Source organism: Agrococcus sp. GCM10030265, assembly GCF_042666675.1.
GTDB lineage: Bacteria > Actinomycetota > Actinomycetes > Actinomycetales > Microbacteriaceae > Agrococcus.
In genome coordinates, this window is the sequence record NZ_JBHTCZ010000002.1 from 731,667 (window position 1) to 787,856 (window position 56,190).

At 73.2% G+C, this 56,190-nt stretch carries 51 protein-coding genes, 1 other RNA gene and 1 pseudogene (2 of these 53 running past the window's edge); 23 read left to right on the top strand and 30 right to left on the bottom strand.

What is annotated here, in order from left to right:
• Positions 1–391: the 3' end of a YbdK family carboxylate-amine ligase gene (locus ACFQPP_RS07750; protein WP_376915990.1), read on the top strand. 707 nt of this gene lie to the left of the window's left edge; 391 of the gene's 1,098 nt are visible here — the last part of the coding sequence; its start codon lies off the left edge, out of view; it ends in the stop codon at positions 389–391.
• Positions 392–394: 3 nt separating this feature from the next.
• Here the strand turns inward: ACFQPP_RS07750 and ACFQPP_RS07755 are convergent, their stop codons facing one another.
• From ACFQPP_RS07755 to ffh, 4 genes are all read right to left on the bottom strand, one after another.
• On the bottom strand, positions 395–1,069 hold the full coding sequence (locus ACFQPP_RS07755; protein WP_376915991.1) for a winged helix-turn-helix transcriptional regulator: 675 nt from the start codon (positions 1,067–1,069) through the stop codon (positions 395–397).
• Entirely contained in the window at positions 1,069–1,512 is a 444-nt protein-coding gene (locus ACFQPP_RS07760; protein ID WP_376915992.1) for a VOC family protein, read from the bottom strand. Before ACFQPP_RS07760 ends, ACFQPP_RS07755 begins: the two co-directional genes overlap by 1 nt.
• Positions 1,513–1,638: 126 nt before the next feature.
• Positions 1,639–2,454, bottom strand: a complete 816-nt coding sequence (locus ACFQPP_RS07765) for an LLM class F420-dependent oxidoreductase (RefSeq protein ID WP_376915993.1) — start codon at positions 2,452–2,454, stop codon at positions 1,639–1,641.
• 40 nt (positions 2,455–2,494) lie between these two features.
• The gene (gene ffh / locus ACFQPP_RS07770; RefSeq protein ID WP_376915994.1) at positions 2,495–4,045 is read right to left on the bottom strand and encodes a signal recognition particle protein; all 1,551 of its coding nucleotides are present in this window, start codon (positions 4,043–4,045) and stop codon (positions 2,495–2,497) included.
• Positions 4,046–4,097: 52 nt separating this feature from the next.
• On the opposite strand from ffh, the gene ACFQPP_RS07775 reads away from it, so the two are divergent.
• On the top strand, positions 4,098–5,288 hold the full coding sequence (locus ACFQPP_RS07775; protein WP_376915995.1) for a class I adenylate-forming enzyme family protein: 1,191 nt from the start codon (positions 4,098–4,100) through the stop codon (positions 5,286–5,288).
• On the opposite strand, the gene ftsY is transcribed toward ACFQPP_RS07775, so the two are convergent.
• Positions 5,285–6,154 carry a signal recognition particle-docking protein FtsY gene (gene ftsY, locus ACFQPP_RS07780; protein WP_376915996.1) on the bottom strand — a complete coding sequence of 290 codons (870 nt, stop codon included), beginning with the start codon at positions 6,152–6,154 and terminating at the stop codon, positions 5,285–5,287. The two genes, ACFQPP_RS07775 and ftsY, sit on opposite strands and share 4 nt — an antisense overlap.
• 207 nt (positions 6,155–6,361) lie before the next feature.
• Here ftsY and ACFQPP_RS07785 point away from each other — a divergent pair.
• Together ACFQPP_RS07785 and ACFQPP_RS07790 are read left to right on the top strand one after the other, a co-directional pair.
• Positions 6,362–7,324, top strand: a pseudogene (locus tag ACFQPP_RS07785) (TerC/Alx family metal homeostasis membrane protein); the annotation flags it as partial.
• A gap of 358 nt (positions 7,325–7,682) precedes the next feature.
• The gene (locus ACFQPP_RS07790) at positions 7,683–8,516 is read left to right on the top strand and encodes a DNA-3-methyladenine glycosylase 2 (RefSeq protein ID WP_376915997.1); all 834 of its coding nucleotides are present in this window, start codon (positions 7,683–7,685) and stop codon (positions 8,514–8,516) included.
• Positions 8,517–8,535: 19 nt separating this feature from the next.
• Here the strand turns inward: ACFQPP_RS07790 and ACFQPP_RS07795 are convergent, their stop codons facing one another.
• Positions 8,536–9,429: a DUF817 domain-containing protein gene (locus ACFQPP_RS07795; RefSeq protein ID WP_376915998.1), complete on the bottom strand. Its 894-nt coding sequence runs from the start codon at positions 9,427–9,429 to the stop codon at positions 8,536–8,538.
• Complete coding sequence (locus tag ACFQPP_RS07800) at positions 9,422–10,519, bottom strand: class I SAM-dependent methyltransferase (RefSeq protein WP_376915999.1); 1,098 nt, start codon at positions 10,517–10,519, stop codon at positions 9,422–9,424. Before ACFQPP_RS07800 ends, ACFQPP_RS07795 begins: the two co-directional genes overlap by 8 nt.
• A 43-nt stretch (positions 10,520–10,562) precedes the next feature.
• Between ACFQPP_RS07800 and ACFQPP_RS07805 the strand changes: the two genes are divergently transcribed.
• Together ACFQPP_RS07805 and ACFQPP_RS07810 are read left to right on the top strand one after the other, a co-directional pair.
• Positions 10,563–11,891 carry an FAD-binding oxidoreductase gene (locus ACFQPP_RS07805; RefSeq protein ID WP_376916000.1) on the top strand — a complete coding sequence of 443 codons (1,329 nt, stop codon included), beginning with the start codon at positions 10,563–10,565 and terminating at the stop codon, positions 11,889–11,891.
• 71 nt (positions 11,892–11,962) lie between these two features.
• The gene (locus ACFQPP_RS07810) at positions 11,963–12,679 is read left to right on the top strand and encodes a hypothetical protein (protein WP_376916001.1); all 717 of its coding nucleotides are present in this window, start codon (positions 11,963–11,965) and stop codon (positions 12,677–12,679) included.
• Between the two features lie 23 nt (positions 12,680–12,702).
• On the opposite strand, the gene ACFQPP_RS07815 is transcribed toward ACFQPP_RS07810, so the two are convergent.
• Together ACFQPP_RS07815 and smc are read right to left on the bottom strand one after the other, a co-directional pair.
• Entirely contained in the window at positions 12,703–12,951 is a 249-nt protein-coding gene (locus tag ACFQPP_RS07815) for a DUF3072 domain-containing protein (protein ID WP_376916002.1), read from the bottom strand.
• 51 nt (positions 12,952–13,002) lie between these two features.
• On the bottom strand, positions 13,003–16,491 hold the full coding sequence (smc, locus tag ACFQPP_RS07820; protein WP_376916003.1) for a chromosome segregation protein SMC: 3,489 nt from the start codon (positions 16,489–16,491) through the stop codon (positions 13,003–13,005).
• A gap of 120 nt (positions 16,492–16,611) precedes the next feature.
• Here smc and ACFQPP_RS07825 point away from each other — a divergent pair, with 120 nt between their 5' ends.
• Positions 16,612–17,712, top strand: coding sequence for a GNAT family N-acetyltransferase (locus tag ACFQPP_RS07825; RefSeq protein ID WP_376916004.1), 1,101 nt, complete (start codon positions 16,612–16,614; stop codon positions 17,710–17,712).
• Between the two features lie 10 nt (positions 17,713–17,722).
• A complete protein-coding gene (locus ACFQPP_RS07830) occupies positions 17,723–19,120 on the top strand; it encodes an aldehyde dehydrogenase family protein (protein ID WP_376916005.1) in 1,398 nt (465 codons plus the stop codon).
• A gap of 35 nt (positions 19,121–19,155) precedes the next feature.
• Here the strand turns inward: ACFQPP_RS07830 and mutM are convergent, their stop codons facing one another.
• The 4 genes from mutM to ACFQPP_RS07850 are packed head-to-tail and all read right to left on the bottom strand — an operon-like array spanning position 19,156 to position 21,470.
• Positions 19,156–20,016 (bottom strand): bifunctional DNA-formamidopyrimidine glycosylase/DNA-(apurinic or apyrimidinic site) lyase, encoded by an 861-nt coding sequence (gene mutM / locus ACFQPP_RS07835; RefSeq protein WP_376916006.1) that lies wholly within the window; start codon positions 20,014–20,016, stop codon positions 19,156–19,158.
• Positions 20,009–20,713: a ribonuclease III gene (gene rnc / locus ACFQPP_RS07840; RefSeq protein WP_376916007.1), complete on the bottom strand. Its 705-nt coding sequence runs from the start codon at positions 20,711–20,713 to the stop codon at positions 20,009–20,011. Before rnc ends, mutM begins: the two co-directional genes overlap by 8 nt.
• On the bottom strand, positions 20,713–20,916 hold the full coding sequence (rpmF, locus tag ACFQPP_RS07845; protein WP_092506169.1) for a 50S ribosomal protein L32: 204 nt from the start codon (positions 20,914–20,916) through the stop codon (positions 20,713–20,715). The genes rnc and rpmF overlap by 1 nt, the downstream gene beginning before the upstream one ends.
• 2 nt (positions 20,917–20,918) lie before the next feature.
• On the bottom strand, positions 20,919–21,470 hold the full coding sequence (locus tag ACFQPP_RS07850; RefSeq protein WP_376916008.1) for a YceD family protein: 552 nt from the start codon (positions 21,468–21,470) through the stop codon (positions 20,919–20,921).
• Between the two features lie 66 nt (positions 21,471–21,536).
• Between ACFQPP_RS07850 and ACFQPP_RS07855 the strand changes: the two genes are divergently transcribed.
• Entirely contained in the window at positions 21,537–23,003 is a 1,467-nt protein-coding gene (locus ACFQPP_RS07855) for an MFS transporter (protein ID WP_376916009.1), read from the top strand.
• A gap of 78 nt (positions 23,004–23,081) precedes the next feature.
• Here ACFQPP_RS07855 and ACFQPP_RS07860 read toward each other — a convergent pair whose 3' ends face one another.
• Positions 23,082–23,993, bottom strand: coding sequence for a DMT family transporter (locus ACFQPP_RS07860; protein ID WP_376916010.1), 912 nt, complete (start codon positions 23,991–23,993; stop codon positions 23,082–23,084).
• Positions 23,994–24,039: 46 nt separating this feature from the next.
• On the bottom strand, positions 24,040–24,810 hold the full coding sequence (locus tag ACFQPP_RS07865) for an SDR family NAD(P)-dependent oxidoreductase (protein WP_376916011.1): 771 nt from the start codon (positions 24,808–24,810) through the stop codon (positions 24,040–24,042).
• 65 nt (positions 24,811–24,875) lie between these two features.
• Between ACFQPP_RS07865 and ACFQPP_RS07870 the strand changes: the two genes are divergently transcribed.
• From ACFQPP_RS07870 to ACFQPP_RS07880, 3 genes are all read left to right on the top strand, one after another.
• Positions 24,876–26,018, top strand: a complete 1,143-nt coding sequence (locus ACFQPP_RS07870; protein ID WP_376916012.1) for an acyltransferase family protein — start codon at positions 24,876–24,878, stop codon at positions 26,016–26,018.
• Positions 26,019–26,074: 56 nt separating this feature from the next.
• The gene (locus ACFQPP_RS07875; protein ID WP_376916013.1) at positions 26,075–27,382 is read left to right on the top strand and encodes a bifunctional o-acetylhomoserine/o-acetylserine sulfhydrylase; all 1,308 of its coding nucleotides are present in this window, start codon (positions 26,075–26,077) and stop codon (positions 27,380–27,382) included.
• Positions 27,383–27,495: 113 nt separating this feature from the next.
• Positions 27,496–28,692 (top strand): homoserine O-acetyltransferase, encoded by a 1,197-nt coding sequence (locus ACFQPP_RS07880; protein ID WP_376916014.1) that lies wholly within the window; start codon positions 27,496–27,498, stop codon positions 28,690–28,692.
• On the opposite strand, the gene ACFQPP_RS07885 is transcribed toward ACFQPP_RS07880, so the two are convergent.
• The 5 genes from ACFQPP_RS07885 to ACFQPP_RS07905 form a co-directional block, all read right to left on the bottom strand.
• Positions 28,693–29,805 (bottom strand): glycosyltransferase 87 family protein, encoded by a 1,113-nt coding sequence (locus ACFQPP_RS07885; protein WP_376916015.1) that lies wholly within the window; start codon positions 29,803–29,805, stop codon positions 28,693–28,695.
• Between the two features lie 65 nt (positions 29,806–29,870).
• Entirely contained in the window at positions 29,871–30,908 is a 1,038-nt protein-coding gene (locus tag ACFQPP_RS07890; protein WP_376916016.1) for a hemolysin family protein, read from the bottom strand.
• On the bottom strand, positions 30,905–32,227 hold the full coding sequence (locus ACFQPP_RS07895; protein ID WP_376916017.1) for a hemolysin family protein: 1,323 nt from the start codon (positions 32,225–32,227) through the stop codon (positions 30,905–30,907). The genes ACFQPP_RS07890 and ACFQPP_RS07895 overlap by 4 nt, the downstream gene beginning before the upstream one ends.
• Before the next feature lie 133 nt (positions 32,228–32,360).
• The gene (locus ACFQPP_RS07900) at positions 32,361–33,797 is read right to left on the bottom strand and encodes a GuaB1 family IMP dehydrogenase-related protein (RefSeq protein ID WP_376916018.1); all 1,437 of its coding nucleotides are present in this window, start codon (positions 33,795–33,797) and stop codon (positions 32,361–32,363) included.
• A gap of 56 nt (positions 33,798–33,853) precedes the next feature.
• Positions 33,854–35,404 (bottom strand): bifunctional 3'-5' exonuclease/DNA polymerase, encoded by a 1,551-nt coding sequence (locus ACFQPP_RS07905; RefSeq protein ID WP_376916019.1) that lies wholly within the window; start codon positions 35,402–35,404, stop codon positions 33,854–33,856.
• A 139-nt stretch (positions 35,405–35,543) separates the two neighbouring features.
• Here ACFQPP_RS07905 and ACFQPP_RS07910 point away from each other — a divergent pair, with 139 nt between their 5' ends.
• Both ACFQPP_RS07910 and ACFQPP_RS07915 read left to right on the top strand, forming a co-directional pair.
• Positions 35,544–36,050 carry an HNH endonuclease gene (locus tag ACFQPP_RS07910; protein ID WP_376916020.1) on the top strand — a complete coding sequence of 169 codons (507 nt, stop codon included), beginning with the start codon at positions 35,544–35,546 and terminating at the stop codon, positions 36,048–36,050.
• A 76-nt stretch (positions 36,051–36,126) separates the two neighbouring features.
• The gene (locus ACFQPP_RS07915) at positions 36,127–39,957 is read left to right on the top strand and encodes a multifunctional oxoglutarate decarboxylase/oxoglutarate dehydrogenase thiamine pyrophosphate-binding subunit/dihydrolipoyllysine-residue succinyltransferase subunit (RefSeq protein ID WP_376916021.1); all 3,831 of its coding nucleotides are present in this window, start codon (positions 36,127–36,129) and stop codon (positions 39,955–39,957) included.
• Positions 39,958–40,024: 67 nt separating this feature from the next.
• Here ACFQPP_RS07915 and ACFQPP_RS07920 read toward each other — a convergent pair whose 3' ends face one another.
• Positions 40,025–40,270, bottom strand: a complete 246-nt coding sequence (locus ACFQPP_RS07920; RefSeq protein WP_376916022.1) for a zf-HC2 domain-containing protein — start codon at positions 40,268–40,270, stop codon at positions 40,025–40,027.
• Entirely contained in the window at positions 40,270–40,839 is a 570-nt protein-coding gene (locus ACFQPP_RS07925; protein ID WP_376916023.1) for a sigma-70 family RNA polymerase sigma factor, read from the bottom strand. Before ACFQPP_RS07925 ends, ACFQPP_RS07920 begins: the two co-directional genes overlap by 1 nt.
• 70 nt (positions 40,840–40,909) lie before the next feature.
• On the opposite strand from ACFQPP_RS07925, the gene aroA reads away from it, so the two are divergent.
• Genes aroA through ACFQPP_RS07945 form a run of 4 tightly spaced genes read left to right on the top strand, consistent with a single transcriptional unit; the run spans position 40,910 to position 44,611 of the window.
• A complete protein-coding gene (gene aroA, locus ACFQPP_RS07930; protein ID WP_376916024.1) occupies positions 40,910–42,235 on the top strand; it encodes a 3-phosphoshikimate 1-carboxyvinyltransferase in 1,326 nt (441 codons plus the stop codon).
• Positions 42,232–43,263 carry a ribosome small subunit-dependent GTPase A gene (rsgA, locus tag ACFQPP_RS07935; RefSeq protein ID WP_376916025.1) on the top strand — a complete coding sequence of 344 codons (1,032 nt, stop codon included), beginning with the start codon at positions 42,232–42,234 and terminating at the stop codon, positions 43,261–43,263. Before aroA ends, rsgA begins: the two co-directional genes overlap by 4 nt.
• Before the next feature lie 42 nt (positions 43,264–43,305).
• Positions 43,306–43,800, top strand: a complete 495-nt coding sequence (locus ACFQPP_RS07940; RefSeq protein ID WP_376916026.1) for a DUF3817 domain-containing protein — start codon at positions 43,306–43,308, stop codon at positions 43,798–43,800.
• Between the two features lie 40 nt (positions 43,801–43,840).
• A complete protein-coding gene (locus ACFQPP_RS07945; RefSeq protein WP_376916027.1) occupies positions 43,841–44,611 on the top strand; it encodes an inositol monophosphatase family protein in 771 nt (256 codons plus the stop codon).
• 12 nt (positions 44,612–44,623) lie between these two features.
• Here the strand turns inward: ACFQPP_RS07945 and ACFQPP_RS07950 are convergent, their stop codons facing one another.
• Positions 44,624–45,100, bottom strand: a complete 477-nt coding sequence (locus tag ACFQPP_RS07950; RefSeq protein WP_376916028.1) for a VOC family protein — start codon at positions 45,098–45,100, stop codon at positions 44,624–44,626.
• A 78-nt stretch (positions 45,101–45,178) separates the two neighbouring features.
• On the opposite strand from ACFQPP_RS07950, the gene ACFQPP_RS07955 reads away from it, so the two are divergent.
• Positions 45,179–45,469 carry a rhodanese-like domain-containing protein gene (locus ACFQPP_RS07955; protein ID WP_376916029.1) on the top strand — a complete coding sequence of 97 codons (291 nt, stop codon included), beginning with the start codon at positions 45,179–45,181 and terminating at the stop codon, positions 45,467–45,469.
• An 81-nt stretch (positions 45,470–45,550) separates the two neighbouring features.
• Here the strand turns inward: ACFQPP_RS07955 and ssrA are convergent.
• Together ssrA and ACFQPP_RS07965 are read right to left on the bottom strand one after the other, a co-directional pair.
• Positions 45,551–45,922, bottom strand: a transfer-messenger RNA (tmRNA) gene (gene ssrA, locus ACFQPP_RS07960).
• Positions 45,923–46,041: 119 nt separating this feature from the next.
• Positions 46,042–47,070: a 6-phosphofructokinase gene (locus ACFQPP_RS07965; protein ID WP_376916030.1), complete on the bottom strand. Its 1,029-nt coding sequence runs from the start codon at positions 47,068–47,070 to the stop codon at positions 46,042–46,044.
• A 158-nt stretch (positions 47,071–47,228) separates the two neighbouring features.
• Here ACFQPP_RS07965 and ACFQPP_RS07970 point away from each other — a divergent pair, with 158 nt between their 5' ends.
• Positions 47,229–48,608: a hypothetical protein gene (locus tag ACFQPP_RS07970; RefSeq protein ID WP_376916031.1), complete on the top strand. Its 1,380-nt coding sequence runs from the start codon at positions 47,229–47,231 to the stop codon at positions 48,606–48,608.
• Positions 48,609–48,627: 19 nt separating this feature from the next.
• Here the strand turns inward: ACFQPP_RS07970 and smpB are convergent, their stop codons facing one another.
• The 5 genes from smpB to prfB form a co-directional block, all read right to left on the bottom strand.
• Complete coding sequence (gene smpB / locus ACFQPP_RS07975) at positions 48,628–49,104, bottom strand: SsrA-binding protein SmpB (protein ID WP_376916032.1); 477 nt, start codon at positions 49,102–49,104, stop codon at positions 48,628–48,630.
• 69 nt (positions 49,105–49,173) lie between these two features.
• Positions 49,174–50,088, bottom strand: coding sequence for a permease-like cell division protein FtsX (gene ftsX / locus ACFQPP_RS07980; RefSeq protein WP_376916033.1), 915 nt, complete (start codon positions 50,086–50,088; stop codon positions 49,174–49,176).
• A complete protein-coding gene (ftsE, locus tag ACFQPP_RS07985; RefSeq protein WP_376916034.1) occupies positions 50,085–50,819 on the bottom strand; it encodes a cell division ATP-binding protein FtsE in 735 nt (244 codons plus the stop codon). The genes ftsX and ftsE overlap by 4 nt, the downstream gene beginning before the upstream one ends.
• 76 nt (positions 50,820–50,895) lie before the next feature.
• A complete protein-coding gene (locus tag ACFQPP_RS07990) occupies positions 50,896–52,311 on the bottom strand; it encodes a 4-hydroxyphenylacetate 3-hydroxylase N-terminal domain-containing protein (protein WP_376916035.1) in 1,416 nt (471 codons plus the stop codon).
• Complete coding sequence (gene prfB / locus ACFQPP_RS07995; protein WP_376916036.1) at positions 52,308–53,429, bottom strand: peptide chain release factor 2; 1,122 nt, start codon at positions 53,427–53,429, stop codon at positions 52,308–52,310. The genes ACFQPP_RS07990 and prfB overlap by 4 nt, the downstream gene beginning before the upstream one ends.
• A 174-nt stretch (positions 53,430–53,603) precedes the next feature.
• On the opposite strand from prfB, the gene mvk reads away from it, so the two are divergent.
• The 3 genes in view from mvk to ACFQPP_RS08010 are tightly spaced (each overlapping or abutting the next) and all read left to right on the top strand, a layout consistent with a single transcriptional unit that may run on beyond the window.
• On the top strand, positions 53,604–54,554 hold the full coding sequence (gene mvk / locus ACFQPP_RS08000; RefSeq protein WP_376916037.1) for a mevalonate kinase: 951 nt from the start codon (positions 53,604–53,606) through the stop codon (positions 54,552–54,554).
• Positions 54,551–55,531 carry a diphosphomevalonate decarboxylase gene (gene mvaD, locus ACFQPP_RS08005; protein ID WP_376916038.1) on the top strand — a complete coding sequence of 327 codons (981 nt, stop codon included), beginning with the start codon at positions 54,551–54,553 and terminating at the stop codon, positions 55,529–55,531. Before mvk ends, mvaD begins: the two co-directional genes overlap by 4 nt.
• Positions 55,528–56,190: the 5' portion of a phosphomevalonate kinase gene (locus ACFQPP_RS08010; protein ID WP_376916039.1), read on the top strand. It continues 423 nt past the right edge of the window; 663 of the gene's 1,086 nt are visible here — the first part of the coding sequence; it begins with the start codon at positions 55,528–55,530; its stop codon lies off the right edge, out of view. The genes mvaD and ACFQPP_RS08010 overlap by 4 nt, the downstream gene beginning before the upstream one ends.

Sequence of the window (56,190 nt, forward strand, 5' to 3'; positions counted from 1 at the left end):
CGGCGCGCCGTCGCTCGACCACCTGCACGCCGTCACGGCGCTCACGCACTGCCTCGTCGAGGAGCGCATGCGGCAGCTCGACGACGGCACGGCGCCCGAGCGCATCCCGTCGTGGCTCGTGCGCGAGAACCGGTGGCGCACGGCCCGGTTCGGGCTCGACGCCGTCATGATCACGACCGCCGAGGGTGCGACGATGCGCGTCGCCGAGGTGCTGCACTCGACGCTCGAGCGACTCGAGCCCATCGCCGAGGAGCTCGGCGCCACCGAGGGCATCGCGGCGGCGGTGCAGGTGCTCGCCGACGGCGGCTCGGCCTCGCAGCAGCGCGAGGCGATGATCGCAGGCGGCATGGACGCGGTGCTCGAGCACCTCGTCGTGACCATGCGGGCGTAGGGCTCAGCCCCGCGCACCGCGGAACGCCGCGAGGAAGGCCGTGCGCACGTCGGCGTCGCGCGGCTCGGCGACGAGCGCGTCGTCGGCGGGCAGCGAGCCTGCGAGCGCGCGCTGCAGACCCGCCGACGCCCGCAGCACGGCGTCGGGACGCAGCGCGCGGAGCGCTCGTGCCGTGGCGCCGGCCTCGCCCGTCTCCGGCCGCTCGAGCTCGACCGTCGCCACGTCGAGGCGTCGGCCTGCGACGCGCACCCGCAGCGCGACGCCGTCGGCCAGCACGTCGACCACGAATGCCGCATCCCCCGGCACGAACGCGGCCCGCAGCGCCGTCGCGAGGGCATCCGACGTCACGACGTCGTCTCCGCCCGGCTCGGCGAGCACGCGCATGCCCCACCCGGCGAGCGAGAGCACCGCGGGCTCGAGCTCGCGACCGAGGGGCGTGAGCTCGTAGACGGTGCCCATGCGCTTGACGGGCGTCTTGACCGCGATGCCCGCCTCGACGAGGTCGGACAGTCGCGTCGCGAGCACGTTGGTGGGGATGCGCGCGAGGCCCGCACGCAGGTCGCCGTAGCGGCGAGGACCCACGAGCAGGTCGCGCACGACGAGCAGCGCCCATCGGTCGCCCACGAGCTCGAGGGCCCTCGCGACGCCGTCGTGCTGCCCGTAGGAGCGGGCCGCCATCAGGAGTCGGCGCCGCCCTCGGCCGCGTACGCCCCGGGGCCCTGCTCTGCGGCCTTCGGATCCATCCACATGAACTCGAGGACGTTGCCGTCGGGGTCCTCGATCGCGTGCTGCACCATGAAGCCGTAGTCCTGCGCCTCGCGCGCCTCGGAGCCGCCGGCCGCGAGCGCCTTGGCGGCGACGTCGGCGACGTCCTCGCGCGACTCGCGGCTGATGGCGAGGAGCGCCTGCGCGGTCGTGGCCGGGTCGGCGACCTCCTTCGACGTGAAGGTCTGGAAGTAGTCGCGTCGCAGGATCATGAGCATGATCTCGTCGGAGATCACGACGCACGCCGCCTTCTCGTCGGTGAAGAGCGGGTTGATCGACCATCCGAGCGCCTCGTAGAACGCCTTCGAGCGATCGAGGTCGCGGACGGGGAGGTTGACGAAGATCATCGTGGACATGGGGGCTCCGATCGTGACGGTCGGCCCCTCGTCGGACCGACCACCCCGATGGTTGCAAAAAGCAAGTAACAGGTCAAGGGCGAGTCCGCGATGCGCACGCGCACATCACGTCGATCGCCCGACGCCTCAGGCGTTCTTCGCGTCGCGCCACTCGAGGAACGGCCGCACCTGCTCGACGTCGTAGCCGTCTGCGGTGTCTTCGCCGGAGATCGACACGGTGATGAGGCGCGTGCCGAGCGCGTGCAGCGCGTCGAGGCGCTCGACGCCGAGCCCGCCGATGCCCTGCCGCACGCTCGCGCCGTTCGAGACGACCATGTCCGAGATGTCGCGGCCCAGCGCATCCGCGTGCCCCTGCAGCACGTCGAGCTTGTGCTGCAGCTCGTCGGGGCCGGCGAACGAGTGCCACACGTCGGCGTGCTGCGCGACGATGCGGAGCGTCTTGCGCTCGCCACCGCCGCCGATGAGCACCGGGATGTGGCGCACGGGTGCCGGGTTCAGGCGTGCGAGCCGCGCCTCGATGCGAGGCATGGCGTCGCTCAGCGCACCGATGCGCGTGCCGGGCGTGCCGAACTCGTAGCCGTACTCGTCGTAGTCGCGCTCGAACCAGCCCGCGCCGATGCCGAGGACGAACCGGCCGTTCGAGATGTGGTCGAGCGTGCGCGACACGTCGGCGAGCAGGTCGGGGTTGCGGTACGAGTTGCAGAAGACGAGCGGGCCGAGCTCGACGCGCTCGGTCGCCTGCGCCCATGCCGCGAGCTGCGTCGTGCACTCGAAGTGCGCGCCGTCGGGCTCGCCGGACAGCGGGAAGAAGTGATCCCAGTTGAAGACGGCGTCGACGCCCATGTCCTCGAGCCGACGCACGGCATCGATCGACTGCTGGAACGTGGCGTGCTGCGGCGAGACCTGCACGCCGATGCGGGTGGGGATGTCGGTGGCGACCATGCCGCGAGCCTACGCGCGCGGTCGCCGAGGGGACTGCCCCCTAGCGCCCGCCGCCGAGCATGCGCTGCAGCGCCGCCTGATCCTCCGGGCTCATGTCGGCCACGTTCGGCTGCGCCTGCCCGCCGCCGAAGACCGAGCCCTGCGTCGGCGCCTCGAGCACGGGCTGCTGCGCGCGCTTCGCGGGGTTGCCGGAGCGCTTGCCCTTCGAGACCTGCTGCTTCGGCTGCCGCTTGCCCATGCCGTGCGAGCCGGGCACGGGTCCCATGCCGGGGATGTTCGGCATGCCGCCCTTCGCGACGGTCTTCATCATCTTCGCCGCCTGGTCGAAGCGCTGCATGAGCTGGTTGACCTCGGTGACCGTCACGCCCGCACCGCGCGCGATGCGCAGACGACGCGAGCCGTTCAGGATCTTCGACTGCTTCCGCTCGCGGGGCGTCATCGACAGGATGATGGCCTCGGTGCGAGCGAACTCGCCCTCGTCGAACCCGTCGATCGCATCCTTCAGGCCGCGCGCACCGGGCAGCATGCCGAGCATCTGCTTGAAGTTGCCGGCCTTGCGCACCTGCTGCAGCTGCTTCAGGAAGTCCTCGAGCGTGAACGTGTCGGTGAGCATCGCCTCGGCGACGCGCCGGGCCTCCTCCTCGTCGAACGTCTTCTGCGCCTGCTCGATGAGCGTGAGGATGTCGCCGAGGTCGAGGATGCGGCTCGCCATGCGATCGGGGTGGAACGGCTCGAAGTCCTCGAGGCGCTCGCCCGTCGACGCGAACAGGATCGGTCGGCCCGTGACGCCGCGGATCGACAGCGCGGCACCGCCGCGCGCGTCGCCGTCGAGCTTCGTGAGCACGACGCCCGTGAAGTCGACGCCCTCCTGGAAGGCCTTGGCCGTCGCCACGGCGTCCTGGCCGATCATGGCGTCGATGACGAACAGCACCTCGTCCGGATCGATCGCCTTGCGGATCTTCGCGGCCTGCTGCATGAGCTCGGCGTCGACGCCCAGTCGGCCTGCGGTGTCGACGATGACGACGTCGTGCTGGCGGGCGCGCGCCAGGGCGACGCCGTCGCGCGCGACCCGCACGGGGTCGCCCACGCCGTTGCCGGGCTCGGGGGCGTAGACCGCGACGCCCGCCTGCCCTGCGACGACCTCGAGCTGCGTGACGGCGTTCGGGCGCTGGAGGTCGGCGGCCACCAGGATCGGCGTGTGCCCCTCGCCGGCGAGGTGCCTCGCGAGCTTGCCCGCGAGCGTCGTCTTGCCGGCGCCCTGCAGGCCGGCGAGCATGATGATGGTGGGCGGCGTCTTCGCGAGCTCGAGGCGACGCTGCTCGCCGCCGAGGATGCCGACGAGCTCCTCGTTGACGATCTGCACGACCTGCTGCGCCGGGTTCAGCGCCGTCGAGACCTCGGCGCCGAGCGCGCGCTCGCGGATGCTGGCGCAGAAGTCCTTGACGACGTCGAGCGCGACGTCGGCGTCGAGCAGCGCACGACGGATCTCGCGGACGGTGCCGTCGATGTCCGACGGCGTCAGCCTGCCCTTCGTGCGCAGCTTCGCGAGGGAGTCGGTGAGCCGGGTGGAGAGAGAGCCGAACGCTGCCATGGTGCCTCCGATGGTACCGGCGCGTCGCGGGTGCGATCGCTACCCTGGCTGGATGCGCATGAGCCTGTCGCCGCGCGAGGCCAGGGCGCTCGCTCGATCCCTGCGTCGGCGCGGCCCGACGCTCGCCGCGCTCGCCGAGGCGGGTGCCACGCGATCCCATGACCGCACGGCCCTCGTCATGGGCGACGCAGCGTGGTCGTACGGCGAGCTGTGGCGCGACGCGGAGCGGCTCGCGGCCCACATGCGGCATGCCGTGCTCGATCGTCCGCGCTCGATCGTCGCCGCCTGCGAGGGGCCATCGCTCGTGCTCGCCGCCCTCGCGGCCGGACGCCTCGGTCTCGACCTCTGGCTGGCGAACCCGCGTCGCGACGCCGCGCTCGAGCACGTCATCCCCGGCTCGGCGCTGCTCGTGCACGAGGGTGACGCGCCGGCGTGGCACGAGGGCCCCTCGCTCGCCGCGGCGGATGCGCTCGCGGCCTCGCAGCGCGATCAGCCGCACATCGGCGGCACGCGCCGCCTCGGCAGGCTCGTGCTCATGACGGCCGGCACCACGGGCGCCCCCGCGCCCCATGTCACGCGCCCCTTCGGCGTCCGCGGCATGCGGCAGCTCGAGGGGCTGCACCGCCGCGTCGGCATCGCGCCGACCGACACCGTCCTCGGCTGCGCGCCCCTGCACCACGGCCACGGGCTGCAGCTGCTCGCCGCGACCCTCCTCACGGGTGCGACGCTCGTGTCGTCGCCCCACACGAGCCCGCAGACGCGCCTCCGGCTCATGCGCGAGCGCGGTGCGACGATGCTGAGCGGGGTGCCGACGCAGCTCGAGCGGCTCGTGGCGCACGTCGAGGCCGCCGACGAGACGCCGCCGAGCCTGCGCCGCATCGTCTCCGGGTCCGAGCCGCTGAGCCCCGCGCTCGTCGCACGACTGCACCGCGCGTGGGGGCACGTCGTGGTCAACGCGTACGGCACGACGGAGTCGGGCACGATCGCGGTCGCCTCCCCCGCCGACGTGCTGGCCCATCCGGACTCGGTCGGACGCGCTCTGCCCGGCACCGAGCTCGGCATCGTCGGGCACCGGAGGGGCTCGGATGCCGAGGGCCGCCTGTGGGTGCGCGGCGCGGGACGCACCGTCATCACCGACGACCGCGGCCGCATCCACGACGGCAGGCTCACGGTGCTCGGCCGCATGCCCGCTGTCTCGGAGGTCCCGCGGGACGGACGCGCCGGGCCTGCCGGCTCCGGCTAGCCGACGAGCTGCTCGACGAACACGTGCGGCGTGAAGCCCGTGAGGTCGTCGATGCCCTCGCCCTGGCCGATGAGCTTGATGGGGATGCCGGTGCGCTCCTGCACGGCGAGCACGAAGCCGCCCTTCGCGGAGCCGTCGAGCTTCGTGATGACGAGGCCCGTGACGCCCGCGTGCTCGATGAACGCCTGCGCCTGCACGACGCCGTTCTGGCCCGTGGTCGCGTCGAGCACCAGCAGCACCTCCGACACGGGCGCCAGCTTCTCGACGACGCGGCGGATCTTGCCGAGCTCGTCCATGAGCCCGCCCTTCGTCTGCAGGCGGCCGGCCGTGTCGACGATGCACATCGCGATGCCGCCGGACCTGGCGCGCTCGACCGTCTGGAAGGCGACGGATGCGGGATCCTGACCCTCGCGCTCGGGGCGCACGACCTCGACGCCCGCGCGCTGCGCCCATGTGGCGAGCTGCTCGACCGCCGCGGCGCGGAACGTGTCCGCAGCGCCGACGACCACCGACTGCCCGTGGCTCGCGAGCAGTCGCGCGAGCTTGCCGATCGTCGTCGTCTTGCCGACGCCGTTGACGCCGACGACGAGGATGACGGCGGGGCGCTCCTGCAGCGTGAGCGTGGGGTCGTAGGCCGCGAAGCGCTCCTCGAGCGTCTCGCGCAGCATGCGCCGCAGCTCGCGCGGATCGTCGACGCGCAGCCGGTCGACGTCCGCCCGCAGCGCCTCGACCACCTGCTCGGCGATGTCGGGGCCGAAGTCGGCGGTGATGAGCGCCGTCTCGAGGTCGTCCCAGGTCTCCTCCGTGATCGTCTCCCGCTGGAACATCCCTCGGAGCGCGTTCGAGATCGACCACCGCTGTGCCATGCCCTCGATCGTAGGCGCTCGCGTCCGAGCGCGGCGCGCACCCGGCACGCGCGAGGCGGTACGATGGCCGATGCGAAGGGGAGTATCCCGGTTCGCCGCGATTCGTCAGTACGAGCCCCTCCGGCTCCGGTCGCGGCGCGCGCGTCAGCGCGAGGGAGAGACGTTCGTCACTGCACCGCACCCTCCTCGCCTCTCGAAAGGCCGTCCGTGACCCCGTACCAGATCTTCGAGATCGTCTCGCTCTCGTTGCTCGTCCTCATCCTCGTCGCCGATCTGCTGATCGTCGTGAAGCGTCCGCACGTGCCGTCGATGAAGGAGGCGACCGCCTGGGTCGTGCTCTACGTCTCGCTCGCGCTCGTGTTCGCGGGCGCGCTGCTGCTCATGGGCGACGCGCAGCACGCCGGCGAGTTCGTGACGGGCTGGCTGCTCGAGTACTCGCTCTCGATCGACAACCTGTTCGTCTTCATCATCATCCTGAGCCGCTTCGCGGTGCCGAAGGAGATGCAGCAGCGGGTGCTCATGATCGGCATCCTCATCGCGATCGTGCTGCGAGGCATCTTCATCCTCGTGGGCGTGCAGCTCGTCGAGCAGCTCTCGTGGGTCTTCTACATCTTCGGCGCCTACCTCGTGTACGTCGCATGGAAGCAGGCCTTCGGCAACGAGGACGACGCGGGCGAGAAGGACAACCTCGTCACGCGCCTGCTGAAGCGCCGCGTGAACTTCACCGACACCTGGAACGGCGGCAAGGCGACGCTCGTCGAGGACGGCGTGAAGTACATGACGCCGTTCGTGCTCGTGATCGTCGCGCTCGGCACCACCGACCTGCTGTTCGCGATCGACTCGATCCCCGCGATCTTCTCGGTCACGACCGATCCGTTCCTCGTCTTCGCGTGCAACATCTTCGCCCTCATGGGCCTGCGCCAGCTCTACTTCCTGCTGGGCGGCCTGCTCGACCGCCTCGTCTACCTGCACTACGGCATCGCGGCCATCCTCGGCTTCATCGGCGTCAAGCTCGTCCTCCACGCCATGGAGGCCAACGAGCTGCCGTTCATCAACGGCGGCGAGCCCATCGAGTGGGTTCCCCACATCGAGACGTGGCACTCGCTGCTCGTCATCCTCGTGTCGATGGTCGTCTCGGTCGTCGCGTCGCTCATCAAGCTCCGCATGGATGCGCGCAAGGGCGGCGACGCCTCGCTGCACCTCGGCCCGTCCGAGGCCGAGCTCGGCACCGACGGCCACTTCCACATCGTCGACGCGGCCGGCGCGTCCTTCGCGCGTCCGCTCACCATCGAGCCCCGCACGCAGGGCCTCATGGTCGTCGATGCCGAGGGCAAGCAGGCGCCGATCACCGACTTCGACCGCGACGTGCTCCGCGAGGCGGCCGTCGAGGACATGCCGGAGTCGGCGCGCGACGCGATCCGCGACGAGGCGCGAGCCGAGTTCGACGCCCACGAGCGCGCCGATGGCGCCGCGGCAGCCGACGCCATCACCGACGAGGGGCCCGACGCCCGCCGATGACGAGGCGCGCATGACGCACGGGCTCGATCCCGCCCCGATCCTCGCGTGGCTCGCGCCGCGCGCGATCGGCGGGATCGAGCTCGTCTCGTCGTCGGGCTACCGTCGCACCCTCCGCACGCCGAGCGGCGTCGCCGTCGCCTCCGCCACGGTCGACGCCGGCTCGGCGTCCGGAGTCCGCGCGTCGGGCGGCGCGGAGGCCGAGGCGGCCATGGCGGCGGTGTTCGCGATCGACGTGGACGCCGTCGAGGCGGACGCGCACCTCTCGGAGGTCGCAGCGCGGCACGGCGTGCCGCTGCTCGCGGCATCGATCGCCGACGCTCCCCTGCTGCGCGCGCCCGGGTGCGCCGACCCGCACGAGATGGCGTTCCGCGCCGTCGTCGGCCAGCAGATCTCCGTCGCGGCCGCGACGGGGCAGCTGCGCTCGCTCGCGACCCTCGGCGACGCCCTTCCCATCCCGGTCGACGGCCTCGCCCGCGTCTTCCCGACGAACGCGCAGGTCGCGGCCGGGGCGCTCGACGTGCTGCGCGGCCCGGTCGCGAGGTCGGAGGCCGTCGCACGCGTCGCCTCGGCGCTCGACGACGGCACCGTGGTCGTGGAGCGCGGCGTCGACCTCGAGCGGATGCGTGCGCAGCTCGTCGCGCTCAAGGGCATCGGTCCGTGGACCGCGGGCTACGTGTCGTTGCGGCTCGGCGACCCCGACGTGCTGCTGCTCGGCGACTCCGCCGTGCGCGCGGGCGCACGGCGGCTCGGGATCGCCGACCTCCCCGCCGTCGCCGCCGACGCGGCGCCATGGCGCACGCACCTCATGCTGCACTGCTGGCGCGCGTCGGCCATGCCGACGTGAGAGGCCCCGCCGAGCCGCCTCACCTCGTCGGCGCCTCGGCGTCGTCCGGCGCGCGCGGACGGTGCACGAGCGTCACGAGCACCACCGAGATGATCATGAGCAGGAACCACGACACGACCTTCTGCGGCGAGACGGGCTCCCAGCCGTCCGCCTGGTTCGGATAGGTCCACGCGCCGACGAGGGTGCCGACGTTCTCGGCGATCCAGATGAAGGCCGCCACGCCGACGAACGGCACGAGCAGCGGCCACCTCCACACGCGCGCGTGCACGCGGAAGTGCATGACGGTGCGCAGCCACAGCAGCAGCACCGCCGCGAGCAGCACCCATCGCGCATCCCACACGAAGTGGTGCGCGTAGAAGTTCGCGTAGATCGCGACGGCGAGCACCACCGTCGCCCACAGCGGCGGGTAGCGGGTGAACCGCAGGTCGAACATGCGCATCGAGCGCACCATGTACGAGCCGACGGCCGCGTACATGAAGCCCGAGAACAGCGGCACGCCACCGATGCGCAGGATGCCGTCGGCCGCGTAGGTCCACGAGCCGACGTCGGTCTTGAAGAGCTCCATCACGGTGCCGACGACGTGGAAGAGGGCGACGACCCACAGCTCGCGCACCGTCTCGAGGCGCAGCGCGAGCATGGCCGCCTGGATGCCGACGGCGATGAGCACGAGCGCGTCGTTCGGCGCGATCGCGGCATCGGCGGGCCACCACAGCCGCACGGCGACGATCGCGACGAGGATGAGGAAGCCGAAGACGCACGCCCACGCCTGCTTGAGCACGAAGACGACGGCGTCGACGGCCCACGGACGCCAGGCGCCCGTCCCCCGGTCGAGCACGGCGTTGGCGCGCGCATCGATCCACCGTTCGACGGCGGTCAGCTCGCGCCGCCCGACGGCGGCTGCGCGATCAGGCACGGGTCGACGCCGTGACGGTGAACGTCGCGTCGCGATGCACCTGCCGCGTCGGCCCGACGAGGCGCTCGAGGGCTGGCCGGTACCGGAGGTGGCCGTTCCACACGCACCACAGCTCGCCACCGGGCCGCAGCACCCGTGCCGCGGCGCCGAACATGCGGTGCGCGAGCCCCGTGTGCACGGCCGTGCCCGCGTGGAACGGCGGGTTCAGCAGCACGAGGTCGACGGAGGCGTCAGGCACGGATGCGGCGGCGTCGTCGCGCAGCGTCGTCACCACGGCGCCGTTGGCCGCGGCCGTCGCCGCCGTCGAGCGCACGGCGGCGTCCGAGCGGTCGGTCGCCGTGACGGCCGCGTGCGGCTGCGCGAGCGCGATGGCGGTCGCGAGCAGCCCCGATCCGCAGCCGAGGTCGAGCACGGCACCCGCATGCGGCATGTCGCCGACGCGCTCGAGCAGCAGCCGCGTGCCACGATCGACGGTCGAGCCCGCGAAGACGCCGCCGTGGGCGACGACCGCGAGCCCGACGTCGTCGTGGCGCGCGGTGCGCGGCCAGCCGGAGCCCGCGTCGACGACGCGCGCGCCGCTCGCATGCAGCACGCGCGCCTTGCGCTGCGCGAGCGTCGCGCGCACGTCGGCGAGGTGGCGTTCGAGCACGGCGTTCTGCGAGCGCGTCATGTGCTTGACACGGCCGCCGGCGACGACGCGCACGTCGGCGGCGGCGTGTGCGGCGACGAGGCCCGCGACCTCGTCGAGCGCGTCGAGCGACCTCGGCAGCTGCATGAGCACGAGCGTCGCGCCGTCGACGAGGGCTGCGTCGAGGCCGTGATGCGCGAAGCCCCGGATGCCGAGGCGCTCTGCGTTCGCTCGCAGCGCGCGCTCGCCCGTGATCGGATCCTGGTGCACGCGCACGCTCGTCGCGCCGGCGTCGAGCGCACCGAGCGTGAGCGCTCCGTGGTGGTCGCCCACGACGACGACGTCGCGACCCGGGATCCACGCCGACGCCTCGGCGAGCACGAGCGCGTCGGCGGCGTCGTGCGCCTGCAGGTCGGGCGACTCGACGTCGGGCCAGCGGCGCAGGGCGTCGAGGTCGAGCATCGTCCCAGCGTAGGCGTCGGGGGCGGCCGCTAGCGTCGTGCGCATGGATGAGATCGCCCTCGCCGCCGCGCTTCGCCACCGCATCCGAGGCTCGGTGGTCTCACCGGCCGACGACGCCTGGGACGAGGCGCGGCTGCCATGGGCGCGTGCCGTCGACCAACGGCCGGCAGCCGTCGTGACGCCCGCCGACGCCGATGACGTCGCCGCGGTGCTCGCCGTCGCTCGCGAGCACGGCGCGACCGTCGCGGTGCAGCCCACGGGGCACGGCGCCGTCGACGCGCTCGAGGGGGCGATCGTGCTGCGCATGCAGGCGTTCGACCGCATCGTCGTCGACGCCTCGGCGCGCACGGCGCGCGTCGGCGCCGGCGTGCTCGTGGGCGACCTGCTCGCGTCGCTCGACGGCACGGGCCTCGTCGCACCGACGGGCTCGAGCCGGGTCGTCTCGGTCGCGGGCCTCGTGCTCGGCGGCGGCCAGGGCTGGCTCTCGCGGCTCGGAGGGCTCGGCGGCGACTGGCTGCGCCGCGCGCACGTCGTGCTCCCCTCCGGCGAGGCCCGTTGGATCGACGACGACGACGCGTCGCTGCGACTGCTGCGCGGCGGCGCAGGCCTCGTCGCCATCGCGACCGAGCTCGAGCTCGCGCTGCAGCCCGTCGCCGCCCTGCACGGCGGCACCATCGACCTGCCGATCGACCGCGCGGCCGACGTGCTGCGCGCCGCGCGCACCCTCGTCGACGCCGAGCCCGGGCTCGCCGCGTCGATCGCGCTGATCGCCATGCCCGACTCCCCGGTGCTGCCCGAGGCCATCCGCGGCCGCAGCTGGTGCAGCGTGCACGTCGTGCTCGCAGACGTCGACGATGGGGCGCTCGCGCCGCTGCGGGCCGTGGCCGAGCCGCTCCGCGACGACGTCGCGCCCATCGACCCCGGCGCGCTGCACGCCATCACGGGCGACCCCGAGCAGCCGGGGGCCGCCACGGGATGGTCGGCGCTCGTGCCGCGGCTCGACGACGCCACGATCGACGCGCTCGTCGCCGTCCGCTCCGACCCGGCGCTCGCACCCGTCGTCGGCATCGAGCTGCGCCTGCTCGGCGGCGCGCCGGCGCAGCGCCCCTCGCTGGTGCCGCAGCCGACCGAGCCGTGGCTGCTCTCCTCGATCGCACCCATGCTGCCCGGCACCGATGGCGAGGCGCAGCGCACCGCCGTCGCGAGCCTCGCCGACCGACTCGCACCCGTGACGAACGACCGCACCCTGCCGACGTTCCTCGCGAGCGCCGACCTCTCGCGCGCGCTGCCGCCCGCGGCCCTCGCCGAGCTGCGCGCCTGGCGCGACGCGCACGGCGGCGACGTGCTGCACCCCAGCCGCCTCCCCGCCTGACGAACGAGTCCTCGATGCGGTTGTCTCGTGCACGAGCCGTCTCGCGAGCAGGATGACGCCGGGAGGTCACCATGGTTCGCATCCACTCGCATCGCAGCACCCGCGCACGCCTCGGCGCCGGGTCGCCTCGCGGCGTCCGCATCGCGGCGCTCGCAGCATCCGCCGCCGCCGTGCTCGCCGTCACGTCCTGCGCAGCGGCCGGTCTCGGCGCAGGGGGCGGCACCTCGACCCCGCCTCCGAGCGAGGCGCCGGGCAGCGCGCCGCAGTCATCGCTCGGCGCCGTGCCCGCGGCGATCCCCTCGGGCGAGGTCATCGGGCAGGGCACGGTGCTCGACGACGGCGACGGCCCGCGGCTCTGCCTCGGCGCCGTGCAGGAGTCGTACCCGCCGCAGTGCGACGGCGTGCCGCTCGACGGCTGGGACTGGGCGGCGACGGAGGGATGGGAGGAGGCGTCGGGCGTGCGATGGGGTGCGTTCGCCGTGCAGGGAGCGTACGACGGCGAACGACTCGCCGTCGCGAGCCCGCCCATCATGCTCGCGCTCTACGATCCCGCCCCCATCGCGCAGGAGCCGCTCGAGCCCGGCACGGCCTCCGCGGAGCAGCTGCTCGAGATCCAGGAGGCGCTGAGCGACGCGCTCGGCGGTCGCGCGCTCGGGAGCTGGACGGGCGAGGGCAGGCTCGAGCAGCAGGTCGTCTACGACGACGGCACGCTGCAAGCCCATCTCGACGCCGCGTACGGCGCGAACGTGGTGCGCGTCACGAGCGCGCTGCGCGACGTCGCCGAGTAGGCGCCGTCGCGCAGCGGAGGGGGTCAGCTCGCGTCGCCGCGACCCGTCTCCTCCTGCAGGCGCTCGATGTGCTCGGATGCCTCTGCCTTCGTGAGGTCGGCGGGCAGCTGCTCGCCCGCCTCGCGCGCGAGGGTGTCGAGGTAGCTCTGCTGGGGCGCCGTCATCGGCTCGCCGCCCGTCGTCCACTCGCTGGGATCCTTCACGGCGGAATCCTGCGGGTCGGTGGCGCCGAGCATCTCGTCGGATGCGTGTGCGTTCGTCTCGTCGGTCATGTCGCGAGGCTACGTGGCTCCTCCGACATCGCGGCGGGCCTTGCGCATCCGCTACGACGCCTGCGCCTCGTCGGCCTCGCGCCTCGTGCGCTGGCCGACGACGGCCGAGACGCCGTCCTGGCGCATCGAGACGCCGTAGAGGGCGTCGGCGATCTCCATCGTGCGCTTCTGGTGCGTGATGACGATGAGCTGGCTCGTCTCGCGCAGCTGCTCGAAGATCTGCAGCAGGCGTCCGAGGTTCGCGTCGTCGAGCGCCGCCTCCACCTCGTCCATGATGTAGAACGGGCTCGGCCTCGCCTTGAAGATCGCCACCATGAGCGCGACGGCCGCGAGCGAGCGCTCGCCGCCCGAGAGCAGCGACAGCCGGTCGATCCTCTTGCCCGCGGGCCGCACCGTCACCTCGATGCCGGTCTCGAGCATGTCCTCGGGATCGGTGAGCGCGAGCGAGCCGGAGCCGCCGGGGAACAGCACGGGGAAGATCTCGGCGAACGCAGCGCGCGTGTCCTCGAACGCGGCGGCGAAGATGCCCTCCATGCGCTCGTCGAGGTCGGCGATGATCTGCTCGAGGTCCTTCCGCGTCCGCGCGAGGTCGGCGAGCTGCTCGGTGAGGAACGCATGGCGCTGCTCGAGCGCCGCGTACTCCTCGAGCGCGAGCGGGTTGACCCGCCCCAGTCGCGCGAGCCTCCGCTCGGCGTCGGCGAGCGCCCGCTGCCACGCCGGCCGATCGAAGTCGTCACCCGGTCCGTGCTCGGCGACGAGCACGTCCTCGTCGAGGCCGAGCTCGGCGGCGGCGCGCTCGATGAGCGACGACAGGTGCAGCCGCTGCTCGTACGTCTCCATCTCGAGGCCGTGCACGCGCTCGGTCACGGCATGCAGGCGGTCGCGCAGCTGGGTCTCCTGCCTGCGCAGCGCACCGAGCGCCTCCGAGTTCTCGCGCCGCGCCGTCTCGCGCTCCGAGAGCCGCAGGCGCGCCTCGGAGAGCGAGCGATCGACGGCCTCGAGCACGGGCGGCAGGGCACCGGCGACGCGCTCGGCTGCGGCGCGCTGCCGCTCGCGCACGACGGCGCGACGCGCAGCCTCCTCGGCGGCCTGCCGCTGCGCCACCATCTCGCGCTCGAGGCTCGCAGCGCGCTCGCGCTCGACGCGCACCCGCTCGCGCGCCGTCTCGAGCTCGATGCGCAGCTCGGTCTCCATGCCACGCTCGGCGTCGAGCTCCTCGACGACGCCGTCGCGTGCGGATGCGTCGAGGATGGGCCGGGGCGTCTGCTCGAACTCGGTGAGGCGGCGCTCGGCGGCCTCGAGCGCCGACGTCGCCTCGGCGAGGCCCGCCTCGGCCTCGGCGACGGCGGCCTGCGCCCGCTCGCGCTCGGCGCCCGCCGCCTCGAGGCGCGCGCGGACCCGCGAGCGCTCCTGCCCTCGAGCCGCCGACTCCGCGTCGTGCGCACGCAACGCCTCGAGCGCCTCCTGCGCCTCGCGCCTGCCCGCCTGCAGCGCATGCCGCTGCTCCTCCACCGCGCCGGCCTCGCGCTCGATCTCTGCGCTCAGGGCCTCGAGGCGCTCGAGGGCGGCGTCGCGATCCGCGATGAGCTCGAGCCTCGACGCCGCATCCTTCGACCCGCCCTGCACGAGGTGCTCGGTCATGACGTCGCCCGCTCGCGTCACGAGGGTGACGGGGCCGCCGAGCCCGAGCGACGCGAGCCTCGCGACGAGCGCGCCCGCGGCTGCGAGGTCGTCGACGACGAAGGTGCGCGCGAGGATGCCGAGGACGCCCTCCGGGGCGTCGACGACGGTCGGCGCGTGCGTCGCCGACTCGACGTCGCCGACCTGCGGCAGCGACGACGACGCGTCGCCGACCACGACGTCGACTCGCCCGTGCCCGCCGTCGCGCGCGTGCGCGACCGCCGCGACGGCCGCGTCGCGGGTCGACGCCAGCAGCGCCTCGCCGAGCGAGCCGAGCGCTGCGGCGATCGCGGCCTCGAAGCCCGGTCGCACGCGCACGTGGTCGGTGACGATGCCGTCGATCCCGTCGAGCCCGGCCCGCGCGAGGGCCGCCGACGCGTTCTGCACGTCGAGCGCGAGCGACAGCGCCGTCGACCTCGCGGCGAGCGACTCGCGCTCCCGCTCGCGACCGTGCAGCGCGTCGCGCGCGTGCTCGAGCGCCGACTGCAGGCCCGACACGGCCTCGTCGGCCGCACGCCACCGCGCGCCGAGCGTCTCGGCGTCGCCGGCCTCGACCTCGTCGTCGCCCAGGTCGTCCACGGCCCGCTGCGCCTCGGCGAGCCGCGACTGCGCGTTCGCGAGCGCGTCGCCGCGGCGCTCGACCTCCGTCGCACGCGCCGCGCGCGTGGATGCCGCGACGTCGACGCGCGATCGGTGCGCCGCGAGCTCGAGGTCGTGCCGCGAGACGAGCGCCGACTGGCGCGCGATCTCCTCGTCGAGGGCATCGAGCGCAGCGCGCGCGAGCGCGACCTTCGCCGCCTGGCTGCCGAGCGCACGCTCGCCGTCGGCGACGCGTGCCACGAGGGCCTCCGCCTCCGCCCGCACGGCCGCGACCTGGTCGGCGGTGACGAGCCGCGACGCATCCGCCTGCTCGATGGGCTCCCCGAGCAGCGCGAGCCGCTGGTGCGCGAGCGTCGAGAGCGACTGCAGGCGCGTGCGCTCGCGCTCGAGGCCGTGCACGGTCTGGCGAGCGCGGTCGACGTCGTCGCCCACCATGCTCTCCTCGATGCGGGCCGCGCGCATCCGGGCCTGGTCGAGCTGCTCCTGCAGCACGATGCGCTCGCTCTTGCGCTCCGACTCGCTGCGGGCCGCCGCCGACAGCGACCCGCGCAGCCGCACGACCTCGTCGGCGATGAGCCTCGCCTTCGCCTCGCGCGCCGCGGCCTGGATCGACTGCGCCTCCTTGGCGATCTCCGCCTGCTGCCCCAGCGGCTTCAGCTGCCTGCGCAGCTCGCCCGCGAGGTCCGACAGGCGCGTGAGGTTCTGCTGCATCGCATCGAGCTTGCGGAGCGTCTTCTCCTTGCGTCGACGGTGCTTGAGGATGCCGGCGGCCTCCTCGAGGTAGCCGCGTCGATCGGTGGGGCTCGCCTGCAGCAGCGCGTCGAGCTGGCCCTGCCCGACGATGACGTGCATCTCGCGACCGAGACCGGAGTCCGACAGCAGCTCCTGCACGTCGAGCAGTCGGCACGACTCGCCGTTGATCGCGTACTCGCTGCCACCGTTGCGGAAGAGCGTCCGCGAGATCTGCACCTCGGCGTACTCGATGGGCAGCGCCCCGTCGGCGTTGTCGATCGTCAGCTCGACGTGGGCGCGCGAGAGCGGACCCGTCGTCGCGGTGCCCGCGAAGATGACGTCCTCCATCTTGCCGCCGCGCAGCGTCTTCGCACCCTGCTCGCCCATGACCCATGCGAGCGCGTCGACGACGTTCGACTTGCCGGAGCCGTTCGGGCCGACGACCGCGGTGACGCCGGGCTCGAACCGGAACGTCGTCGCGCGTGCGAAGGACTTGAAGCCCTTGACGTCGAGGCTCTTGAGGTACACGCGGCTCCCGGATGGATGGATCGCGTCCTACGGTAGCGACACGCGGGCGTGCCGCCATGCAGGCGAGCCGCGCTAGCCTGTGAGGCTGCCCTGCGACCGCGGTGCGGCGAGAGGGCGATCATGACGATCGAGGTCCGCGAGATCGCGGTGCCCGCCGGCTACGAGGACGGCACGGCCGAGTGGGCGACGTTCGCCGAGATGGTCGCCGTGCGCAACGCCGTCATGGCGCACACGTGGGACGGCGACGCGGCGACGCATGCGATCACCACGCGCGAGGCGTACGGCACGGCATCGAGCCAGGACGACGAGCGGATCGCGTACCTCGGCGGCTGGCTCGACGGCCGCCTCGTCGCGCGCGGGTTCGTGAGCCTGTCGCGGCACGAGGCGCTGCACGTCGCGCAGACCGACGTGCTCGTGCTGCCCGAGGCCCGTCGCCGAGGGGTGGGCACCGCGGTCTGGCGCGCCGTCGAGCGCATCCTCGACGCCGACGGTCGCACGACGGTGCAGTCGTGGGTCGACCACCGCCCAGCCCCGGGGCCCGCGCTCGAGGCGCCCACGGGCTTCGGCAGCGTGCCGCGCGATGCGAGCGAGGTGCGCTTCCTCCTGTCCCTCGGCTTCGCGCTCGAGCAGGTCGAGCGCATGAGCGAGCTGCGCCTCGACGACGCGCTCGCCGACCTCGAGCGCCTGCGCGACGCCGCCCTCCCCCACGCCCGCGGCTACGCCATCCGCTCCTGGGTCGGCAGGACGCCGCCCGACCTGCTCGACGACCTCGCCGGCCTGCACCAGCGCATGTCGACCGATGCCCCGGCCGCCGGCCTCGAGCACGAGGAGGAGGCGTGGGATGCGGCGCGCGTCGAGCGCGTGGAGGCCATCGAGGAGCGACGGGGCCGCGAGCTGCTGCGCTCCGTCGCCATCCACGAGGCCTCGGGAGCGCTCGTGGCCTTCACGACGCTCGTGCTCGCGAGCCCCGAGCGTCCCGTCTACCAGCACGACACGCTCGTGCACGGCGACCACCGCGGTCGCAGGCTCGGGATGCTCGTGAAGGTCGCGAACCTGCTCGCGCTCGCGGAGCGCGTGCCGCACGGCGCCCGCGTCATGACGTGGAACGCGGAGGAGAACCGGCCCATGCTCGGCGTCAACGAGGCCCTGGGCTTCCGTGCGATCGGCTACGAGGGGGCCTGGCAGCTCGTGCGCGGCGCGGCGCCCGCCGTCGCGGGATAGCGTCGTCGCCATGACGTCCACCGAGCACGCCCCCGCCGTCTCGCCCACCCTCGCCGCCGACCTGCGCGCGGCGGTGACGAGCGGGCGCACGCGATCGGTCGCATGGCGACGCGCGCAGCTCGACGGCATCGTGCGCATGCTGACGCAGAACCTCTCGCTCTGGGAGCGCGCGCTGCACGCCGACCTCGGCAAGAGCGCGAACGAGACGCACGTGAGCGAGGTCGCGCTCGTGCTCGACGAGGCGCGGCACGCTCGCGCGAGCGTCGCGAGGTGGATGCGTCGCCGGCCCGTCGTCGCACCGCTCGCACTGCAGCCCGCCGCCGCCTTCGTGCGCCCCGAGCCCCTCGGCGTCGCCCTCGTGATCGCGCCGTGGAACTACCCGCTGCAGCTGCAGCTCGCGCCCGTCGTCGGCGCGCTCGCCGCGGGCGACGCAGTCGTCATGAAGCCGTCCGAGCTCGCTCCCGCGACCGCCGAGCTGCTCGCGCGCCTCGTGCCCGCCTACCTCGACGAGCGCGCCGTGCGCGTCGTCACGGGCGACGCCGACGTCGCATCCGCCCTGCTCGAGCAGCGCTGGGACCACATCTTCTACACGGGTGGCGAGCGCGTCGCGCGCATCGTCGCGCACGCCGCCGCCGAGCACCTCACGCCCACCGTGCTCGAGCTGGGTGGCGCGTGCCCCGTGTGGGTGGATCGCAGCGCCGACCTCGCCGTCGCGGCGCGACGCATCGTGTGGGCCAAGCTGCTGAACGCCGGCCAGACGTGCATCGCACCGAACCACGTCCTCGTCGACGCCCCCGTGCGCGACGCGCTCGTCGCCGAGCTGCGCTCGGCGCTCGCCGAGCAGCATCCCGATCCCCGCACCTCCCCCGACTACGGCCGCATGGTGTCGCAGGCGCACCTCGATCGCGTCGCCGAGCGCCTCGGCGACGGCACGGCGATCGTCGGCGGCCAGGTCGACCGCGACGCGCGCTACCTCGCGCCCACCCTGCTCGGCGACGTCGCACCCGACGCGCCCGCGGTGACCGAGGAGACCTTCGGCCCCATCCTGCCGATCGTGCCGCTCGACGGCGTCGACGCCTTCCTCGCGCTGCAGCGCGACCGCCCGAAGCCGCTCGCGCTCTACGCGTTCGCCGGCGACCGACGCGTGCTCGACCGCCTCGAGCGCGAGACCACGTCGGGAGCCTTCGGGCGCAACGTCGCCGTCGCCCACGTGATGGTGCGAGGCCTGCCCTTCGGCGGCGTCGGCTCGTCCGGCCACGGCGCGTACCACGGGCGGCGCACCTTCGACCTGTTCAGCCATGAGAAGGCCGTGCTCGCGAAGCCGACGCGCCCGGAGACGATGTCGCTCGTCTTCCCTCCCATCACGGCGGGCAAGCGCGCCGTCGTGCGCAGGCTGCTGCTGCGCTGACGCGCGCGCCCGCGCCGTGGCGTGCGGCGGACGCGTCAGGCGAGCCCGCGCGGGCGGCGTTGGCAGCGCGGGCACCGGTACGAGGAGCGATTCGCCCACGACTCGCGCACCATCGTCGTGCCGCACCGCGCGCACGGCCGCCCCGCCTGCCCGTACGCCCGCAGGCTGCGGGAGAAGTAGCCCGACTCGCCGTTCACGTTGACGTACTGCGCGTCGAACGACGTGCCGCCCTCGGTGAGCGCGCGCTCGAGCACGCCCTGCACCTCGGCGAGCAGCTCGCGTCCGCGGGCGCGCGTCAGGCGCTCGGCGGGCGTCAGGTAGTGCAGCCGCGCACGCCACAGCGCCTCGTCGGCGTAGATGTTGCCGATGCCGGAGACGAGGGTCTGGTCGAGCAGCGCCGCCTTCACGCCCTGCCTGCGCCTGCGGAGCCGGGCGACGACCGCATCCGCGTCGAAGTCGGCGTGCAGCGGATCGAGGGCGATGTGGGCCGCGTGATCGGGCACGCCGTCGACGAGCGCACGCACCGACATCGATCCGAAGATGCGCTGGTCGGCGAAGTGCACGGCGAGCTGGCCGTGGAGCGGATGCTCGAGCAGCAGCCGCACGCGCGTGTGCCGCTCGAGCGGGCTGCCCGGCTCGCGCAGCAGCACCTGCCCGCTCATGCCCAGATGGATCGAGACGGCACGCTCGTCGTCGAGCGGCACCCAGAGGAACTTGCCGCGTCGCTGCGGCGCCAGCATCGTGCGGCCGAGCAGCGTCGCCTCGAAGTCGACGGGCCCCGCGTCGTGCCGCGCGACGGAGCGGGCGTCGAGCACCTCGACGCCGGCGACGACGGCCCCGTCGACCGCGGGCGCGAGGCCCAGGCGCACGACCTCGACCTCGGGCAGCTCAGGCATCGACGGCGTCGTGCAGGCGCGTCCACGCCGAGAGCGCCGCGGCCATCTCGGCGACCTTCTTGCTCGTGCCCTCGCCGGTCGCGACCGGCTCGCCGTCGAGCAGCACCGTGGCCGTGAACACCCGCGCGTGGTCGGGGCCGGCGGCGTCGACGGCGTACTCGGGGCTGCCGCGGTGGAGGCGGGCCGTCAGCTCCTGCAGATGCGTCTTCGGGTCGAGCGCGGCACCCGAGCGCTCGGGGTCGTCGAGCAGCGGGCCGACGAGGCGCAGCACGAGCGCCGCCGCGGCCTCGTGCCCGAGCGACAGGTACGCGGCGCCGAAGATGGCCTCGAGCGCGTCGGCGAGGATCGACGACTTGTCGCGACCGCCCGTCGTCTCCTCGCCGCGGCCGAGCAGCAGATGCGCACCGAGCCCGATGCGTCGTGCGACCTCTGCGAGCGCGACGGTCGAGACCACGCCGGCGCGGCGCTTCGCGAGCTCGCCCTCGGAGAGCTCGGGATGCCGCTCGAAGAGCTCGATCGTGATGGCCTGGCCGAGGATCGTGTCGCCGAGGAACTCGAGGCGCTCGTTCGTCGGCAGCCCACCGTGCTCGAAGGCGTAGGAGCGATGCGTCAGGGCCAACGCCAGGAGCTCGGGGTCGATGTCGACCCCGAGCTCGGCGTGGAGATCGGCGTGGGCTGCCACCCGATCAGACGTCATCAGACGTCGGCGACCTTGCGGCCCTTGTACTCCATGAAGAGGGGCGTGCCAGCCGAGTCCTCGACCACGCGGGCGCGGTGCGGGAGGCTGTAGACCGTGCGGCCGTTCTCGACCGTCTTCACGAGCGTGGGGACCGAGGCCTTCCACTGCGAACGGCGCGAGTGCGTGTTGGCACGCGACTTCTTCCGCTTGGGAACTGCCATGGCTACTCCTTCTCGGGCGCGCGCGTCTGCGCACCCTCGTCGTCATCGAGGAGTCCGGCCAAGGCAGCCCATCTCGGGTCGAGCTGCTCGGGCGGACTCCATTCCGTCCCAGGCTCGAGTCGCTCCCCCGTGGTGGGGTCGAGACCTGCGCAGTCTGGCTGGTCGACGGGATTGAACGGCAGTGCCAGCACCACCGCATCCCGGACGACCGGCTCCAGGTCGATGGCGTCATCGACCACCTGGAACTCGGAATCCTCCGAGCGATCATACGCGAACAGCTCGATGAAGTCGACTTCGACAGGCAGGCGGAAGCGGCGAAGGCATCGGGAGCACTCGGCATCGGCCGTGACGCTCGCCGAGCCCGTCGCGAGGATGCCCTCGTGGACGCTCTCGAGGCGCACGTCGAGCACGAGCGGCTCGCTCGCGGCGACGGCTGCGAGGCCCTCGCCCACCGTGGCGCCGAACGCGATCTCGAGCTCGTGCTCGCGCATCTGACCCGGCTTGCCGACGAGATCGCGGATGCCGATCTGGAATGGCGTTGCATGTGCGGACACCCCTCCAGTCTACGAAGTCGCGCGCCCTCCCCGTGACCTCGGCGCGCGCCGTGCGAGGATGCGCGCATGAGAGCCGGGAGCCTGCGCACCGCCATCCCGGTCGCGCTCGTCGGCTGGCTCGTCTGCGTCGAGCTCGTGAGCGGGATGCTGCAGGGCTACTACGTCACGATCTCGACCGAGATCGCCCGCCACCTCGACATCGTCGACGCCGACCTCAACTGGCTCGAGGCCGGCCAGCTGCTGCTGTCGGCGCTGTCGGTGCCGGTGCTCGCCAAGCTCGGCGACATGCACGGGCACAAGCGCGTGCTCCTCGGCTCGACGGTCGTCGTCGCGGGTGCCAGCTGGTGGATGGCGTTCGCGGGCGACTTCTGGAGCTACCTGCTGGCGTTCTCGCTGCAGGGCATCTACGCCGTGTGGCTGCCGCTCGAGATCGCGCTCATCTTCGACCGCGGGCGACGCACGGGGCGTGCGGCGTCGGAGACGCGCCGCGCTGCGGGCCTCCTCGTCGTCGGCCTCGAGATGGGCGCGATCCTCGGCGCGCTCGGCGCTGCCCGCGCCCACGCGGCGTTCGGCGAGGCGATGGCGCCGACGCTCCTCGTCCCGGCGGTCTTCGTGACGCTCCTGCTGCCCGCCATCTGGCTCGGCGTGCCCGAGTCCGAGCCGCTGCCCGGCCGCTCGCTCGACGCCGTCGGCTTCTCGCTCCTCGCGCTCGCGCTCCTCACCGTCACGTCGGGCCTCACCTTCCTGAGGCTCGCCGAGCCCGGCTCGCCGCTGCCGTGGCTGCTCGTCGCCGCGGGCCTCGTCCTCGTGCTGCCGTTCGGGCGCTGGGTGCTGCGCCGCCCCGACCCGGCCATCGACCTGCGGGTGCTGCGCAGGCCCGAGATGTGGCCCGTGCAGCTCACCGCCGGCCTCGTGGGCGTGAGCCTGCTCGGCGCCCAGACGCCGCTCGCGACCTACGCGGGCACCGATCCGGACGACGTGGGCTACGGGCTCGGCCTCGACGCGAGCGGCCGCTCGATCGTGATCGGCGTCTACCTGCTGGCGCTCGTCGTCGGCGCCGTCCTGCTCGCGGTGCTGTCGCGGCGCATCCGGCCGCGTGCGCTGCTCATCGCGGCCGCGCTGCTCGTCGGCGTGGGCTACCTCGCGCTGCTGCCCTTCCACGGCTCGCTCGCGGAGGTGCTCGCGTGCCTCGTCGTCGCGGGCGTCGGATGCGGTGCGCTCGTCGGCGCGATGCCCGCCGCCGCCGCCGCCGCCGCACCGCGCGGGCAGACCGGGGTCGCCGCGGCCCTCACGAACACGACGAAGACCATCGGCGGGTCGTTCGCGTCCTCGATCTTCGCGGTCGTGCTCGCGGCGGGCGCGATCGGCACGGCGGCGAGCATCGGCGGCTACCTGACGGTGTGGGCCGTGTGCGGCGTCACCGCGCTCGTCGCAGCCGTCGCGCTCGTGGCGGTGCCGAGGCTCGCGTTCGCCGACCCCGAGCCCGGCGTCGAGGCCGTCGCCGAGCCGCCGGCCGCATCCCCGGGTCGCTGACGCGCGATCGAGCACGCAGCCCGCAGCCGCCGCGCACGGACCCCCTCGGCTCGGGACGCCCCTGCTCGCGCCCCATCGTCAGGCGGCGGGGACCTCGGCGACGACCTCGCGCGGCCGCCGCGGCCTGAGCCTCGAGATCGTCACGCCGCCGAGGGCGAGCGCACCACCCACCATCGCGAGCACCGTCGGCACCTCGCCGAGCGCGAGCCATGCGATGAGGGTCGCGAGCGCGGGCACGACGAGCGTCGTCGCGGCGGCGGGCCCCGCGCCGGAGTGCTGCAGCACGTACGCCCACGTCGAGAAGGCGATGGCCGTGGAGCCGACGCCGAGCGCGATCGCGGCGCCGATGGCGCCCGGCGACGCCGCGCCGAGCTCGACGGCGGCCTGCGGCGCGAAGGGCAGCGTCGCGAGGAGCCCCGCTGCGCAGCCCACCCACGTCGCGGCCACGGGCTCGACCGTGCGCAGCGCGACCTTCTGCGTCAGGACCCCCGCGGCGTAGAGCACGGCGGCGAGGAGCCCGAGCGCGATGCCCAGGCCGTCGATCGTGGGCGCGCCCCCGGAGCCGAGCGCGATGAGCACGACGCCGGCGAACGCGACGACGAGCCCCACGACGAGCGGCCGCGGGAAGCCCTCGCCGAAGGCGAGCCCCGCGACGACCGCCACGAGCAGCGGCGCGACGTTCACGAGCATCGCCGCGGTGCCCGCGTCGAGGTGGTGCTCCGCCCAGTTGAGCACGACGGTGTACGCGGCGAACCAGGCGACGCCGTAGCCGAGCACGAGCCGCAGGCCGCGGCCGCGCGGGAACGCGGGCCGCAGCACGAGCGCGACGACGAGCAGCACCGGCATGGCGGACGCGAGGCGCACGAGCGCGAGCGGACCGGGCGACAGCTCGTCGCCCACGGCCCGGATGGCCACGAAGGCGAAGGCCCACAGCAGCACGGTCACCGACGCGGCGACGAGGACGAGCGGCTTCGACGCGGAGGAGGTCACGCCCCCATCGTGTCGGCCACCACCGACGTCACGGGGCATCCACCCGTCAGGACTTGGCCTGGAGCGGCCCGCGATGCACCATCCAGGGATGCGTCTGCGCGACGGGCTTGATGACGACCTCGTCGATCGAGACGTGACCGGGCAGCGCGAGGGCGTCCGTCATCACCTGCGCGACGTCGTCGGCCGTCAGCGGATCCTGCACGCCGTCGTAGACGGCATCTGCCTTCGCCTGGTCGCCCTTGAAGCGCACGAGCGAGAACTCCTCGGTGCGCACCATGCCGGGCAGCACCTCCATGACGCGGATGGGCTCGCCGTGCACCTCGAGGCGGAGGACGTCGACGAGCATGCGCTCGGCCGCCTTGGCCGCGTTGTAGCCGGAGCCGCCCGCGTAGGGCGTCGTGGCCGCGATGGAGGTCACGACCTGCACGCTCGCGTACGTGCCACCCGCGGTCGAGCGTCGCAGCTGCGGCAGCAGCCCCGTCAGCAGGCGCTTCGTCGCGAGCACGTTCATGTCGAACATGCCCTGCCAGTCCTCGAGCGTCGTCTCGGCCACCGAGCCGACGCCGAGCGCACCACCCGCGACGTGCACGAGCCCGTTGGCGCCCAGGGCCTCCGCCGCCTCGACGAGCCGTGCGACGTCGTCGTCCGACGTGAGGTCGGCGACGAGCGTCTCGCACCCCGTGGCACGTGCGAGCGACGCGAGGCGCTCCTCGCGACGCGCGACGGCGAGCACGCGCCAGCCGCGCCGCACCGCATGCTCGACCACCGCGCGTCCGATGCCGCTCGATGCTCCCGTGACGACGATCCGCTGCTCCATGCCCCCATGCAACCACGCGTCGCGAGCCGTCCGCCTCCGAGGCGCTGCGCTGCCAGGATGGTGCCGTGACCGACACGAAGGCGCCGAGGGCGAAGCGCCGCGTCCCCTACTGGGACAACGCGAAGTGGCTCGCGATGGCGCTCGTCGTCGTCGGCCACGCCATCCAGCCCATCGCGCTCGACAGCGACGTCGCGCTCGTGCCGTACCTCGTGATCTACGCGTTCCACATGCCGTTCTTCGGGGTGATCTCCGGCTACTTCACGACCGAGAAGCCCGGCGCCAAGCAGTACGGGCGCGTCATTGGCGACCTCATCGTGCCCTACGTCGTCTTCGAGACGATCTGGTCGATCGTCGAGGCGCTCGTGAGCGGCACGTGGTCGTTCAACCCCGTCACCCCGTCGTGGACGCTGTGGTTCCTGCTCGCGCTCGCGGGCTTCCGCGTCGTCCTGCCCGTGCTCGCGCGGCTGCGATGGCCGCTCGTGTGGGTCACGCTGCTCGCCATCCTCATCGGCTACTTCGACGACGTCGACCAGACGTTCTCCGCGATGCGCGCCATCCAGATGCTGCCGTTCTTCGTGCTCGGCTGGGAGCTGCGCAAGGGCGACCTCGTGCGGCGCTGGCTCGCGACGACGCGCACGCTGTGGCCGCGCGTCGCAGCCGTCGCCGCCTTCGCGCTCGTCGGCGCCGTCGTCGCGCTGCTCCCCGACCTGTGGCGCGAGCTGTCCATCCGCCACTGGCTCTTCCTCGACCGCGCCTACGCGGAGGTGCCCGAGATCGGCGAGGGCGGCGTCGCCTGGTACTACGGCACCGTGCGCCTCGCGATCATGGTCGTCACGACGATGCTCATCGCCGCGGCGCTCGTGCTCGTGCCGCGCCGCGCCACGCCCTTCACCGCGTGGGGCGCCGCGACGATGTCCATCTACCTCCTCCACACGTTCGTGCTCTACTGGCCGCGCGAGTTCGACTGGCTGCGCGACGTGGCCGGCGAGTGGTGGGCGACGCCCGCGACGATCGCAGGCGGGCTCCTCCTCACGATGGCGCTCTCGACGACGCCTGTGCGGGCCGCGACGCGCTGGCTCGTCGAGCCGAACGTGGGCTGGCTCGTGCGCAGGCCGCGCGAGCGCGACGACGAGGCAGCGCGCTCGCAGACGGCTCCTGCGTCGCCGCAGCCCCCGACGACTGTGACGGATGGTGACGCCGGGCGTTGAGCCCGCGCCCGCCGCATCCCTACCCTCGAGCCAACGACGGCCCCACGGAGGCAGCCATGAGCGACTGGAAGTTCGAGACCAAGCAGGTGCACTCGGGTGCGCAGCCCGACCCGACGACGAACGCGCGCGTCACCCCGATCTACCGCACGACCTCGTACGTGTTCAACTCGACCGAGCACGCTGCGAACCTCTTCGGCCTCGCCGAGTTCGGCAACATCTACTCCCGCATCATGAACCCCACGCAGGACGTCGTCGAGCAGCGCATCGCCGCGCTCGAGGGCGGCACGGCGGCGCTGCTCGTGTCGTCCGGGCAGGCGGCCGAGACGTTCGCGGTGCTGAACATCGCGCAGGCGGGCGACCACATCGTCTCCTCGACGTCGATCTACGGCGGCACCTACAACCTCTTCAAGTACACGCTCGCGAAGCTCGGCATCGAGGTCACGTTCGTCGAGGACCAGGACGACCTCGACGAGTGGCACCGCGCCATCCGCCCGAACACGAGGCTGCTGTTCGCCGAGACGATCGGCAACCCGCGCATCAACATCCTCGACATCGCCGGCGTCGCCTCCGTCGCCCACGAGGCTGGCGTGCCGCTCATCGTCGACAACACGATCGCGACGCCGTACCTCATCCGGCCGCTCGAGCACGGCGCCGACATCGTCGTGCACTCCGCGACGAAGTTCATCGGCGGCCACGGCGCCGTCATCGGCGGCGTCATCGTCGACGGCGGCCGGTTCGCATGGTCGCGCTCCGACCGCTTCCCCGGCCTCACGCAGCCCGACCCGAGCTACCACGGCGCCGTGTTCACGGAGGCCGTCGGCGACGAGATCGCGTACGCGATCAAGGCGCGCGTGCAGCTGCTGCGCGACATCGGCGCCTCCATCTCGCCCGACTCCGCGTGGCAGATCCTGCAGGGCCTCGAGACGCTGAGCCTGCGCATCGAGCGCCACGTCGAGAACGCGGAGCGCATCGCCGACTTCCTCGAGGCGCATCCCGCGGTCGCGAGCGTCAACTACGCGAGCCTCGACTCGAGCCCCTACAAGGGCGCCGCGGATCGCTACGCGCCGAAGGGCGTCGGCGCGGTGCTCTCGTTCGAGCTCGTCGGCGGCGTCGCGGCGGGACGCGCGTTCGTCGAGTCGCTGCAGCTGTTCAGCCACCTCGCGAACATCGGCGACGTGCGCAGCCTCGTCATCCACCCCGCATCCACCACCCACTCGCAGCTGACCCCCGAGCAGCAGCTGACGACGGGCGTCACGCCCGGCCTCGTGCGCCTCTCGGTCGGCATCGAGAACGTCGACGACCTCATCGCCGACCTCTCCGCAGGGCTCGAGGCCGTGCAGGCGACGAACCGCGCAGCCGCCTGAGCCACGCGGCGGATGCCCCGAGCCCACCGGCGGGCTCGGGGCATCCGTCGCATCGCCGCGCAGCCGCGCGACCCGCGTCGTAACACGGACGCGACGCACGCGAGGATGGATGCATGGACTGGCAGCTCAGCGACGACGTGCAGCCCTCGGCGCGCGTGCCCGCCCACCTGCTGCTCGACCCCACCCCCGTCCCGGTCACGGGCGCCTGGCGGCCGGGCGACGACCCCGGCGACCGCCGCTTCGCCCGCATCGGCGACCTCGTGACCGAGCACGGCGCGACGATCCCCTCGGTCGTCGTCGCCTTCGAGACGTGGGGCACGCTCTCCCCCGCGCGCGACAACGCCATCCTCGTGCCCCATGCCCTCACGGGCGACAGCCACGTGGTCGGGTCCGCGGGACCTGGTCACGCGACGAGCGGATGGTGGGCGGGCGTCGTGGGGCCGGGGCTCGCGCTCGACACCGACCGCTGGTTCGTCGTCGCACCCAACATGCTCGGCGGCTGCCAGGGCTCCACGGGACCGGCGACGATCGGCCCCGACGGACGCGAGCTGGGCTCGCGCTTCCCGCGCGTCACCATCCGCGACCAGGTCGAGGCGCAGCGACTGCTCGCCGACCATCTCGGCATCGAGCGCTGGCACGCGATCGTCGGCGGCTCCATGGGCGGCATGCACGTGCTCGAGTGGGCGGCGACGCATCCCGAGCGCCTCGGAAAGGCGGCGGTGCTCGCGGCGCCCGCCATGTCGAGCGCCGACCAGATCGCCCTCAACGGGCTGCAGCTCGAGGCCATCCGATCCGATCCGCACTGGCTCGGCGGCCACTACTACGACCAGCCGGACGGCCAGGGCCCGCATCGGGGTCTCGCCCTGGCGCGTCGCATGGCGATGGTGAACTACCGCTCGCCGGACGAGCTCAACCGCCGCTTCGGGCGCGGATGGCAGTCGTCCGTCGACCCCGACCACGGCGGTCGGTACCAGGTGGAGTCGTACCTCGACGTGCACGGCAACCGCTTCACGCGGCGCTTCGACGCCGGCAGCTACGTGCGTCTCGTGCTCGCGATGTCGTCGCACGACCTCGGCCGCGGGCGCGGCGGCGTGGAGGCGGCGCTCGAGCGCGTCACGGCCGAGACCCTCGTGGTCGGCATCGACTCCGACCGGCTCTTCCCCGTCGCCGACCAGCGACGCATCGCCGCCGGCCTGCGCACCTCCGTGTCGGGCGCCGAGCCCGTGATCCTCGAGAGCGAGTTCGGCCACGACGGCTTCCTCATCGAGACGGATGCCGTGGGCGCGCTGCTCGCGGACCTCGTCGGCTGATCAGGCGGGCGCGATCGCCGCGGCGCGCGGCAGCCGCGCGAGGCGCCACGCCGCGAGCGCGAGCAGCACGACGTACCCCGCGTTGCGCACCGTGAGCACGAGCACGCCGATCGCCTCCTGCCGCACGACCTCGCCGTACAGCCACGGGTAGCACAGCTGCGTGAGCCCGCACAGCACGACGACGACGGCGACGCCCTCCCAGGCGCGGACGCCGACGAGCAGCAGCGCGGGGGCCACGAGCCAGATCGCGAACTGCGGCGAGCCGACGGGGTTCGCGACGACGAGGCCCGCGACGAGCGCGGTCGCGAGCCACGCGCCCGCCGCGTCGCGCTCGACGCCGCGCCGCACGGCGAGCACGCCGAGCAGCGCGACGAGCGCCGTGAGCACCACGAGCACCGGCGTCGCGGCCGCGGCCACGGCGTCGGCCGCATCCGTCTGCAGCTGGTACGTGAGCTGCACGTCGTCGTAGCCGAGCGGGGCGCGCATCCAGTGGAACGGCGTGGCGAGCACCGCCTCGATCTGCAGGCCGCGGTCGCCCTGCCACGTCACGAACGACAGCACGTTGCCGCCCGCGCCGAGCGCGAGCGCCACGAGCATCACCGCGGCCGTGACGCCGGCGCCCGCCGAGAGCGTCGCGAGCCGGCCGGGCCGCACGACGAGCTGCGCGAGCCACAGCACGCCCGGCCACACCTTCGTCCATGCCCCCACCGTGAACGCGACGGCAGCGAGCACCGGCCTCGACGACCACGTCGCGACGACGCCTGCGACCGCGATCGGCATGGTGATGGAGTCGATGCGCCCGACGACGATGGGCCCGAGCAGCGCCATGAGCGCCAGCCACGTCCACGCCGGCGCGACGCCGCGAGCGTGCCGCAGCAGCAGCCAGAACGCGGCGGCGTCGAGCGCCGTCACGACGAGCAGCCACACCGCGGGCAGCATCCCCGTGCCCGCGACGGCCGACGCGGCGATCGGCAGCCACGCGAGGATCGGGTACACCCACGGCACGTCGATGCCGACGACCTCGCCCTGCTCGGCGCGCGACACCCACCACGGGTAGACGCTGCGGACGTCGCCGTACGTCGACGAGATCTCGGGGTGGTTCAGCAGCGCCACGAGCCCGTGGACCGCGGCGAACGCACCCCACAGCAGCCATCGCGACCGCAGGGCGGCGACGCCGGTCAGCTGAGCCGCCTCGTGGCGTCGCGCACCTCTCCGACGAGCTCCTCGATGCAGTCCTCGAGGAACAGCACCCCCGTCGTCGCGCCGGACTGGTCGAACGCTCGCGCCACGTGCGCGCCCGACGAGCGCATGCGCTGCATCGCATCCTCGATCTCGCCGCCCGCGTAGAGCGACGCGAGCTGGCGGATGCGCTTGGCCGGGATGGGCTGCGTCGGGTCGTCGGGGCCGAGCACGTCCTTCAGGTGGATGTAGCCCGTCGGCTCGCCCTCGGCGTCGACGATGACGTAGCGCGAGAACCCGTGCTCGCGCACGGCCGCCTCGACGTCGTCGGTCGTCGCGTCCTCCGTGAGCGTCACGAGGCCGTCGACGGGGATCGCGACGTCGCCGACCGTTCGCTCGGTGAACTCGAACATCTTCGAGATCGCGCCCGTCGGGTCGACGAGCAGCCCCTCGCGCTTCGAGGTCTCGACGATCGTCTCGACCTCGTCGAGCGTGAAGGCGCTCGCCGCCTCGTCCCTCGGCTCGACGCCGAAGAGGCGCAGGATGTGGTTCGCGACCCAGTTCATCACCCAGATGACGGGCTTGAACACGCGCGAGATGAGCACGAGCGGCGGCGCGAGCAGCAGCACGGCAGCGGTCGGCAGCGTGAAGGCCGCGTTCTTCGGCACCATCTCGCCGAACACGACGTGCAGGTAGGTGACGATGAGGATCGCGAGGCCGAGCGCGATGCCGTCGACGGCGATCTCGGGCAGCCCGACGGCGCCGAGCGGGATCGCGAGCAGGTGGTGGATGGCCGGCTCGCTCACGAGCAGGATGAGCAGCGAGCACACGGTGATGCCCAGCTGGCACATCGCGAGCATGAGCGAGACGTGCTCCATGGCCCACAGCGCCATCCTGGCGGCGCGCGAGCCGCGCTCGGCGCGCGGCTCGACCTGCGAGCGCTTCGCGGAGATGACCGCGAACTCGGCGCCGACGAAGAACGCGTTGACGACGAGCAGCACCACGAGCCAGACGAGGCCCAACCAGTCGGAGCTCATCGCGCCACCCCCTCGGCGTCGTCGACCGCGACGTAGCGGATGCGGTCGATGCGGCGGCCGTCGAGGCGCTCGACGCGCAGCACGCCGCCGTCGATGGCGACCTCGTCGCCGACGACGGGCAAGCGTCCCAGCTCGGCGACGACGAAGCCTGCGACGGTCTCGAAGGGCCCCTCGTCGGGGATCTCGACCGCGGCGCGGTCGCGCAGCTCGTCGGGACGCAGCAGCCCGGGGAACGCGACCCATCCCGGCGCGTGCACGATGTCGGGGCGCAGGCGGTCGTGCTCGTCGCTCACCTCGCCCACCATCTCCTCCACGAGATCCTCGAGGGTCGCGAGACCCGCGGTGCCTCCGTACTCGTCGACGACGATCGCCATCTGGTAGCCGCGCTCCTTCAGGTCCGAGAGCAGCTGATCGAGGTGCACGGTCTCGGGCACGCGGTGGGGCTCCTCTGCGATCGCGAGCACGGGCACGTCGCCGCGGCGCTCGCGCGGCACCGAGACCGCCTGCTTCACGTGCACGATGCCGACGACGCGGTCGAGGTCCTCGTCGAACACCGGGAACCGCGAGAGGCCCGTCTGGCGCGAGAGCGCGAGCACGTCGGCCACCGTCTGCTCGCGGTCGATCGCCTCGACCCGAGGGCGCGGCGTCATGACGTCGCCCGCCGTGAGCTCCGAGAAGCGCAGCGTTCGCGAGAGCAGCGTCGCCTGGTCGGCGTCGAGCAGCCCCTCCAACGCCGAGCGGCGCACGAGCGACGAGAGCTCGTCGGCGGTGCGAGCGCCCGAGAGCTCCTCCTTCGGCTCGATGCCGATCGAGCGCAGGATGCCGTTCGCCGAGCCGTTGAGCAGCAGCACCGCGGGCTTCATGACGAACGTGAACGCACGTTGGAAGGGCGTGACGATCTTCGCGGTGCGCAGCGGCACGGCGAGGGCGAAGTTCTTCGGCACGAGCTCGCCGACGATCATCGACAGCAGCGTCGCGATGACGATCGCGACGGCGAGCGAGATGCCGGGGGCGATCTCGACCGGGATGCCCCATCCCTCGAGCACGGGTGCGAGGAGGTGCGAGATCGCAGGCTCCATCGTGTAGCCCGTGAGCAGCGTCGTCAGCGTGATGCCGAGCTGCGCGCTCGACAGGTGCGTCGACGTCTGCCGCAGCGCCGCGATGACGCCCGCGTGGCTGCCCTCGCCGCGCTCCTGCTGGGCCTCGAGCTCGGAGCGGTCGAGGTTGACGAGGGAGAACTCGCTCGCGACGAAGTAGCCGGTGCCGACCGTGAGGACGACGCCGATCAGGATGAAGAGCCAGGGCAGCTGCTCGATCATCGGCGGGGGCCGATCGACATGCCGTCCCGGTGACGGGGGCTGGGGCGGATGCCCCAGGGACTATGGTGCTCGTCGCTCACCGCAGCATCGTACTGCCAGCGGGAGCCGCCCACCCTGCGCGTGGCACCTCGTGTCACCACGACACGGGCAGCGCCTTGCCCTCCTCGTAGCCCGCGGCCGACTGCACGCCGACGACCGCGCGCTCGCGGAACTCGACGATCGACGACGCACCGGCGTAGGTGGCAGACGAGCGCACGCCCGACGTGATCATGTCGAGCAGGTCCTCGACGCTCGGCCGGTTCGGGTCGAGCAGGATCGTCGACGACGAGATCCCCTCGGCAAAGAGGGTCTTCGTCGCGAGCTCGAACGCCGGCAGGTCGCCGAAGCGGCCCTCGACCGCCTTCGTCGACGCCATGCCCCACGACTCCTTGTACAGCCGGCCGCGCTCGTCGCGCTGGACGCGCCCGGGCGCCTCGATCGTGCCCGCGAACCACGAGCCGATCATGACGCTCGACGCGCCGGCGGCCAGCGCGAGCGCGACGTCGCGCGGGTAGCGCACGCCGCCGTCGGCCCAGACGCGGGCGCCGAGGCCGATCGCCTCCTCCGCCGTCTCGAGCACGGCCGAGAGCTGCGGGCGGCCGACGGCCGTCATCATGCGCGTCGTGCACATGGCGCCGGGGCCGACTCCGACCTTCGCGATCGACGCGCCCGCGTGCACGAGGTCGCGCACCCCGGATGCCGTGACGACGTTGCCCGCGACGATCGGCACGTCGACGGCGCCGCGCACCGCCTCGATGGCGCGCAGCATGCCGCCCTGGTGCCCGTGGGCCGTGTCGATGACGACGACGTCGGCGCCGGCGTCGACGAGCGCGCGCGCCTTCGCGGCGGGGTCGCCGTTGATGCCGACGGCGACGGCGACGCGCAGGCGTCCGGCGTCGTCGAGGGCGGGACGGTAGAGCGCGCCGCGCAGGGCCGTGCGAGGGCTGACGGTGCCGAGCACGCGGCCCGCGTCGTCGACGACGGCTGCGAACTCCACGCCCGCCGCGCGCACCGCGTCGAACGCGGCGCGCGGGTCTGCGACGTCGGCGGGAGACAGCGGCTCGACGGAGCCGTGCAGCAGGTCGCCGATGCGCGCATCCGGCAGCGCGTGACCGAGTCGCGGCGCGCCGATCGCGCCGACGTAGGCGCCGTCGCGCACGACGACGATGCCGTGGCCCTCGACCGCGGGCACGCGCAGCAGCACGTCGGCGACGAGCTCGTCCTCGGTCGCGAGCTGCGCCGACGCCAGGTCGACGGGCTGCTCCTTCACCCAGGCGATCGACGCGATCGTGTCGTCGAGGTCGAAGTCCTGCGTGAGCACCGCGAGGCCGCCACGTCGCGCGAGCGTCGCGGCGAGGCGCGGGCCCGTGACGGAGTTCATGTTCGCGGCGACGATCGGCAGCGTCGCGCCCGTGCCGTCGTCGGGCGACAGGTCGACGGCCATGCGGCTGCCGACGTCGGAGCGGCTCGGCACGAGGAAGACGTCCGAGTAGGTGAGGTCGTGCGGCGGCGGCGGCTGCAGGAAGCGCATGCTTCCACGCTACGCGGCCCGCGCAGGCGTCGCCGCCGTGTCCGCCGTCGGCGTGCTCAGTCGTCGGCGGACGCGTAGTCGCCGACGACGCGCGCCTCGACGGGGAAGGTGATGGGGAAGGTGCCGAAGAGCATGCGGCCCGCGCCGGCGGCGGCTGCGCGGATCTCGTCGGCGATCGCGTCGGCGCGCTCGGCGGGCGCGTGCACGATCACCTCGTCGTGCAGGAAGTACACGAGCTCGCCGCCCGCTGCCCGCAGGCTGCGGCGCAGCAGCGCCATCCAGCACAGCGCCCACTCGGCTGCGGAGCCCTGCACGACGAAGTTGCGGGTGAAGCGGCCCCACGCGCGCTCGCGGGTGACGGCGTCGCGGTCCGCGACGTCGGCGGATGCGGGCGGCATCGGCGGGCTCGTGCGGCCGAGCCAGGTGCGCACGACGCCGCCGCGCTCCCCCGTCGCCGCCGCCTCGTCGACCGCGTGCATCGCCTTGGGGTACGCGCGGCGCAGGGCGGGCACGAGCCGGCCGGAGTCGCCGGAGGTCGCGCCGTAGAGGGCGCCGAGCATCGCGATCTTCGCTCGCGGCCGCGACTCCACGACCCCCGCATCCACAAGACCCTCGTAGAGGTCGCCGACGGCCGCCTCGGCGAGCGCCTCGTCGCGCGCCATGCCCGCGAGCACGCGCGGCTCGAGCTGCGCGGCGTCGGCGACGACGAGCCGCCACCCGGGATCGGCGACGATCGCGCCGCGCACCTGCCTCGCGATCTGCATCGCGCCGCCGCCCGCCGTCGCCCAGCGGCCCGTCACGACGCCCGCGGGCACGTACTCGGCGTGGAAGCGGCCCTCGCGCACCCACTCGTCCGCCCACTGCCAGCCGTTCGCCGTCCACAGCCGATGCAGCCGCTTGTACGCCGTGAGCGGCGCGACGACGGGGTGGTCGACCTCGCGCAGCTCCCATCGCGACGTCGAGCGCACGTCGAGCCCGGCGCCGCGCAGCGCCCGCAGCAGCTCGGGCGCGGAGTCGATGCTCACGTGCTGCCCGAGGATGGCGTCGACCTCGTCGGCGAGCGCCTGCAGCCGCGCCGGCCTGCCCGAGGCGGGGCGCGGGCCGAGCGCCTCGACGAGCAGGCGGTCGTGCTCGGCGGCCGACCACGGCAGGCCCGCGTGCAGCAGCTCCTCGGCGATGAGGGCGCCCGTCGACTCGGCGGCGAGCAGCATCCGCAGCGATGCGTCGTCGCCGACGGCGGCCTCCTGCCTCGCGAGCTCGGCCGCGAGCGCGTCGACGGGCTCGGGCTCGTCGTCGAGCGAGAACAGCGCGCCGTCGGGTGCGCGCAGCCTGCGCAGCCATCGCGCCTCGATCGGCATGCGGCCCGCGTCGGCGAGGATGCGGTGGCACAGCCGCAGGTCGCGCGCGCGCTCGACGGCGACGCCGGACGCGAGCAGCACGGGCACGACGCGCGACGAGTCCTGCCACACCCATCGCGGTCGCTCGGGCTCGAGCACCGCCACGGCGGCGGCCACGTCGTCGACGATGCGGCGCTCGCGCACCGTCGCGCCGTCGGCGACGAGCGCCACCTCCCACGCGTCGCCGACCGGCGCGATCACCGCATCCACGGCACCACGCTACGGCCGACCGCCGACGCCCGCGGGAACCCCTCCGGCGTGCACGCACGCTGAACGCGCGGTGAACGCATGCGCCCGAACCCATGCGCGACGCGCCCCGGTGGTGCACCATGGGGTCAAGGAGGACGCGATGCAGGCCCAGGTCGTGGTGCTGAACGCGACGCTCGAGCCGATCGGCGTCGCCTCCCTGCAGCGCGCGGTCGCGTTCGTCGTGAAGGAGCGCGCGCAGATCATGCTCGCCTCCGAGGGCACCATCCGCTCCGAGAGCTTCGAGATGCCCGTGCCGAAGGTCGTGGTCTTCAACGACTACGTCGCCGTGCCGCACACGCGCATGTACGACCGGATGCCGTGGACGCGCCGCGGCGTGCTCGAGCGCGACCGCCGCCGCTGCGCCTACTGCGGCGGGCACGGCTCGACCATCGACCACATCCAGCCCGCGTCGCGCGGCGGCGGGTCGACGTGGCTCAACACCATCGCGGCATGCGTCGACTGCAACGGCCGCAAGGGCAGCCGCACGCCGACCGAGGCGTCGATGCCGCTGCAGTTCGAGCCGCGCGTCGTCTGGCGCCGCGAGGTCATCATGCTCGCGGTCGAGGCAGCGGGCGTCGACCTCGCGGCGCTCGGCATCGGAGGTTGACGGAACCTCCAGAACGCGCCCGCCTCCGACATCGGCGCGTAGGATGGACGACGGTGTCGATGACCGACACGCAAGCATGCCCCCGGTGAGAAGAGGCGAAGGATCCGTGGCAGCCGCGAGCAGCGACTTCGGAGCGAACGAATGGCTGGTGGAGGAGCAGTACGAGCTCTTCAAGCAGGACAGGTCGAAGGTGGCCTCGTCCTGGTGGCCGATCCTGGAGCGCTACGCAGCGCAGCTGGGCGGCACCACCACCACGACGGCGGCACCCCCGGTGCCTGAGGGCGACGGCCCCGCAGGCGGAGGCGGCAGGCACGCCGCGCCTCCCGCCCCGCAGGCCCCGCCATCCGCTCCACCGGCTCCACCCGCCCCGACGGCGCCCTCCGCCGCCCCCGCGGCATCCGCGAACGCGCCGGCCGCCCCCGCGCAGTCGGCACCGCCTGCGCCCCCGGCGCCGACGAAGCCCGCGTCGCGGCCCGACGGCACGATCGCCGCGCGCACGACGAAGACCCCCGCGAAGCCGGCCCCCGTGCCCGCCGATCGCGACAAGGGCGACGCCAAGGCCGCGTCCGAGCAGGCCGACGAGCCCACGGTGACGCCGCTGCGCGGCATGCCGAAGGCGCTCGCGCACAACATGGACCTCTCGCTGTCCGTGCCCACCGCCACGTCGGTGCGCACCGTGCCCGCGAAGCTCATGATCGACCAGCGCATCGTGATCAACAACCACCTGCGGCGCACCCGCGGCGGCAAGATCTCGTTCACGCACCTCATCGGCTACGCGCTCGTGCAGGCCCTCAAGGCCTTCCCGAGCCAGAACGTCTCGTACGCCGAGGTCGACGGCAAGCCGTCGCTCGTGGCGCATCCGCACGTCAACCTCGGCATCGCGATCGACATGCCGAAGCCCGACGGCACGCGCGCGCTGCTCGTGCCGAGCATCAAGAAGGCCGACACGATGGACTTCGCCGAGTTCATCGGCGAGTACGAGCAGCTCGTGAAGAAGGCCAGGGCGAACAAGCTCGAGGCCGGCGACTTCGCGGGCACGACCATCTCGCTCACGAACCCCGGCGGCATCGGCACCGTGCACTCGGTGCCGCGCCTGATGCAGGGGCAGGGATGCATCATCGGCGCCGGCGCGCTCGACTACCCCGCCGAGTTCCAGGGCGCGAGCGAGGAGCGCCTCTCCGACGCGGGCATCGGCAAGACGATCACGCTGACGTCGACGTACGACCACCGCGTCATCCAGGGCGCCGGCTCCGGCGAGTTCCTGAAGATCGTGCAGGGCCTGCTGCAGGGCCGCGACGGCTTCTACGAAGGCATCTTCGCCGACCTGCGCATCCCCTACAAGCCGATCTCCTGGTCGCAGGACGTCTCGGTGCACGAGGCCGACGAGCTCTCGAAGAGCACGCGCGTCGCGCAGCTCATCAACGCCTTCCGCGTGCGCGGCCACCTCATGGCCGACATCGACCCGCTCGAGTACGTGCAGCGCACGCACCCGGACCTCGAGATCGAGCAGCACGGCCTGACGTTCTGGGACCTCGACCGCGAGTTCGTCACCGGCGGCTTCGGCGGGCGCCGCTCGGCGCAGCTGCGCGACGTGCTCGGCGTCCTGCGCGACACCTACTGCCGCACCATGGGCGTCGAGTACATGCACATCGCCGACCCGGCGCAGCGCAAGTGGTTCCAGGACCACCTCGAGGTGCCGTACGTCAAGCCGACGCACGACGAGCAGATGCGCATCCTGCGCAAGCTCAACGAGGCCGAGGCCTTCGAGACCTTCCTGCAGACGAAGTACGTCGGCCAGAAGCGCTTCTCGCTCGAGGGTGCCGAGTCGATGATCGCGTTCCTCGACGCCCTCATCCAGGGCGCGGCGGAGGCGAGCCTCGAGGAGGTCGTCATCGGCATGCCGCACCGCGGCCGCCTCAACGTGCTCACGAACATCGCTGGCAAGACGTACGGCCAGATCTTCCAGGAGTTCGAGGGCGCCGCAGTCATGCAGGGCTCGGGCGACGTGAAGTACCACCTCGGCACCGAGGGCACCTTCGTGGCCGCGGACGGCTCCGAGATCCCCGTGTACCTCGCGGCGAACCCCTCGCACCTCGAGGCGGTCAACGGCGTGCTCGAGGGCATCGCCCGCGCGAAGCAGGACCGCATCGGCGACGGTCGTCGCTCGGTGCTGCCCGTGCTCGTGCACGGCGACGCCGCCATGGCGGGCCAGGGCGTCGTGTTCGAGACGCTGCAGCTCTCGCAGCTGCGCGGCTACGCCACCGGCGGCACGGTGCACCTCGTCGTCAACAACCAGATCGGCTTCACGACCCCGCCGTCCGAGTCGCGCTCGTCGATCTACTCGACCGACATCGCGAAGGCCATCTCGGCGCCGATCTTCCACGTGAACGGCGACGACCCGGAGGCCGTGGTCCGCGTGGCGGAGCTCGCGTTCCAGTACCGCGAGGAGTTCAAGCACGACGTCGTCATCGACCTCGTCTGCTACCGCCGCCGCGGGCACAACGAGGGCGACGACCCCACGATGACGCAGCCGCTCATGTACTCGCTCATCGAGCGCAAGCGCTCGGTGCGCACGCTGTACGCCGAGAACCTCGTGGGCCGTGGCGACATCACCGAGGACGAGTACGAGGAGGCCCAGAAGGACTTCCAGGACCGTCTCGAGCGCGCCTTCATGGAGACGCACGCGGCCGCGACGGGCTCGATGCCCATCCCGACGCCGACGCCCGAGGCCACGATGGTGGGCACGCCCTCCGACACCGGCATCTCGCGCGCCGCGATCGAGGCGATCGGCGACGCGCACGCCAACGCGCCCGAGGGCTTCACGGTGCACACCAAGGTGCAGCAGGTGCTGAAGAAGCGTCTCGACATGTCGCGCAACGGCGGCATCGACTGGGCCTTCGGCGAGCTGCTCGCGCTCGGATCGCTGCTCATGGAGGGCACGACGGTGCGCATGGCGGGTCAGGACGCCCGCCGCGGCACGTTCGTGTCGCGCCACGCCGTCATGCACGACAAGGTCAACGGCCAGGAGTGGCTGCCGCTCGCGAACCTCTCCGAGGAGCAGGCGCGCCTGTCGATCTACGACTCCCTGCTGTCGGAGTACGCCGCCATGGCGTTCGAGTACGGCTACTCGGTCGAGCGCCCCGACGCGCTCGTGCTGTGGGAGGCGCAGTTCGGCGACTTCGTGAACGGCGCGCAGATCGTCGTCGACGAGTTCCTGTCGTCGGCCGAGCAGAAGTGGAACCAGTTCTCGTCCCTCACGCTGCTGCTGCCGCACGGCTACGAGGGCGCGGGCCCCGACCACTCGTCGGCGCGCATCGAGCGCTTCCTGCAGATGTCGGCCGAGCAGAACATGATCGTCGCGCGGCCGTCGACGCCGGCGTCGTACTTCCACCTGCTGCGTCGACAGGCGTACCAGCGTCCGCGCCGGCCGCTCATCGTGTTCACGCCGAAGGCGATGCTGCGTCTGCGCGACGCCGTGAGTCCGGTCGAGGACTTCGAGTCGGGCACGTTCCAGCCCGTGATCGACGACGCGAAGGTCGACGCGTCGAAGGTGCGCCGCGTGCTCATCCACTCGGGCAAGATCCACTACGACCTCGCGTCGGAGATGGCGAAGCGCGAGATCGACGACGTCGCGCTCGTGCGCCTCGAGCAGCTGTACCCGCTCGACGTCGACGCGCTCAACGCCGCGTTCGACCGCTACGACGGCGCCGAGCTCGTGTGGGTGCAGGAGGAGCCGCTCAACCAGGGCGCGTGGCCGTCGGTGCACTTCGAGCTGCCGCGCCACCTGCACCACGGTCGCACGCTGCGTGCCATCGGTCGTCGCGCGTCGGCGAGCCCCGCGACGGGATCGCCGAAGCGCTCGGCAGCCGAGCTCGCGCAGATCCTCGACGAGGCGCTCGGCGCCTGAGTCGCGTGAACGAGAGGGCCCCGACGACCGATGGTCGCCGGGGCCCTCTCGTTCGTCGTGGTGGGCGTCAGCCGTGCGTCGCCTGCACGGCGCGCAGCCGCGCGAGCACCTGATCCTTCAGCTGCTCGGGCGCCGTCTCGGTGCACGCCTGCTTGAGCGCCAGCGTCAGCTGCACGCCGACGGTGTGCTCGTCGGCGCAGTCGGTGCACCCGTCGAGGTGCGCGCGGATGTCCGCGGCGTCCTCGCTGCACAGCTCGGCGTGCAGGTACTCCTCGAGCTCGGCCTTCGCCTTCTCGCAACCGCAGTCGCCCATCAGCGCTTCTCCCCTGCTTTCATGCCCTGCTCGCGGGCGTAGTCCGCCAGCAGCTCGCGGAGCTGACGCCTGCCTCGGTGCAGGCGGCTCATCACGGTGCCGACGGGCGTCTTCATGATCTCCGCCGTCTCGGCGTACGACATGCCCTCGACGTCGACCCAGTAGACGACCATGCGGAAGTCGTCGGGGATCGACTGCAGGGCGTCGCGCACGACGCCGGCGGGCATCCGGTCGATCGCCTCGGCCTCGGCCGACCGCGACCGCGTGGCCGTCGTCGACTCACCGACGCCGATCTGCCAGTCCTCGAGATCGTCGAGCGGCGCCTCGTACGGCTGCCGCTGCTTCTTGCGGTACTGGTTGATGTAGGTGTTCGTCTGGATGCGGTACAGCCAGGCACGCAGGTTGGTGCCGGGCGTGAAGGAGCCACGGGCGGCGTACGCCTTCGCGTACGTCTCCTGCACCAGGTCTGCCGCATCCTGCGGGTTGCGCGTCATGCGCATCGCGGCCGCGTACAGCTGGTCGGTGTACTCGAGGGCCTCGGCGATGAACGCGTCGGAGTCGTCTGCCATCGGCGACGATGATACGCGCGTCAGCACGCTTGTCCCGGTCATGCACCCTCCCCTTCGTAGGATGGAACCGATGATCCCGACGCCGCATTCCCGCGCGTGGGCGGCGCCGATGGCGTCCGGCCCGCTCGATGCCGTCGTGCATCTGCCCGGCTCGAAGTCGCTGACGAACCGCGAGCTCGTGCTCGCGGCGCTCGCCGACGGGCCAGGCACGCTGCACGCTCCGCTGCATTCGCGCGACTCCGCGCTCATGGTCGAGGCGCTGCGCGCGATGGGCGTCGGCGTCGAGGAGGTGGGTTCCGGGCCGTTCGGCCCCGACCTGCGGGTGACGCCGGGTGCGGCGCTGCGCGGCGCATCCGTCGACTGCGGCCTCGCAGGCACGGTCATGCGATTCCTGCCCGTCGTCGCGGCGCTCGCCACGGGCGCCGTCGACTTCGACGGCGACCCGCATGCGCGCCTGCGCCCGAACGCGACGACGATCGAGGCGCTGCGCGGCCTCGGCGTGCGCGTCGACGACGGCGGCACGGGCACGATGCCGTTCACGGTGCACGGCACGGGATCCGTGCGCGGCGGCGAGCTGCGCATCGACGCGAGCGCCTCGAGCCAGTTCGTCTCGGCGCTGCTGCTCGCCGCGCCCCGCTTCGAGCTGGGACTCACGCTGCGGCACACGGGCGAGCGCCTGCCCTCGCTGCCGCACGTCGACATGACGATCGCGACGCTGCGAGCGCGCGGCGTCAACGCGTCGTCGCCCGAGCCGGGCACGTGGCGCGTCGAGCCCGGCCCCATCGCCGCAGCCGACGTCGCGATCGAGCCCGACCTGTCGAACGCGGCACCCTTCCTCGCCGCGGCGCTCGTGGCCGGCGGCCGCGTCACCGTGGCGGGCTGGCCGGCCTCGACGACGCAGGTCGGCGCCGAGCTGCCGGGCCTCCTGACGCGCCTGGGCGCGTCCGTGTCGATCGAGGGCGATCGCTGCACGGTCGACGGCGCGGCGGGCGTCGCCGCGGCGCCACTGGTGGGAGGCACGATCGACATGGCGCACGCGGGCGAGCTGTCGCCGACGATCGCGGCGCTCGGCGTCTTCGCCGACGCTCCGCTCACCATCACGGGCATCGGCCACATCCGCGGCCACGAGACCGACCGCATCGACGCGCTCGTCGACGACCTCGCGCTGCTGGGCGGCGCGGCGTCCGGCGACGCCGACTCCATCACGGTGCAGCCGGCGGCGCTGCACGGCGGCACGTGGGCGGCGTACGCCGACCACCGCATCGCGACCGCCGGCGCCCTGCTGGGCCTCGCCGTCTCGGGCGTCGAGGTCGACGACATCGGCGCGACGGCGAAGACGATCCCCGAGTTCCCGCAGCTCTGGCAGCGGATGCTCGACGCGACGGATGCACCGTGAGCTGGCTCACGGACGAGCCCGACGAGGGCTGGGAGGCGTACGACGAGGGGTCGGTGCGCGAGCGCCCCAACCCGAAGGCGAACAAGCCGCGCACGAAGACGCGCCCCGAGCACGCCGACTCGGTCGACGGCTTCGTCACCGCGGTCGACCGCGGCCGCTACACGGTCGTCGTGCGCGACGGCACGCCCGACGAGGCGACCATCACGTCGACGCGAGCCCGCGAGCTGCGCAAGCAGGCGATCGTCGCGGGCGACCGCGTCGACGTCGTGGGCGACACGTCGGGCGACGAGGGCACGCTCGCGCGCATCGTGCGCATCCAGCCGCGCACGACGGTGCTGCGCCGCTCGGCCGACGACACCGACGAGTTCGAGCGCGTCATCGTGGCGAACGCCGACCTCATGCTCATGGTCGTCGCGGCGCGCGACCCCGAGCCTCGGCCGCGGCTCGTGCACCGCTACCTCGTGGCTGCGTACGACGCCGGCATCACGCCGATCCTCGTGGTGACGAAGACCGACCTCGCCGACCCCGCTCCCCTGCTCGCGCACTTCGACGGCCTCGACATCGAGACGTGGCGCTCGCGCTCGGACGACCCGCCGGCCGAGGCGCTGCGCGAGCGGCTCGACGGCCACGTGACGGTCGCGGTCGGCCACTCGGGCGTCGGCAAGTCCACGCTCGTCAACGCGCTCGTGCCCGCGGCCGGACGCGCCGTCGGCCACGTGAACGCCGTCACGGGCCGCGGGCGGCACACCTCGTCGTCGACGCAGTCGTACCGGCTCGGCTCCGGGTGGGTCATCGACACCCCGGGCGTGCGCTCCTTCGGCCTCGGGCACATCGACGTCGCGTCGATCCTGAAGGCGTTCCCCGACATTCAGGCCGCGAGCGACCGCTGCCCGCGCGGCTGCACGCACCTCGCCGACGCGCCCGACTGCGCCATCCAGGAGGCGGCCGACCGCGGCGAGCTCGACGGCACGCGCGTCGAGAGCGTGCAGGGCCTGCTCGCCACGCTCACCGTCGAGGACCGGTGGTGACCGGCTGGGCGGGCGCATAGCGCGCGCTGACAGGATCGAGGGGTGACGACCGCCTCGCCCGCCGCATCCCGTTCGCCGTTCGCATCGCCGCATGCGCTCTTCCGCGTCGTCGCGATCGCCGAGGCGATCTCGTGGACGCTGCTGCTCGGCGGGCTCGCGCTGCGCGCCGCCCTCGACCTCTCGATCGCGGTCTCGATCGGCGGCGGCGTGCACGGCTTCGTCTTCCTCGCGTACGCGGCGACGGCCGTGCTCATGACGATCCACCAGCGCTGGGGCGCGGGTGCGGCGATCGTCGCGATCGCGAGCGCCGTCGTGCCGTACGCCACGATCCCCACCGAGCGCTGGCTGCGCCGCAGCGGCCGACTCGACGGCCCGTGGAGGCTCGAGCAGACCGACGATCCGCGCGATCGCCGCCCCCTCGACCGGCTCGTGCGCACGCTGCTGCGCCACCCGGTGGCGTTCGGCCTCGCCGCCGTCGCGCTCGTGGCGATCGTCTTCACGATCCTGCTCGTCGTCGGCCCGCCCGGCGGCCGCTGAGCGGCGGCCGGGCAGGCGGCGCTCACGTAGCCTGGATGCCGTGAGCCACGCCGACGACCTCGCCCTCGCCCTCCGCATCGCCGACGCCGCCGACGCGATCTCGATGGATCGCTTCCGTGCGTCCGACCTGCACGTGTCGACGAAGCCGGATGCGACGCACGTGACCGACGCCGACCAGGCCGTCGAGGCGCGCATCCGCGAGCTCGTCGCCGAGGCGCGCCCGGGCGATGCCTTCTTCGGCGAGGAGACGGGCACGACGGGCGACAGCACGAGGCAGTGGATCGTCGACCCCATCGACGGCACGGCCCACTTCCTGCGCGGCGCTCCCGTGTGGGCGACGCTCATCGCCCTCGTCATCGATGGCGAGGTCGTCGTGGGCGTGTGCTCGATGCCCGCGCTCGGGCGGCGCTGGTGGGCGGCGCGCGGCGAGGGCGCCTGGTCGTCGCCGGGCGAGCAGCGGCTGCGCGTCTCCGCGCTCGACACGCTCGCCGACGCCGCGATCTCCTACAACTCGATCCAGGGCTGGGATGGCGCCGGTCGCCTCGACGACCTCGTCGCCCTGCAGCGCGACGTGTGGCGCGCCCGCTCGTACGGCGACGCGTGGAGCTACATGCTGCTCGCCGAGGGCGCCCTCGACGCCGTGGGCGAGCTCGACCTCAAGCCCTACGACATGGCGGCGCTCGTGCCCATCGTCGAGGAGGCCGGGGGTCGCTTCACGTCGCTCGACGGGCTCGAGGGGCCGTGGCACGGCACGGCGCTCGCGACGAACGGCGTGCTGCACGACGAGCTGCTGCGGCGCCTCGCTCGCTGAGACGCCCGCACCTCACGCGCCGTCGTGCGCGCGCTCGAGCGCGGCGACGTCGATCCTGCGCATCTGCATGAGCGCCTGCGTCACGGCGCCGGCGTTCGGCCCCGACATCAGCCGCCCCATCGTCGAGGGCACGATCTGCCACGACAGGCCGAATCGATCGACGAGCCAGCCGCACTGGCTCTCGCGTCCGCCGCCCTCGAGCAGCGCATCCCACAGCCGGTCGATCTCGGCCTGCCCCTCGACCTCGAGCACGAGCGACACGACCTCGGTCAGCGGGAACTGCGGCCCGCCGTTCAGCAGCGTCACCTGATGCCCGCCGATCGTGAGGTCGACCGTGAGGGCCTGCCCGCCCATGCCGCCCGGGAACGCGGCGTCGTCTGGGTACCTGCTCGTGTGCAGGATCTCGCTGCCGGGCACGAGCGACGCGTACAGCGCCGCGGCGGCCTCGATGTCACCGTCGAACCAGATGGACGTCGCGACCCTCGTCATGGTCGCCCCCTTCCCGTGAGACACGCATGCGCTCGCGAGCGTACGCCGCACGACGGCGGCGCGGCTAGGGTCGAGGGCATGCGCGAGATCTCCGTGGACGCCATCGCCTCCGACACCGCCGTGCCCGTCGTCGACGTCCGCGAGCAGGACGAATGGGATGCGGGGCACGTGCCCCACGCCATCCACATCCCCATGGGCGAGGTCGTCGAGCGCCTCGACGAGGTGCCCGACGGCGCCGCCATCATCTGCCACTCGGGCGGGCGCTCGGCGCGCGTCGTGCAGTACCTCGAGTCGCAGGGCCGCGTCGCGGCGAACGTCGTCGGCGGCACGTCGGCCTGGATCGCCGCCGGGCACGACGTCGCCCGCTGACGACCTGCGAGCACGACGAAGGGCCGCAGGCGATCGCCTGCGGCCCTTCGTGGGCTCCTCGCGCGTGACACGCACCGACGGTGGTGGAGATGGGGGGAATCGAACCCCCGTCCATCGCTCGGACCGTGCGGCTTCTCCGAGTGCAGTCTGAGATTCTTCGTTCTGCTCGGCCCCTACCTTTGCCCCAGACACCTAGGTAGACAGGCCCAGTCACAGTTCGAGTCCCGCGAGTCCCTGTGACGCAGGCTCGCAGCAAGCCCCCTAGATGACGCCGAGGTCCAGGGCAGGGGCAGACCTGGTTCGACGGACTTCAGGCTCGCTTAGGCAGCGAGGGCGAAGTCGGTGCGCTTGGAGTTGGCACCTATGGTTTTCCAGGGATCGTTGACGAGATGACCCTGGGTCCTCGACTCGCTTCCCGCAGCGACTGAGGCGATGTCGAAACCGATCATCCCCGCGCTGCGGTGCGTGTCACGCGCTGTGGAGTTGTCAATCCGCCGCGAGCCTCGCGACCTGCGGCAGCCCTCCATCCTACGTGGAGAGCGTGCGTGGGGCAACGTGCGCGGCGTCCGCCCTCAGCCGAAGAGCAGCTCGGCCTCGCGGTAGCGGTGCTCGGGCACGACCTTCAGCGAGCCGAGCGCGTCGGCGAACGGCACGCGCACGACGTCGGTGCCGCGCAGCGACACCATCTGCCCCCACGCCTGCTCGTGGACGGCCTCGATGGCTGCGAGCCCGAAGCGCGTGGCCAGCACGCGGTCGGCACCCGTCGGCGCCCCGCCGCGCTGGATGTGACCCAGCACCGTCGAGCGCGACTCGATGCCCGTGCGGGCCTCGATCTCGGGGGTGATGAGCTCGGAGATGCCGCCGAGCCGCGGGCGGTTGAAGGCGTCGAGGCCCTTGTGCGAGTGCGCCTCCTCCATGCCCTCGAGGCGGAACCCCTCCGACACGACGATGAGCGGCGCGCGACGGCGGTCGTACACCTGCTGCGCCCAGTCGCAGATCTCGTCGATCGAGCGCGGCTGCTCGGGGATGAGGATGGCGTGGGCGCCGACGGCCATGCCGGCGTGCAGCGCGATCCAGCCGACGTGGCGGCCCATGACCTCGAGCACCATGCAGCGCATGTGCGAGTCGCCGGTCGTGCGCAGACGGTCGCCCGCCTCGGTCGCGATCTGCACGGCCGTGTCGAAGCCGAACGTGTAGTCGGTGGCGTCGAGGTCGTTGTCGATCGTCTTCGGCACGCCCACGATCGGGATGCCGGCGTCGCTGAGGCGCTTGCCCGCGGCGAGCGTGCCCTCGCCGCCGATCGCGAGCACGGCGTCGATGCCGAGTCGCTCCATCGTCGCTGCGATGTTCACGGGGCCGCCGGCGTCGCCCTCGAAGGGGTTCGTGCGGCTCGTGCCGAGGATCGTGCCGCCGACGCGCGAGATGCCGCGGACCGACGAGCGGTTCAGCACGCGCACGTCGCCCGCGACGAGGCCGCGCCAGCCGTCGCGGATGCCCACGAACTCGTGCCCGTGCTGCTTGATGCCGCCGAGCACGGCTGCTCGGATGACGGCGTTGAGTCCGGGGCAGTCGCCGCCGGACGTCAGGATCCCGATGCGCATGTCGCTCGCTTCCTCGTCGGTACCGTCCCATCCTCGCGTGCGCATGCGCGCGTGTCGAACCGGGCACCTCTCCCCATCGCGTGCGCTCGGCGCCGTGCATAGCCTGGGAGGCATCCGGTCGCACGCGCGCGGCCGCGAGCGCGAGGATGGAGTGCTGCATGGTCGACGAGCGCGTGCCCGGGCCGAGCCCGGCGTACGACCCGTTCCAGGGCACGCCGTCGGTGCCGCAGCAGCGTCACGAGCCGGCCGCGACGTCGCCGCCCACGCACCCGCAGCCCGCCCCTCCCGTGCGCAACGCCGACGGCTCCTGGACGGTCGAGGTGCACGCGCCCGAGGACGCAGCGCCCTCCCCCGCCTACCCGGCGCCGCGGCAGCCCATCGCGGCCGTGAGCGTCCCTCGGCGGTCGGTGCAGCCGCAGCCCGCTGCGGCGGCGCCCCGACCGCCGCGTGGCGGCCGCCGGGTCGGCCTCGTGCTCGGCATCGCGATCCCCGCGGCCGTGCTCGCGCTCGGCGGCGTCGCGGCTGCGATCGTCGTGCCCGGCGTGCTGCTCGACCGCGACGCGCAGGCTGCGGCCGACGCGTACGCGCAGGAGCAGGCGGCGTGGGAGTCGACCTTCTCCGATGCGGCGCTGCAGCCCTTCGCCGAGCTCGACACGGCCGCGTTCGACGCCGCGCTCCTCGACGTCGCCGCCACCGTCGGATCCGGCTCGTACGCCGAGAGCGCCGCCGATGCCGGGGCGCTGCAGACGGCGTGCGACGCGATGTCCGGCCTCGACGTGCAGGCGGCCATGCTGACGACCGCGCCGCCCGCGCTGCGCGTGGTCGAGGGTGGAGCGCGCAACGCCGCCTACGCCGCCGCGAGCGCCGACGCAGCGGCGTCGCAGGCGGCCTTCGCCGCCTCCACGACCTTCGCGACCGACGTCGCCGGCTCCTTCGACGCCATCGGCGGCGGCTGCGCGCTCGTCCTCGCGCAGGCGCAGGCGCATGCCGACTTCGCGGGCGCGCACCAGGCCCTCCTCGCCACGCTCACGCTGCCGACGAACGGCACCGAGCGCCTCGACCTCGACGCCGGCCGGTGGATCGAGTTCACATGCCTCTCGCCGGAGGGCTGCGCGTCGTTCGTCGACCGCGCCGCTCGAGCGACGACCGGCGACGCCTGGGACGCCGCCTACGTCGTCTACGAGCAGGCGATGGCGCAGACCTACCGCGACCACTGCCCCACCGCCGACCTCCGGACCGCATGCGACGCGTGGGCGTCGATGCACGACCGGTCGGCGGAGCTCGCGTCGGCCGTCGGCCAGGCCTACCGCGAGGAGGACGTCGCAGGAGGCGCCGCGTCCGGCGCCGACGCCTCGCCCGCGCCGGACCTCGTCGCAGCGGTCGACGCGTACGTCGCCGGCACGGACGCGGGCGTCGCGACCGCGCGGCAGGCGACGGCCGAGGCCACGGGCTCGCAGACCATGCTCCAGGCCGTCGACGGCATCGTGGGCACCGAGGCGCAGTCCATCCGCGACGCGGCCGCCGCCATCCGCGGCTGAGCGCCGAGCGTCGAGCGCGCTACTCGCCCATGCGGTTGCGGGTGCGCATGGCGCGATCCGCCTCGCGCTTGTCCTGCCGCTCGCGCAGGGTCTGACGCTTGTCGTACTCGCGCTTGCCCTTCGCGACCGCGAGCTCGACCTTCGCGCGCCCGTCGAGGAAGTACAGCGACAGCGGCACGAGCGTGTAGCCGCCCTGCGACACCGCAGCCTGCAGCCTCTCGATCTGGTGCCTGTGCAGCAGCAGCTTGCGCTTGCGACGCGGCGGGTGGTTCGTCCAGGTGCCCTGGCCGTACTCGGGGATGTGCACGGCGTCGAGCCATGCCTCGCCACGGTCGACGTACGCGTAGCCGTCGACGAGCGACGCGCGCCCCGCGCGCAGCGACTTCACCTCGGTGCCGGTGAGCACGAGGCCCGCCTCGTAGCGGTCCTCGATCGTGTAGTCGTGCCGCGCCTTCTTGTTCTGGGCGACGACCTTCTGACCCTGCTCGCGTGCCATGATCGCCTCCTCGTCTTCCGGATCCGGGCAGCCGCTCAGCCTAGCACGCGGGCCGGCGGCGCCGACGCGTCAGACCTTGAGGTAGCGCCGGATCGCGACCGCGGCCGCGAGGCCCGCGAAGAGCACGCCGAAGCCGACGAGCCCCGGGGCCACAAGCAGCGCGTCGTCGAGCGACACCACCGCGACGGTGCGCAGCGTCTGCGCGACGTAGCCCTGCAGCACGCCCTGCACGAGCGCGACGATCGCGCCGGCGGCGAGCAGCGATCCCACGAGCGCCGCCGTGACGCCCTCGAGGATGAACGGCGTCTGGATGAACCGGTTCGACGCACCCACGAGGCGCATGATCCCGAGCTCCCGCCGCCTCGAGAACGCGGAGAGGCGGATGGTGGTCGAGATGAGCAGCACGGCGGCGACGAGCATGAGCACGGCGATGCCGACGGCGGCGAGGCTCGCGGTGTTGAGCACGGAGAAGATCGGGTCGAGCAGCGCACGCTGGTCGCGCACCTCGAGCACGCCGGGCAGGCCCGCGGTCGCCTCGGCGATGACGTCGGCGTCGGCGGGCGTCACGGGGCTCACCCACAACGCCTCGTTCATCGTCTCGGCCGTCGCGAACTCGGCGGTCGTCGTGCCGCCGAACTGCTCGATGAAGCGCGCGTACGCGGCGTCGCGATCCTCGAACTCGACGCCGTCGACGTACTGCGCGACCGCGGGCGCGCCGAGGGCGTCCTCGGCCGCCTGGATCTGCTCGGGCGTCGCCGCCGCCTGCGAGCACGTCTCGGTCTGGTCGATGTCGTTGCAGAAGTACACCGCCACCTGGGCGCGGTCGTACCAGAAGCCCTTCATCTGCGTGATCTGCATCTGCAGCAGCACCGCCGCGCCGACGAACGTCAGCGAGATGAACGTCACGAGCACGACGGCGACCGCCATCGACATGTTGCGCCGCAGCCCCGTCCAGACCTCCTGCAGGACGAGCGCGACCCTCATCGTGCGGCCCCGAGGCTCGTGGGCTCGGACACGATGGGCACGGGCGACGTCGTCGCGTACGAGCCGACGAGCTCGTCGCGCATGACGCGGCCGGCGTCGAGCTCGACGACGCGCTTCTGCATGGCGTCGACGATCGACGAGTCGTGCGTCGCCATGACGACGGTGGTGCCGCTCTCGTTGATGCGGGCGAGCAGCGCCATGATGCCGGCGCTCGTCGCAGGGTCGAGGTTGCCCGTCGGCTCGTCGGCCAGCAGGATCGGCGGCTTGTTCACGACGGCGCGCGCGATGGCGACGCGCTGCTGCTCGCCGCCCGAGAGCTCGTGCGGGAGCCTGCTCTGCTTGCCCGCGAGGCCGACGATCTTCAGCACGTCGGGCACGGCCTCGGAGATGAACCCGCGGCTCTTGCCGAGCACCTGCAGCGTGAAGGCCACGTTCTCGAAGACGGTCTTCGAGCGCAGGAGCCGGAAGTCCTGGAAGACGACGCCGAGGTTGCGGCGGAAGTAGGGCACCTTGCGGCTCGGGATGGAGCGGAGGCGCTGGCCGAGCACGTGGATCTCGCCGCGCGACGGCTGCTCCTCGCGGAGGACCATGCGGATGAGCGTCGACTTGCCGGAGCCCGAGGCGCCGACGAGGAACACGAACTCGCCCTTCGCCACCTCGAGGGAGACGTCGGTGAGCGCCGCCCGCGCCGAGCGGGGGTAGGTCTTGGAGACCGCGTCGAACCGGATCACCCGTCGAGGCTACGTCCGCACCCGCCCCGATCCACGCCACCGCTGCGGCGCGGCGCGGATGCGCTCCGCTGTCGCGTCAGCGCTGCGCGCGCCACTGCGCGATGCGACCCGTGGCCTGCGCGAGCCCGAGGATGCCGACGTGCGTGCGCTCGGACTGGCCCCAGTGGCTGCGCTCGTAGAGCTCGTGGCGCGCGCCGAAGCCGGTGCCGATCGCATCCCACAGCGCACCCATGACCTCGAGGCGCTCGACGGCGTCGGTGCCGCCCGAGCCGCGCAGCAGCGGCGCGAGCCCGGGATGCGCGTCGAGGGCGTCGGCCGGGATCGGCAGGTGCGCGAGGCCGGAGGCGACCGCCGTCTCGAGGGTGACCCGCATGCGGCTGTACGCGTCGGGCGCGTACGCGGCGAAGGCGAGCGCCGGCTCGACGCCCGGCCCCCAGGCGCGGCCGCCCTCGAGGTCTTCGTCGCCCACCGGCGCGGCCTGCTCGATCATCGCGTCGCGCATGCCCGCGACCACGTGTCGGAACGCGATGACCTCGCCGAGCGCGGCCTGCACGCCGCGGATCGACGCGGTGCCCATGATCTCGGTCGCGCGCACGGCGAGCTGCGCGATCCACTCGAGCTTCGCCTCGAGCCGCGTCGCCGACTGGAACGCGAGCCGGGCGTTCCATCCGACCGCACCGCGATTGTGGCCGAGCATCGTCTCGGCGTCGCGGATGAGCACGTCGCCCCACGGCACGAGCACGTCGTCGAGGACGACGAGCGCGTCGTGCTCGGCGAAGCGGGTCGCGAGGGGCTGGTCGGGGCGCGCGGGCGTGCCGCGCGTGTAGAGCCGCAGCCCCTCGGCGCCGACGGGCACCGTGCACGCGATGGCGAAGCCGTCGTCGCGCACCTCGCCGCCGAAGTGCGACACCAGCAGGCGCTGCGAGGTCGCGGCACCGGTGACGACGGCCTTCGCGCCGCGCAGCACGAGGCCATCCGACCTCTCGCGCACGACGTGCAGCACGATGTCGCCCACCTCGTCGGGCGGCAGGTCGCGGTCGACCGGCGGGTTCACGAGCGCCTGCGCATGGTGCGTGACGTCGCGCTGGTGCGCCGCGAGGGTCCCGCGCACCGCGTCGGCCCGCTCGCCGTAGAACGAGGCGTGCGCGCCCATCGACGTCAGCACCGAGGCCAGCGTCTCGGGCGTACGCCCGAGCCATCCGTGCGTCGTGCGCTGCCAGGCGCGGATGGCCTCGCGCTGCGCGCGCAGATCGTCCCTCGACCGAGGGATCGCCGAGAAGGCATGCGTGCGCAGCCCCTCCGGGGTCGTCGCGAGCAGCACGTCGGCGTCGGCGCCGTGCAGCGCGTCGTAGAGGCCGGCGATCGTCGCCGCCGTGCCTGCGAACGCGGGATGCTCGGCGACGGATGCGACGGGCACGCCGTCGTGGACGACCGCACGACCGTCGGCGAGCGACGCGAGGTACGCGGCTCCGGTCTGCGGCCCGTCGGTCACGAGTCGGCCTGCTCCTGCTGCTGCTGCTTGCGCCAGCGGATGCCGGCTGCGATGAAGCCGTCGAGGTCGCCGTCGAACACGTTGGTCGGGTTCGACACCTCGTGCTCCGTGCGGAGGTCCTTGACCATCTGGTACGGCGCGAGCACGTACGAGCGCATCTGGTCGCCCCACGACGCCGTGATGGTGCCCGCGAGCTCCTTCTTGCGCGCGGCCTCCTCCTCGCGCTGCAGCAGCATGAGGCGCGACTGCAGCACGCGCATGGCGGCGGCGCGGTTCTGGATCTGCGACTTCTCGTTCTGCATCGAGACGACGAGGCCCGTGGGGAGATGCGTGATGCGCACGGCGGAGTCGGTGGTGTTGACCGACTGCCCGCCGGGGCCCGACGAGCGGAAGACGTCGACGCGGATGTCGTTCTCGGGCACGTCGACCTCGTCGACCTGGTCGAAGAGGGGGACGACCTCGACGGCGGCGAACGACGTCTGCCGCTTGCCAGCGGCACCGAACGGGCTCATGCGCACGAGACGGTGCGTGCCCGCCTCGACCGACAGGTTGCCGAACGCGTAGGGCGCGTCGACCTCGAACGAGGCCGACTTGATGCCCGCCTCCTCGGCGTACGACGTGTCGTACACGCGCACACTCATGCCGTGCTGCTCGGCGTAGCGCAGGTACATGCGCAGCAGCATCTCGGCGAAGTCGGAGGCGTCGACGCCGCCGGCGCCCGCGCGGATCGTGACGACGGCGGGCAGCTCGTCGAACTCGCCGTCGAGCAGCGTCTGCACCTCCATCTCGGAGACGGTCCGCTGCAGGGCGACGAGCTCCTTGCGCGCCTCGACGCGCGAGTCCTCGTCGTCCTCCTCGTTCGCGAGCTCCGCGAGCACCTCGAGGTCGTCGATGCGGCTCGCGACCTCGCCGATGCGCTTGAGGCGCGACTGGCGGTGGCTCAGCGCGGTCGTGACCTGCTGCGCCTTCGCCGGGTCGTCCCAGATGTCGGGGGCGCCTGCCTGCTCGCTGAGCTCGGCGATCTCGCGCTCGAGGCGCGGGAGGTCGGCGACGGCGGCGATGTCGGAGTGGGTGCTGCGCAGATCGGCGATCTCGCCGGCGATGTCGAGGTCGGCCATGATCGCTCAGCCTACCGAGCACGGCGGCCGCAGCGGGGCCGTCGCGCGTGCATGCGGCGGACAATGCGCCGCGCGCTACGATTCGACTCGCATGGACCACCTCACCCGCGACCTCGTCGCCATCGCCCCGGCCGGTCACGGCCCGTCGGGCGGCTCTGCCGTCGTCGGCATCGCATGACGAGCGTCTCGAGCGGCGTCCGCGACACCGCCACCGCCACGGCGCACGCGAAGGCGATCCTCGTCGGGGAGCACTCCGTCGTCCACGGCGCGCCGGCGATCGCCACGCCGCTCGACGCCCTCACCATCACGGCGACCGCCGCGCGCTCGCGCGGCGCCCACTCGACGCTCACGACCGACGACTACACGGGCACCCTCGACGATGCGCCCGAGGGGCTCGCGCCCACCGTCGCGGCCGTGCGGCTCGCGATGGAGCACGTGCACGCAGCGCCGCTCGACGTCGAGGTGCGCAACGAGGTGCCGCTCTCGGCCGGCCTCGGCTCGAGCGCCGCGACCGCGGCTGCCATCGTGCGCGCGATCGCGGGCTGCGCGGAGGTCGAGCTCGACGAGCCCACGCTCCACGCCCTCGTGCACCAGGCCGAGCAGGTCGCGCACGGCACGCCCTCGGGCCTCGACGCGCGCACCGTCGTGGCGCCCGGACCCATCTGGTTCCAGTCCGGCGCATCGAGGCCCCTGCCGGTCGGCGCACCCGTGACGCTCGTGGTGGCCGACTCGGGCTCGCGCGGCTCGACGCGCGAGATGGTCGCGCACGTGCAGCACCTGCGCCGCACCGAGCACGAGCACGTCGAGCAGGCGATCGCCACGCTCACGCAGGTCGTGCACGACTTCGCCGACGGCCTCGAGCGCGGCGACGTCGACGCGCTCGGCACCGCGATGTCGACGGCCCACGCGCAGCTGCGAGGCCTCGGGGTCAGCACCCCGCACCTCGATACGCTCGTCGAGGCCGCGATGGCCGCGGGCTCCGCAGGCGCGAAGCTCACGGGCGGCGGCGGCGGCGGATGCGTGCTCGCGCTCGCCCGCACCGCCGACGACGCCCCCGCCATCGCGGCTGCGCTGCGTGCCGCCGGGGCCCGAGCGACGTGGACGGCGACGGTGGAGACGACATGACGCACGCGGTGGTCAGGCAGGCGACGGCGGTGGCGCACCCGAACATCGCGCTCGTGAAGTACTGGGGCAAGCGCGACGCAGCGCTGAACCTGCCCGCGACGGGCAGCCTGTCCATGACGCTCGACGTCTTCCCCACCTCCACGACCGTCACGGTCGACGGGTCGCTCGACGCCGACGCCCTCGAGCTCGACGGCGAGGAGCTCTCGGGCACCCCGCTCGACCGCGTCGCGCGCTTCCTCGACCTCGTGCGCGCGCTCGCGGGCGCGACCGACAAGGCCCGAGTCGTCACGACGAACGCCGTGCCGACCGGTGCGGGCCTCGCCTCGTCGGCCTCGGGCTTCGCCGCCCTCGCCGTCGCCGCATCCGCCGCCTACGGGCTCGACCTCTCGCCGCGCGACCTCTCGCGCCTCGCACGCCGCGGCTCGGGCTCCGCCTCGCGGTCGCTCGTCTCCGGCGTCGCCGTGTGGCACGCGGGCGACGGCGACGACACGTCGTTCGCCGAGGCGACCGAGGCCCCCGACATGGCGATGGTCATCGCGACGGTCGAGGAGCGCGAGAAGCCCATCTCGAGCCGCGCAGCGATGGTGCGCACCGCCGAGACGTCGCCGTTCTTCCCCGCCTGGGTGAGCGACACCGCCGCGACGCTCGACCGCATGGTCGACGCGTGCGCCGCGCACGACCTCGACCTCGTGGGGCGCATCGCCGAGACGAACGCGCTGCGCATGCACGCGCTCATCCAGTCGTGCGACCCGCCGATCCGCTACCTCACGGGTGCGAGCCTCGCCGTGCTCGACCGCGTCGAGGCGCTGCGCGCCGCGGGCACGCTCGCCTACTCGACGATCGACGCGGGCCCGAACGTCGTCGTGCTGTGCGCGCCGGCCGACGCCGAGCGCATCGCCGCCGAGCTGGCCGACGTCGCCTCCACCGTCGTCGCCAGGCCCGGCCCCGGCGCACGCCTCGTGGAGACGACCGCGTGATCACGACGCGCGCGCCCGGCAAGCTCTTCGTCGCCGGCGAGTACGCGGTCGTCGAGCCCGGCCAGCCCTCGGTGCTCGTCGCCGTCGACCGCTTCCTCACCGTCTCCGTCGACCAGTCGGATGCGTTCGGCCAGGTGCACTCCGAGGCCTACGGGCAGCTGCCCATCACGTGGACGCGCGACGCGACGGGCGTGCGCATCGACCGCAAGACGCCGTACGACTACGTGCTCGCGACGATCACGCTCGTCGACCGCCTCCGGGCCGAGCTCGGCAGGCGCGACTCGTTCTTCGACCTGCGCATCGCGAGCGAGCTCGACGACCGCGGCGGGCGCAAGTTCGGCCTCGGCTCGTCGGCGGCGGTCACCGTCGCGACCGTCGCGGCGCTCGACGAGTTCTTCGAGCTGCGGCTCACGGCCATGGAGCGCTTCCGCCTCGCGATGCTCGCCACGGTCTCGGTCGTGCCGACCGCGTCGGGCGGCGACCTCGCGGCATCCACGTTCGGCGGCTGGATCGGCTACTCCTCCCCCGACCGCGCCGCGCTCGTGCGCAGGCTGCGCGAGTCGAGGTCGATCGGCGAGCTGCTCGCCGAGCCGTGGGAGGGTCTCAGCGTCACGCGCATCGAGCCGCCCGCATCCGCTCGCCTGCTCGTGGGGTGGACG

Bases quoted from the DNA above. Each gene is read 5' to 3' on its own strand.
- ACFQPP_RS07855 (WP_376916009.1), top strand. From the start codon at position 21,537: ATGAGAGCCGGGAGCCTGCGCACCGCCATCCCGGTCGCGCTCGTCGGC.
- ACFQPP_RS07825 (WP_376916004.1), top strand. From the start codon at position 16,612: ATGACGATCGAGGTCCGCGAGATCGCGGTGCCCGCCGGCTACGAGGAC.
- ACFQPP_RS07900 (WP_376916018.1), bottom strand. From the start codon at position 33,797: ATGCGCTTCCTGCAGCCGCCGCCGCCGCACGACCTCACCTACTCGGAC.
- ACFQPP_RS07800 (WP_376915999.1), bottom strand. From the start codon at position 10,519: ATGCTCGACCTCGACGCCCTGCGCCGCTGGCCCGACGTCGAGTCGCCC.
- mvaD (WP_376916038.1), top strand. From the start codon at position 54,551: ATGACGCACGCGGTGGTCAGGCAGGCGACGGCGGTGGCGCACCCGAAC.
- ffh (WP_376915994.1), bottom strand. From the start codon at position 4,045: ATGGCAGCGTTCGGCTCTCTCTCCACCCGGCTCACCGACTCCCTCGCG.
- ACFQPP_RS07760 (WP_376915992.1), bottom strand. From the start codon at position 1,512: ATGTCCACGATGATCTTCGTCAACCTCCCCGTCCGCGACCTCGATCGC.
- ACFQPP_RS07815 (WP_376916002.1), bottom strand. From the start codon at position 12,951: ATGACCGACGAGACGAACGCACACGCATCCGACGAGATGCTCGGCGCC.
- ACFQPP_RS07955 (WP_376916029.1), top strand. From the start codon at position 45,179: ATGCGCGAGATCTCCGTGGACGCCATCGCCTCCGACACCGCCGTGCCC.
- ACFQPP_RS07765 (WP_376915993.1), bottom strand. From the start codon at position 2,454: ATGGTCGCCACCGACATCCCCACCCGCATCGGCGTGCAGGTCTCGCCG.
- ACFQPP_RS07965 (WP_376916030.1), bottom strand. From the start codon at position 47,070: ATGCGCATCGGGATCCTGACGTCCGGCGGCGACTGCCCCGGACTCAAC.
- smpB (WP_376916032.1), bottom strand. From the start codon at position 49,104: ATGGCACGCGAGCAGGGTCAGAAGGTCGTCGCCCAGAACAAGAAGGCG.
- ACFQPP_RS07755 (WP_376915991.1), bottom strand. From the start codon at position 1,069: ATGGCGGCCCGCTCCTACGGGCAGCACGACGGCGTCGCGAGGGCCCTC.
- ACFQPP_RS07880 (WP_376916014.1), top strand. From the start codon at position 27,496: ATGGACTGGCAGCTCAGCGACGACGTGCAGCCCTCGGCGCGCGTGCCC.
- prfB (WP_376916036.1), bottom strand. From the start codon at position 53,429: ATGGCCGACCTCGACATCGCCGGCGAGATCGCCGATCTGCGCAGCACC.
- ACFQPP_RS07775 (WP_376915995.1), top strand. From the start codon at position 4,098: ATGCGCATGAGCCTGTCGCCGCGCGAGGCCAGGGCGCTCGCTCGATCC.
- ftsX (WP_376916033.1), bottom strand. From the start codon at position 50,088: ATGAGGGTCGCGCTCGTCCTGCAGGAGGTCTGGACGGGGCTGCGGCGC.
- ACFQPP_RS07875 (WP_376916013.1), top strand. From the start codon at position 26,075: ATGAGCGACTGGAAGTTCGAGACCAAGCAGGTGCACTCGGGTGCGCAG.
- ACFQPP_RS07895 (WP_376916017.1), bottom strand. From the start codon at position 32,227: ATGATCGAGCAGCTGCCCTGGCTCTTCATCCTGATCGGCGTCGTCCTC.
- rpmF (WP_092506169.1), bottom strand. From the start codon at position 20,916: ATGGCAGTTCCCAAGCGGAAGAAGTCGCGTGCCAACACGCACTCGCGC.
- ACFQPP_RS07810 (WP_376916001.1), top strand. From the start codon at position 11,963: ATGGTTCGCATCCACTCGCATCGCAGCACCCGCGCACGCCTCGGCGCC.
- ACFQPP_RS07925 (WP_376916023.1), bottom strand. From the start codon at position 40,839: ATGGCAGACGACTCCGACGCGTTCATCGCCGAGGCCCTCGAGTACACC.
- ACFQPP_RS07865 (WP_376916011.1), bottom strand. From the start codon at position 24,810: ATGGAGCAGCGGATCGTCGTCACGGGAGCATCGAGCGGCATCGGACGC.
- ACFQPP_RS07830 (WP_376916005.1), top strand. From the start codon at position 17,723: ATGACGTCCACCGAGCACGCCCCCGCCGTCTCGCCCACCCTCGCCGCC.
- ACFQPP_RS07970 (WP_376916031.1), top strand. From the start codon at position 47,229: ATGGTCGACGAGCGCGTGCCCGGGCCGAGCCCGGCGTACGACCCGTTC.
- ACFQPP_RS07790 (WP_376915997.1), top strand. From the start codon at position 7,683: ATGACGCACGGGCTCGATCCCGCCCCGATCCTCGCGTGGCTCGCGCCG.
- ACFQPP_RS07910 (WP_376916020.1), top strand. From the start codon at position 35,544: ATGCAGGCCCAGGTCGTGGTGCTGAACGCGACGCTCGAGCCGATCGGC.
- ACFQPP_RS07915 (WP_376916021.1), top strand. From the start codon at position 36,127: ATGCCCCCGGTGAGAAGAGGCGAAGGATCCGTGGCAGCCGCGAGCAGC.
- ftsY (WP_376915996.1), bottom strand. From the start codon at position 6,154: ATGGCACAGCGGTGGTCGATCTCGAACGCGCTCCGAGGGATGTTCCAG.
- aroA (WP_376916024.1), top strand. From the start codon at position 40,910: ATGATCCCGACGCCGCATTCCCGCGCGTGGGCGGCGCCGATGGCGTCC.
- ACFQPP_RS07920 (WP_376916022.1), bottom strand. From the start codon at position 40,270: ATGGGCGACTGCGGTTGCGAGAAGGCGAAGGCCGAGCTCGAGGAGTAC.
- mvk (WP_376916037.1), top strand. From the start codon at position 53,604: ATGACGAGCGTCTCGAGCGGCGTCCGCGACACCGCCACCGCCACGGCG.
- ACFQPP_RS07805 (WP_376916000.1), top strand. From the start codon at position 10,563: ATGGATGAGATCGCCCTCGCCGCCGCGCTTCGCCACCGCATCCGAGGC.
- ACFQPP_RS07890 (WP_376916016.1), bottom strand. From the start codon at position 30,908: ATGAGCTCCGACTGGTTGGGCCTCGTCTGGCTCGTGGTGCTGCTCGTC.
- mutM (WP_376916006.1), bottom strand. From the start codon at position 20,016: ATGCCTGAGCTGCCCGAGGTCGAGGTCGTGCGCCTGGGCCTCGCGCCC.
- rnc (WP_376916007.1), bottom strand. From the start codon at position 20,713: ATGACGTCTGATCGGGTGGCAGCCCACGCCGATCTCCACGCCGAGCTC.
- ACFQPP_RS07950 (WP_376916028.1), bottom strand. From the start codon at position 45,100: ATGACGAGGGTCGCGACGTCCATCTGGTTCGACGGTGACATCGAGGCC.